The sequence below is a fragment of the Pseudomonas sp. M2(2023) genome, assembly GCF_030263955.1.
Classification (GTDB): Bacteria; Pseudomonadota; Gammaproteobacteria; order Pseudomonadales; family Pseudomonadaceae; genus Aquipseudomonas; species Aquipseudomonas asiatica.
The window spans coordinates 3,013,208-3,070,878 of sequence record NZ_CP127114.1; the positions used below are offsets into that span (position 1 = coordinate 3,013,208).

The window sequence follows — 57,671 nt, forward strand, 5'->3', positions numbered from 1 at the left end:
TTGCGCTGTCCAGCGAAGAGCGGCATTGGCTACAGCAACGCCAGCACCTGGTACTTGGCAGTTCGCGCCCCGACTACCCGCCGCTGGAGATCAATGTCAGCCAGCACGACTACGAAGGCCTCAGCGCCGATTACGCTGGCATCATCGCAGAACAGCTGGGTACCACCATCGAAGTACGACGCTTCGACAGCCGCCACCAAGCCATCGCTGCGCTACGCGACGGCCGTATCGACCTGCTGGGCAGCTCCAACGCCTTCGAGGCAGCGGATGCCCAGCTCAGCCTCAGTTCAAGCTACGCCGACGATCTGCCAGTCATCGTCACCCGCGAGGGGCGCAGCCTGAAGAACACCCCCGACCTCGCCGGCCTGCGCCTGGCCATGGTCGATCATTACCTGCCGGCCAGCAGCGTCCGCAGCCTGTACCCCAAGGCACAATTGAGCCTGTATCGCTCGACCCTGGCCGGGTTGGCCGCCGTCGAACTGGGCGAGGCCGACGCCTACCTGGGCGATGCCATCAGTACCGACTTCGCGATTGGCAAGAGTTATCAGGGCACACTGAAGATCGACCACTTCTGCCAGGTTGCCCCTGGCGCGTTTGCCTTTGCCATGGCCAGTGACAACCCGCGCCTGCAACAGTTGGTCAACAAGGCGCTGGCGCGTATCAGCGAAAGCGAACGCCTGAATATCCTGCGCCGCTGGAGCAGTGGCAACACCAGCCTGCTGCTGCAGCGCCACCTCACCGCCCTGACCGCCGAAGAAGAAGCCTGGATAGCTGCCAACCCCAACGTCAGCGTGCTGGTCAACACTTCGCTGGCGCCACTGACCTTCAACGACACCAAGCACCGCCCCAGCGGCATCACCCTCGAGCTGCTCAAGCAGATCTCGCTGCGCACGGGGCTGCATTTCAAGCCGGTCGAAAGCCCGTCGGCGCAGGCAATGATCGAGCGCCTGGCGCGCGGGGATGCGCAGATGATCGGCGCATTGGGTTACAGCACAGACCGTTCGAAACAACTGCGCTATACCCGCCCCTACCTGGTCAGCCCACGGGTGCTGGTCACCCGTGGCGACAATGCATTACCGCCGCAGGCGATGGCGCTGGATGGCATGCGCATCGCCCTGGTACGCGGTTCGCCGCAACGGGCCGTGCTGCAACAACGCTATCCGCAGGCCAGGATGGTCGAGGTGGACAACCCGCTCGGCCTGATGGAGGCTGTGGCCAACGGTGCCGCCGACGTCGCCCTGAGCAGCCATATCAATGCCGCCTACTACATCAGCCATGTGTTCAAGGACCGCCTGCGCATTGCCAGCGTGCTCGACGATGACCCGGCCATCGCCGCCTTCGCCGTGGCCGCGGACCAGCCACAGCTGCAGGCAATCCTCGACAAGGCGCTGCTGAGCATTCCACCCGAAGAGCTGGACCAGCTGATCAACCGCTGGCGCACCACCACCCTGGTCAGTGACAGCCCCTGGCGCGACTACCGCACGCTGGTCTTGCAAGTGCTGGTGCTGTCGGCCTTGCTGCTGGCCGGGGTGGTGTTCTGGAACAGCTACCTGCGCAAGCTGATCAACCAGCGCACCGAGGCCCAGCATGCCCTGCAAGCGCAACTTGCGCTTAGCCGCGGCCTGCTTGAACAGCTGCGCCAGGCCAAGGAGGACGCCGAACAGGCCAGCCAGACAAAAAGCACCTTCCTGGCCACCATGAGCCATGAAATCCGTACCCCGATGAATGCCGTGATCGGCCTGCTGGAGTTGGCCCTGGAAGACAGCCGCGGCGGCCGCTGCGACACCCAGACCCTGCAGACCGCCCACGATTCGGCCATTGGCCTGCTTGAGCTGATCGGCGATATTCTCGACATTTCTCGTATCGAATCCGGGCATATCACCCTGCAGCCAGTGCCCACCAACCTGGTAGAACTGGTACGCGCCACCGTGCGGGTGTTCGAAGGCAACGCAAGGGCCAAAGGCCTGCACCTGCACAGCGAACTGCCCGCTGCGCCGGTGTGGGTGCTGGCTGATCCACTGCGCCTCAAGCAGGTCTTGTCCAACCTTATCAGCAACGCCATCAAGTTCACCGACAGCGGTGAAGTCCAGGCCAGCCTGCTACTGCCCTCGCCCACCGACACTGACAGCCTGGCAGTAGAGCTGAGTGTGCGAGACACCGGCATCGGCATCAGCCCTGCCGACCAGGCCCGGCTGTTCAATACCTTCGTCCAGGCTGACGGCCCCCGGGCACGCCAGGGCGCCGGCCTGGGACTGGTCATCAGCCGCACGCTGGCCGAGTTGATGGGCGGTACCTTGAACTTGCAGAGCGTCGAAGGCCTTGGCACCAAGGTGCAGGTCAGCCTGCAGCTGCCCGCCTGCGCTGCACCGGTGCAGGCCGATCAGCACGACCCTGTGCTGGAAACAAGCAGCGGCCCTTTGAACGTACTGGTGGTCGACGACTACCCCGCCAACCTGCTGCTGCTGGAGCGGCAACTGCATACCCTGGGGCATCGGGTCACGCTGGCGGAAAACGGGGAAATCGCGCTGGCACGCTGGCAGGCTGCGCGCTTTGACCTGGTAATCACCGACTGCAGCATGCCGGTCATGGACGGCCACGAACTGACCCGCCGTATCCGCAGCCTGGAGGGCGAACGCGGCCTGACGGCATGCCGCATTCTCGGCGTCACCGCCAACGCCCAGGCCGAGGAGCGTGCCCGCTGCCTGGCCAGCGGCATGGACGAATGCCTGTTCAAACCCATCGGCCTGCGTACGCTCAAGACCCACCTGCCCCACGCCCACCCCCGGCAGCAGCCGACAGCACGGCGCGCCAGCGGGTTCAACCTTGGCGAACTGCGCCACCTGACCCAGGACGACGAACAACTGACGCGGAACTTGCTGCAGCAGTTGTCACAAAGCGTCAGCGAAGACCTGGCCACCTTGCGGGCGTTGCCAGCAGACGCCCCCGGCGAAACTTTGCGCGCCTTGGCTCACCGGATCAAAGGTGGGGCGAAGATGCTCAAGGTACGCACGCTGGTCAAGGATTGCGAAGCCATCGAGCAGGCCCACGACCAAGGCCTGCCGACGGTTGACCATCGCCTGCAACTACAGGCCAGCCTGGAGACCCTGCTGGACGAGCTGGGCGATGTGCTCAGTGCAATTGCAGCGTCGAACTGATCTGGCTGATAGCGTTTACCACGTGCCGTGAACCCTGCTGGATTTCCATGATCACCGTACCGGCTTCGTTGGCCAGCGCCACACCATGGTCGGTACGCTTCAGGCTCGACTGCATGCTGGCCACGGCCAACAGCGACAGGTCGTGGTTCTGCCGCACCACGTCGACGATTTCCAGGGTAGCCTTGCTGGTTCGCGCCGCCAGGCTGCGCACCTCGTCGGCCACCACGGCAAAACCGCGCCCGTGCTCGCCGGCGCGGGCCGCCTCGATGGCTGCGTTCAAAGCCAACAGGTTGGTCTGGTCGGCAATGCCACGGATTGTCAGCACTATCTGCCCGATCACATCCGACTGCTTGCTCACCGCATCGATACTGCGTGCCGCGTCGTTGAGTTCATGGGAAATCTGCTCGATCACCTGTACCGCCTGCTGTACTACTTCGGTGCCCTTGCGCGCGCAGGCATCGGTCTGTACCGAACTGGCATGGGCAGCATCGGCCGCGCTTTGCTGGGGGCTGACCTGGCGGGTGATGTCGCTGGCGAACTTCACTACCTTGTACAAGCGGCCCTTGCTGTCGAAGATCGGGTTGTAGGAGGCCTCCAGGTAGACCGTCTGGCCATGTTTGTCGACACGCTCGAAACGGTGCGAGTGGTATTCGCCGCGGTTGAGCGATGCCCAGAACTCGCGGTACTCGGCCGATTCGCGCTCATGCGCCAGGCAGAATAGCCCGTGATGGCGACCGACCACCTCGTCCAGGCGATAGCCCATGGTGTCGAGGAAGTTCTGGTTGGCCTTGATCACCCGGCCTTGCGGGGTGAATTCGATCACCGCCATGGAGCGGCTGATGGCCTTGAGCAGGCTTTCGCTCTCGTGCTCCTCCATCACTCGCTGGCTGATGTCGGATGCCACCTTGATAACGCTGGTGACCTGGCGCTGCTCGTCCAGTACCGGCATGTAGCTGGCTTCCAGCCAGACTTCGCGGCCGGCCTTGTCGATGCGCTCGAAGGTACCGCTGATGGCCTTGCCCTGCCCCAGTTCACGCCACAATTGCTGGTATTCGGCGCTTTTCGCGTAGCCAGGGTCGCAGAACAGCCGATGATGTTTGCCGCGCAACTCCTCGGCGCTGTAGCCCATGGCTTGGCAGAAGCGCTCATTGGCATCGAGGATCGTGCCGTCGGGGGTGAACTCGATCATTGCCATGGAGCGGCTGATCGCCGCCAGCTTGGCCTGCAAGCTGGCCAATGCCTGATGACTGCGCTGGATTTCGACCAGATCGGACTTGCGGTGGAAATCGAACATGACGCCGGGCTCCTGTATGCGCGGTGTCCTGAGCATAGATCGCCGTTAGCGCCATGCAAGCACAGTGCTATCACCTTGTAATTATTGCATTCGCAATGCGGAGCGCCATTCTTAACCGGGATGGGCAAGCGTCCGCCCTCAGGAACTTTCCCGCACCATCAACTCGAAGCCCAGGTCCTGCTGCGCATTCGGCACCCGCTTGCCATCGAGCAACGCCAGCAGCGCCTGCGCAGCACCGCGCCCCACAGCGGCGCGAGGCGTGCGAATCGAGGTCAGCCGCGGCACCATGTGCGCCGAAGCCGGCAGGTCGTTGAAACCGACCATCGCCACCTGCCGCGGCACCTCCACCCCTTGGCGCAATGCCTGCAGCACCGCGCCCTGGGCCAGGTCGTCGTTGCAGAAGAAGATACCGTCTACATCCGGCGCCTGCCGCATCAGTTGGCTGAACAACTCGCTGCCCAAGGCAATGGAAGAAGGCTCCGGCGTCAGCACTTCAAGCTCGGTCGCCTGCAAGCCGGCCTCGGCCAACGCCTGGCGGAACCCTTCGGCACGCTGCATCACTCGTGGGTCCAGTTGTGCGGCAATGAACCCCAGGCGCTTGCGCCCGCGCTCGATCAGGTGGCGGGCGGCGGCGCGCCCGGCCTGCTGCTGCGAGAAGCCGACGGACAATGCACCAGCTTCGCCATTCAGTTCCATCATGTGCACACAAGGTACGCCACTGGCCGCCAGCATCTGCCGCGATGCCTCGCTGCGCTCGAAACCGGTCAGCAGCATGCCGCAGGGCTGATAGGCCAGGTAGTTGCGGATGAGGTTCTCCTCTTCGGCAAGATCGTAGTGATAGTTGCCAATCAGCACCTCGAGCCCGCGCGGGCGCATGACCTCATGAATGGCTTCCAGCGTGTCGATGAACAGCTGGTTGGACAGCGACGGGATCAACACCACCACCGACTGGCTGCGCGCCGAAGCCAGGGCACGGGCCGCCGGGTTGGCGACATAACCGAGGCTCGCCGCGGCAGCAACGACCTTTTCCACCAGCTCCGGCGCAACCGTGCTGACCCCGCGCAGGGCGCGCGAGGCGGTAATCGGGGAAACCCCGGAAAGCCTGGCAACTTCTGCCAGGGTGGGACGACCTGTGGTACGGGAGCCGGTGCGGGACATGGATGTTGTAATTTTACTACTTGCAAGGAAAGGGAACGGCCACTAAGGTAGCGCTGTCTCAGGACGCAGGCAATGTAATCTTTGGCAGCAGCCAACGCGCGCTCGCCGCCAAGCGTCCATACTGCGTAGGGACAAGACCAATAACACCGGGGAGGTGGCTGTTCGTCGACAACGAGACAGCGCTATCTCACCCGCAGGAGGTACTGATGAATTCTCCCCTGTCCGCCATCGTGGTGATGGGCGTGGCCGGTTGCGGCAAAAGCTGCATCGGCGCTGCCATCGCTGCCAGAAGCGGCGGCCGCCTGATCGAAGGTGACGCTTTCCACCCTGCCGAAAACATCCGCAAGATGAGCGCTGGCATCCCCCTGGACGACAGCGACCGTGCCGGTTGGCTGGTGCGTCTTGGTCAGGAGCTGCAAGCCACGACCCAGGCCGGGGAACGTCCGATCCTGACCTGTTCGGCCCTCAAGCGCCGCTATCGCGACTCCCTGCGCGACGCCATGCCCGGGCTGGTGTTCGTGTTCCTCGAGCTGTCACCCGCCGAGGCGGAGAAACGCGTGCTGGCCCGCCCCGGGCATTTCATGCCGGCGAGCCTCATCGATAGCCAATTCGCTGCCCTGGAGCCGCCACACGGCGAACCCCTGACCCTGGCGCTCGACGCCACCCAGCCCATCGAAGCGCTTGCCGAAGCGGTGGACAGCTGGCTAAAGGGCCGCAGTGAGCCGGGCCTGGCACAAACCGCCTGACCCAGGCGGCTTTCCCGGCCCAACCGAGACAGCGCTACCCTGCCCCTCAAGCGCAAGCAAATTTGCAAAAAAGCTACGCCAAAACAACGATAAGACCGAGGCCTTCAAACCATGTTCGGACTGGCTACTGATACCTTCCTGCTGCTCGACGCGCTGGTTACCATCGTCGGGCTGATCCTGCTGATCACTCATTTCAAAGTCCATCCCTTCGTCGCACTGACCATCGCGGCCGGCTTCCTTGGCCTGACCTCCGGCATGCCGGTGGCCAAGGTCATGAAATCGTTCCAGGACGGTTTTGGCGGTGTTCTGGGCTTCGTCGGCATCGTGCTCGCCCTGGGCACCATGCTTGGCAAGCTGATGGCCGACTCCGGGGGGGCCGATCAGATCGCGCAAACCCTCATCCGCGCCTTCGGCAAGAAGAACGTGCACTGGGCGATGATGTTCGCCGCCTTCCTGGTGGGTATCCCGCTGTTCTTCGAGATCGGCTTCGTGCTGCTGATCCCGCTGGTGTTCATCGTCGCCCGACGCTCCGGCGTATCGCTGATCAAGATCGGCATTCCACTGCTGGCCGGCCTGTCGGTGGTGCACGGCCTGGTGCCCCCGCACCCGGGCCCGCTGCTGGCGATCGGCATCTTCCATGCCGACATCGGCAAGACCATCTTCTATGGCCTGATCGTGGCGCTGCCTACCGCCATCATCGCCGGCCCGCTGTTCGGTAATTTCATTTCCCGCTACATCCCGGGCACCCCGTCCCAGGAGCTGATGGACCAGATCGCCAAGGAGTCCGACCAGGGCAATCTGCCGAGCTTCACCATCACCCTGGTCACCGTGCTGCTGCCGGTGGTGCTGATGCTGCTGAAGACCTTCGCCGACGTGGTGCTGCCTGCCGAGCACATCGTGCGCCAGTGGATGGACCTGATCGGCCACCCCATCACCGCCCTGCTCGCTGCCCTGCTGCTGGCCTTCCATACCTTTGGCTCGGCCCGTGGCTTCAACCGTCAGCAGATCATGAAGATGCTCGACCAGAGCCTGGCCCCGACTGCGGCGATCGTGCTGATCGTGGGTGCCGGCGGCGGCTTCAAGCAGATGCTGGTAGACACCGGCGTGGGCAACGTGATCGGGCAGATGGCCGTACAGGCGGAGATTTCGCCCATCATGCTGGCCTGGCTGGTAGCAGCGGTAATCCGTATCGCCACCGGTTCCGCCACGGTCGCCACCATTACCGGTGCGGGCATCGTTGCACCGGTGATCGACCTGGTGCCGGGGGTCAACCGTGAGCTGCTGGTGCTGGCCACCGGCGCTGGCTCGTTGATTCTGTCCCACGTCAACGACGCCGGCTTCTGGCTGGTGAAGCAGTACTTCAACATGACCGTGGCGGAAACCTTCAAGACCTGGAGCATGATGGAGACTATCCTGTCGATCGTCGGCATCATCTTCATCATGTTGCTGTCGCTGGTGGTGTAACCGTTGATCGGGGTAATGGCACCTTGAAGCTTCGGGTAGGGCCGAAGGGAAGTATCAGCCCTACCAGAAGCAAAGGAGCCTGCCATGCCCCGCTCAAGCATCCTGCTGATTGCCCTGCTCGCCGCGCCGTTGGCCATTGCTGCCGGCACCGGCCCCACCTACCCCGACGACCCACACAACCCGGCGCCCAAGCCGGGCGCGGACAGCACCCTCAACCCGATCGAAAAGCCCATGCCGCGGGACACAGACCCACGCATAAAGGGCAACGACCCGGACAGCCCGCCAGCTGAACAGAATGACAACCGGGATTTGCCAGGGATGGATGGCAGTGGCTCGGAAGGTACCGGGCGGCAGGGAGCAGCCGATAATCAGCGTTGATCAATGCCCCTGAATGCAACTGTCTTGCTCAAATTCCAAAAGTTGCCGCAATCCCTGTAGGAGCGGCTTTAGCCGCGAAGAATCCAACACGGTGATGGCACCGGCTGCGCCGGTGGTCGCGGCCAAAGCCGCTCCCACAGGGGCCCCTGTACGGCCCATTATCCGATGCTCACCACTGGCGCTTGTCCGGCCTGGTCAGCCCCAGCTTCTCGATCCGGTACCGCAGCATATCCCGCGACAGCCCGAGCATGCGTGCCGACTTGGTCACGTTCCAGTCCGTGCGGTCCAGGGTCTTGCACACCAGGTCGCGCTCCATGTCCGGCAGGCTGGTGCCGGGCTCCGGTTCGTGCCGAGGCATTTCGAACACCGCAGGCGCCGCCTGCTGCACCAGCGGCTCGTCGATCAAGGTCATGCACAGGTTGAGCTGGTGCGCCTGCACCACCTCGTTCGGCGCCAGCAGCACGGTCTGCTCCAGCATGTTGCGCAGTTCGCGCACGTTGCCTGGCCAGCTGTAACCGAGCATCAGGCTTTCCGCCTCGGCGGAAAAGCGCAGGTTCGGCTTGCCATAACGCCGGCCATGATGGGCCAGGAAATGCCGCGCCAGCAGCAGCACGTCCTGCCCGCGGGCATACAGGCGCGGTACCTTCAGGGCAATGATACGCAGGCGGAAGAACAGGTCGCGGCGGAACCTGCCCTGCTGCACCATCTGCTCCAGGTTGCAGTTGGTAGCGCTGATCACCCGCAGGTCGACCTTGCGCTCCTTCACCGCGCCAATCCGGCGGATACTGCGGTCTTCCAGCAACTTCAGCAGCTTGGCCTGGAGCACCAGGTCCATCTCGCCAATCTCGTCGAGGAACAAGGTGCCCCCATCGGCAGCCTCCACCAGGCCCACCCTGCGCTCCTTGGCATCGGTAAAGGCGCCCTTCTCGTGGCCGAACAGCTCGGCCTCCAGCAGATTGGCCGGGATCGAGGCGCAGTTGAACTCGATGAACGGCCCCTTGCTGCGCGAACCATCGAAATGCAGGGCGCGGGCCACCAGCTCCTTGCCGGTACCGGTCTCGCCTTCGATCAGCACCGGTGGCAGGTCGTCGCTGGCCATGCGCCGTTCTGCATCCAGCACTTGGCGCAGGGTGTGCTTGAGGGTGAGCATCGCCGGTGATTCACCGATCAATGCCTGCAACCCGGACTTCTGCGCCTCGCGCTCCTGGTAGAACGACAACGTGCGCTCCATGCGCTCGGCAGCCAGCGCCTTGTCCAGGGTCAGCTTGAGCTCGGCCAGCACCACGGGCTTGGTCAGGTAATGGAAGGCGCCCTCCTTCATTGCCTGCACGGCATCTTCCACGTTGCCATAGCCGGTCATCATGATCACTTTCAGGTCCGGCACCTGCGCCACCAAGGTACGCAGCAGGTCGTGCCCGCTCATGCCCGGCAGCGAGTTGTCGGTCAGCACCGCATCGGGCTGGCCCCGCTTTATCTGCTCCAGCGCCAGCTCCGCGCTGTGGCACACGGTGACCTCGAAGCCCTTGAGGCCGAGGTAGGTGCGAATATTGTCGGCGAGAATTTCATCATCCTCGACTACCAGGATGCTGTGCTCCATGGTCCCCTCCCGCTGCGATATTGAATGTGAGGCTGACGCGGGTTCCTTCCTCTTCGCGGCTGCTCAGGCTGACCGAGCCGCCAAAACGCTCCATGATGCGTTTGACCAGGGCCAGGCCTACACCCAGGCCGCCCTGCTTGGTGGTGTAGAACGGCTTGAACACCATCCGTTCCTGCTGTTGGCTCATGCCCTTGCCGGTATCGCTAAGGACGAACTCGGCACGCTGCCCATCCTGCACATTGACCTGGGCGCACAGCATGCCACCTTCAGGCATGGCTTCCAGGGCATTGGAGAACAGGGTGTTGAGAATCTGCGTGAGCTGTAGCGGCTGGCTGGCCACCCATTGCGACCGGGGGCCTTCGTAGCAGAAGTACACACCGTTGCGTTCGATCTGCTGGGCGAAGGCCAGGTGGGTGTCCTCGATGGCCGTCACCAGGTCCACGGCCTCGGCATCGTCACTGGTCGGGCGCAGCGACACCAGCAGGTCACGCACCCAGCGCGACATGCGGTCGACCTGGCTGATGATGTCGGTGATGTTCTTCTGCGCCGCGGGGTTGGCGATTTCCTGAGCCAGTTCGGCGCTGGAGCGAATGTTGGCCAGCGGGTTGCGCAAGCTATGCGCCACGGCCGAAGACATCTCGCCCAGGGCCACATAGGTTTCACTGGCCACCAGCCGGTCCTGCTGCAGGTGCAGCAGCTGCGCGGCGCGGCGCACGATCCAGAACAGGCCGAAGTAGACCAGCGCCCCGCCCACCAGGGTAGAAGCCCAGATCAGCACATAACCGCGCTGGATGCGTAACACCAGGTCCTGCGGCTCCTTGTAGATTTCCACCATGGCCAGCACCTGTTCGCCCTGGCTGTCGAACAGCGGGATGTAGTTCTCGATGAACAGGAAGCGCGGTTCACGCTGGAACTTCTGCTCTTCGCGGTCATCCTCGGCCTGGTGGTAGCTGGCCGATACCGTCTTGCGCGAGCGGAAGGCGCGGTCCAGGTCACCATCGGCCTCGATTCGCTTGCCGATCAGCTCCCGGTTGGTCGACCAGACAATGGTGCGGTCGCGGGCATAGACGTTGGCCAGCAAGGTGTCCGGCAGGTGCTCCACATGGTCGAGGAACTCGACCCGGGTCGATTCGGCCAGCTCCGGGGTGAACTGCAAGTGCTGCTGGTCCAGGCGCGGGTCAAGCAACTCGCCCATGGTGGTGCCCGGCGGCAACTGCGAATGACGTACTTCGGCCTGGGCCATGGCCTGGATGAACTGGGCGGTGAGCATGGCATCGCGCTCGACGCTGTCGCGCACCACGAAACGCGTCGACACATAACCCAGCCCGCCCGCCACCGAGGCGATGATCAGCAGGCTTATGACCGAAAACCAGCGCAGCAGGTTGAATTCGCGCAATGGCACGGCCACACCGTTGGCGGTAGTACTGGCCTTGTCAGGAACTTCTTTATCCAGCATCTGCATCGCGTGCTTCCCGCCCAGGGCGTCCATTCAGAAATGCATCAAGGCGACAAATAGTAGCCAATTGATAGCACTCCACCCGTGCAGCCGCAGCCGCCATTTGTCGTGTGTTGCGCTCTGCCTGTCACATTGCAAGAACCCAGCCAGCCAACATGCCAATTCAAATTATCTTTGATTATCAATAGGTTGAAGACACATCTTAAATTAACTTGGAGGGCTATCCCCCACATTTGGGGGTTTTCACCCAAAAAACATTAAATCCTTTATAAACAATTAGATACGAGCATTTATTAATGTAAGTCAGGAGCCATTGACCAGCCGGAAACTCAGCGAAACCCGGGTGCCATGGCCTTCACTGCTGCTGAGGCGGACACTGCCCCCGAAGCGTTCCATGATGCGTTTCACCAACACCAGGCCCACGCCCAACCCACCCTGCTTGGTGGTGAAGAACGGCCGGAAGGCCATGCGCTGCTGCTGTTCGGTCATGCCTTTGCCGTTGTCGGACAGGCGCAGGGTCAGGTTACGCCGGTCATGGCGCACCACCTCGACACGCAACCGCCCACCCTGCTCCATCGACTCCAGGGCATTGGCGATCAGGCTGCTGAAGATCTGCCGCAGTAACACCGGATGCCCCAGCACCTGCACTGCCGGTATCGGTTGCAGGTCAAGGCTCACTCCGCCGCGCGCCAGCGGCACTGCGTAGGTCTGCAGGCTTTCCTGCAATGCCAGCGGCAAATCCACCGCCACGGCCTCATCGTTGAGCGGGCGCAAGGACTGCAACATCTGGCGGATCCACTGCGACATGCGGTCGACCTGGCTGATGATGTCGTTGACGTTGCGCTGCGCCGGGCCATCGTCGAACGCCTGGGCCAACTCGGCACTGGAACGGATGCTGGCCAGCGGGTTGCGCAGGCTATGGGCCACCGCCGAGGACACCTCGCCCAGCGCCACGTAGGTTTCGTTGCTGATCAGCCGCTTCTGCTGCACCGCCAGCAGGCGCGCGGCGCGGTGCATGATGCCGTACAGGCCTACGTAGACCAGCGCGGCACCGATGGTGATCGCCAGCCAGATCAGGATCAGCCCATGCTCGATGCGCACGATCAGGTCATGGGGCTCCTTGTAGATCTCGACCATCGCCGTGACCTGCTCGCCATCGGCATCGAACAGCGGAATATAGTTTTCGATGAACAACTGCTCGGGTGGGATGACGAACTTCTGCTCGACGCGGGCCTGTTCGAAGTTGTGGTAGCTGGCCGAGACTCGCATCTTGTACTCGAAAGCCTGCTCCAGGTCCTCATCGCCTTCTATCAGCTTGCCGACCAGGGCCGGGTTGCTGGACCAGATCACCGTACGGTCCGGGGCATAGATGTTGGCCAGCAGCATGTCGGGCAGGTGCGCAATGTGGTCCAGGAACTCGCCACGCGCCCTGCGCCGGGCGTCCGGGTCGACATCGAGCAGGTTGGCGCGGTCGATGCGCGGGTCAAGCAGTTCACCCATGGTGCGCACATTAGGGATCGACACATGGCGCACTTCGGCATCGGCGATGGAGGTGATGAACTGCGCGGTGAGCAAGGCATCGCGCTCGATGCTCTCGTCGACGATGAAGCGGCTGGAAATCAACCCCAGCCCGACCGCTACCGAGAGGATGATGGCCAGGCTGACCCAGGCGTACCAGCGCAGCAGATTGAACGGCTTGCGTCGGGTGGCCAGTTCGTTACCGGCGGGTACTTCAATAACGTCGGAACAAGGGGCGATGTCCATGGCGGACTCCACAACTGAGCACCTTCAGAAGGTTATAGCCCAGAGTTGGGGAAACCATCGGGTCAGCTTGGTGGCATCCGCCGAAGGGTATTGTCTTGTTTCCCGTATTGAACGCACCTGCCTTGCAAAAATCCAGATGCTCACACGGTCCCTGTGGGAGCGGCTTTAGCCGCGAACACCGGCGCAGCCGGTGCCATGCACCGCGTTGGATTCTTCGCGGCTAAAGCCGCTCCCACAGGGGTCGCACCAGCGTTGAAAGGGGCTACAGAGGCTAATCACCCGTCAACCCCTGCAAGCGGCGGTACTCCCGCAGCACGTTGGGCACATAGCGTCGGGTCTCGGCGAACGGCGGTACCGCACCACGGCGCAACACTGCTTCGGGGCCGGCGTTGTACGCCGCCACAGCCAGGGTGATGTCATTGTCGAACAAATTGAGCATGCGCTTGAGGTAGCGGGCCCCTCCCTGCACGTTGTCTTCCGGGTCCAGGCGGTTTTCCACGCCCATCTCGCGGGCAGTATCCGGCATCAATTGCATCAGCCCCACCGCGCCCGCTGGCGAACGCGCCTTGGGGTTGTAACCGGACTCGGCCTTGATCACCGCATGCAGCAACGCCGGGGGTACGTCGTGGGTGCGCGCCGCGGCGGCGACCAGCTTGGCGTAGGGGCGGCCGGTGATGAGCTGCGCGTTGGCCGGGCCGGCCTGGGCCTTCGGCTCGCTGATCACCGTTTCATAGAGGCGCCCGGGTCGATGGACGTTGGTCAGTATGTAGCTGCCTTTGGCGTCGATGGAAATGTACACATCGGCCTGGGCAGCACCTGCCACCAGCCAGATCAAACCGAGAATGAGTCCACGCATGTCGGTCGCCTCTTCGTGGTCTCCCCCGATGTTGGGGGATATACCCCGGAAAACCCGGTGTCGATGACCACGACGCAAGCACTGTGCCGCTTCGCGTGCCGCATGGTGCAAGGCGCCAGCGCAGGCGTGCACGGCTGTTGCATGGAGCCAGCAAAAGCTTGTCCCCATGCAGCGGAGGGCTTCACCATGCAGCGCAGAACCAACCCTCAACGTGGCTTCACCCTGCTCGAACTTTTGGTGGTGCTGGTGGTGCTCGGCCTGTTGGCCGGTATCGTCGCGCCCAAGTACTTCAGCCAGCTCGGCCGCTCCGAAGCCAAGGTGGCGCGGGCGCAGATAGAGGGGCTGAGCAAGGCCCTGGACCTGTACCGCCTGGAAGTCGGCCACTACCCCAGCAGTGAGCAGGGCCTGCAGGCCCTGGTGGTCGCCCCCAATGGCGAAGCGCGCTGGACCGGCCCGTACCTGCAGAAGGCCGTGCCGCAAGACCCGTGGGGCCGCGCATACATCTACCGGCAACCCGGCGAGAACGGCGGCGAGTACGACCTGCTGTCGATGGGCAAGGACGGCCAGCCCGGTGGCGACGGGGAAAACGCCGAAATCACCAGTTGGCAGTAGGGAGAACGGCCATGCGCTACAGCCTCAAGGCCCTGGGCAGGCAGGGTGTGGTGCAGTTGCAGATCGACGCCGAGGACGCCGACCAGGCCCGCCGCCAGGTCGAGGACCAGGGCTTGCGCGTGCTCAGCCTGCATGGCCACGGCGGCGCCTTGCGCGGCATGGCCTGGCGCCGCGAAGCAAGCTTTGACCTGGTGCTGTTCAGCCAGGAACTCTCGACCCTGCTCAACGCCGGCCTGCCGCTGATCGACGCGCTGGAAAGCCTGGCGGAAAAGGCCCCCGCAGCCGCAGCGCGCAAAGTGCTCGCCGAACTGGTCCGCCAACTGTACGAAGGCCGCTCGCTGTCCCAGGCCCTGGGCCAGCAGCCACGGGTGTTCCCGCCGCTATACGTGGCGCTGGTACAGTCCAGCGAGCGTACCGGCGCGCTCGGCGACGCCCTCGCCCGCTACATAAGCTACCGCCAGCGCCTGGACCTGGTCCGGCAGAAGCTGGTGGGTGCCTCGGTCTACCCGATGCTGCTATTGCTGGTGGGCGGTGGCGTGGTGCTGTTCCTGCTTGGCTACGTGGTGCCGCGTTTCAGCCAGGTGTTCGAGGGCATGGGCACCGAGTTGCCCTGGCTGTCTCGGCTGCTGATGCAGATCGGGCTATTCCTGCATGCCCAGCAACTACCGCTGGCATTGGGCGCCCTCGGTGCGGCCACTGCGCTGTGGCTGCTGCGCCGCCAGCCATGGGTACGGCGCTGGGCAGCCTGCCAGCTGCGGCGCCTGCCGGCACTTCACCAACGCCTGATGATGTACGAACTGGCGCGCTTCTATCGCTCATTGGGCATCCTGCTGCAAGGCGGTATCCCCATCCTCACCGCCATGGGCATGGCCCGCGGCCTGCTCGGCAGCGCGGCGGCCGAGGGCCTGGAGCACGCCAGCCAGCGGGTCGCCGAAGGGTTGCCCCTGTCCGATGCGTTGGAGGCCGGGCAACTGGTGACGCCGGTGTCGTTGCGCCTGCTGCGCGCCGGCGAGCAGTCCGGCAACCTGGGCGAAATGCTGGAGCGCTGCGCCGACTTCCATGACCAGGAAATCGGCCGCTGGGTGGAATGGTTCGTCAAGCTGTTCGAACCGCTGCTGATGACCTTCATCGGCCTGCTGATCGGCCTGATCGTGATCCTGATGTACATGCCGATCTTCGAACTGGCCTCGAGCATTCACTGAAATCACTGACCCAGGATGAAAGCCCACGACCGAGCTGGCCATGTCTGCAATCGATGAATGATCTGCTCATATCATTCATCGTGATAATAACCTTCGTCCCGTTCGATTCGTGCCTCACGCGCAAGACACTCACACTCCGCCCACTACTAATACATTGGCGGAGTTCTCCATGGAACAATCATTCAAACCCTTGCGCTTCCCCCTCGCTGCCCTGGCAGTGGTGGTGATCAGCGCTTGTGGCCGAACCCCAGACGCAGTGCAGGCTCCCACCGCGCCGAAGGTCAGCGTGGCCAAGGTGATCGAGCAACCGATCAATGAATGGGACGAGTTCACCGGCCGCCTCGAAGCGCCGGAAACCGTCGAGGTACGCCCACGGGTCTCCGGCCAGATCGACCTGGTAGCCTTCACCGAAGGCGCCCAGGTCAAGAAAGGCGACCTGCTGTTCCAGATCGATCCACGCCCGTTCCAGGCAGAGGTCCGCCGCCTCGAAGCCCAACTGCAGCAGGCCAAGGCCACCGCCATTCGCAGCGCCAACGAAGCCCGCCGTGGCGAACGCCTGCGTGACAGCAACGCCATTTCCGCAGAACTGGCCGAATCGCGTAGCAGCGCTGCCGCCGAAGCCCGCGCCGGGGTCGACGCGATCCAGGCCCAGCTCGACCTGGCACGCCTGAACCTCAGCTTCACCCGTGTCACCGCGCCCATCAGCGGCCGTGTCAGCCGCGCCCAGTTCACCGCCGGCAACATCGTCACCGCCGATGTCACCCCGCTGACCAGCGTGGTCTCCACCGACAAGGTCTACGCCTACTTCGACGCCGACGAGCGCGTGTACCTCAAGTACACCCAGCTGGCTCGCGAAGGCCAGCGCGGCCAGAGCACCCCGGTGTACCTGGGCCTGACCAACGAAACCGGCAACCCGCACCTGGGCCAGATGAACTTCGTCGACAACCAGGTCAACCCGCGCACCGGCACCATCCGTGGCCGTGCGGTGTTCGACAACAGCGACGGCCAGTTCACCCCAGGCCTGTATGCACGCCTGAAGCTGGTGGGCAGCGCACAGTACCAGGCCGTGCTGATCAACGACGAAGCCGTGGGCACCGACCTTGGCAAGAAGTTCGTGCTGGTCATGGACAAGGACAACAAGGCCGCCTACCGCGCCGTGGAGCTGGGGCCGAAGCTGGAAGGCCTGCGCATCGTGCGCAGCGGCCTGGGCAAGGACGACCGCATCGTGGTCAAGGGCCTGCAGCGTGTGCGCCCTGGCTCACCGGTCACCCCGGAAGAGACACCGATGGCCAGCGAACAGACCCTCGCCGCCCTCGCCCAGCAGCGCCAGGCCCTGGAGGCCAGCAACCCGGCGCCGAAGGTGGCGGGCAACAACGTGAAAGTCGCCAGCGCCCAGGCGCCACGCGGTTAAGGGACCACACCGATGAACTTCTCGAAATTCTTCATTACCCGGCCAATTTTCGCCGCGGTGCTGTCGCTGGTGCTGCTGATCGCGGGTTCGATCTCGCTGTTCCAGCTGCCGATCAGCGAATACCCCGAAGTGGTGCCGCCCACCGTGGTGGTGCGCGCCAACTTCCCCGGCGCCAACCCCAAGGTCATCGGCGAAACCGTCGCCGCGCCACTGGAGCAGGCGATTACCGGCGTGGAGAACATGCTGTACATGTCCTCCCAGTCCACCGCTGACGGCAAGCTGACGCTGACCATCACCTTCGCCCTGGGCACCGACCTGGACAACGCCCAGGTGCAGGTGCAGAACCGCGTCACCCGTACCCAGCCCAAGCTGCCAGAGGAAGTGACCCGCATCGGTATCACGGTCGACAAGGCCTCGCCCGACCTGACCATGGTCGTGCACCTGACCTCGCCGGATAACCGCTACGACATGCTCTACCTGTCCAACTACGCCATCCTCAACATCAAGGATGAGCTGGCGCGCCTGGGCGGCGTGGGCGATGTGCAGCTGTTCGGCATGGGCGACTACTCGCTGCGCGTGTGGCTGGACCCGAACAAGACCGCTTCGCGCAACCTCACCGCCAGTGATGTGGTGGCTGCGATCCGCGAGCAGAACCGCCAGGTGGCCGCCGGCCAGCTGGGCGCCCCACCCGCCCCGGGTTCGACCAGCTTCCAGCTGTCGATCAACACCCAGGGTCGCCTGGTGAATGAGGAAGAGTTCGAGAACATCATCATCCGCGCCGGTGCCGATGGCGAAATCACCCGCCTGAAGGACATCGCCCGGGTCGAACTCGGTTCCAGCCAGTACGCCCTGCGCTCGCTGCTGAACAACCAGCCGGCGGTGGCCATTCCGATCTTCCAGCGCCCAGGCTCCAACGCCATCGAGATCTCCGACGAAGTGCGGGCGAAGATGGCCGAGCTGAAGAAGGACTTCCCCGAGGGCATGGACTACAGCATCGTCTATGACCCGACCGTGTTCGTCCGTGGTTCCATCGAAGCCGTGGTACACACCCTGTTCGAAGCGCTGGTGCTGGTGGTGCTGGTCGTCATCCTGTTCCTGCAGACCTGGCGTGCCTCGATCATCCCGCTGATGGCCGTGCCGGTATCGCTGATCGGTACCTTTGCCGTGATGCACCTGTTCGGCTTCTCGCTCAACGCGCTGTCATTGTTCGGCCTGGTCCTGGCCATCGGTATCGTGGTGGACGATGCCATCGTCGTGGTGGAGAACGTCGAGCGCAACATCGGCCTGGGCCTGAAACCGCTGGAAGCCACGCAAAAGGCCATGGGCGAAGTGACCGGGCCGATCATCGCCACCGCCCTGGTGCTGTGCGCGGTGTTCGTACCTGCTGCGTTCATTTCCGGCCTGACCGGGCAGTTCTACAAGCAGTTCGCTCTGACCATCGCCATTTCCACGGTCATCTCGGCATTCAACTCGCTGACCCTGTCGCCGGCCCTGGCAGCCGTGCTGCTGAAGGACCACCATGCGCCCAAGGACCGTTTCTCGCGGTTCCTGGAAAAACTGCTGGGCAGCTGGCTGTTCGCCCCGTTCAACCGCTTCTTCGACCGCGCTTCCAACCGCTACGTCGGCGGCGTGCGTCGGGTCATCCGCTCCAGCGGCATCGCCCTGTTCGTGTATGCCGGCCTGATGGGCCTGACCTACCTCGGCTTCTCGTCCACCCCGACCGGTTTCGTGCCGGCCCAGGACAAGCAGTACCTGGTGGCGTTCGCCCAGCTGCCTGACGCGGCCAGCCTCGACCGCACCGAAGCGGTGATCAAGCGCATGAGCGAAATCGCCCTGAAGCAGCCTGGCGTGGCCGACTCGGTAGCCTTCCCTGGCCTGTCGATCAACGGTTTCACCAACAGCCCGAACAGCGGCATCGTGTTCACCCCGCTCAAGCCGTTCGACGAGCGCAAGGACCCGAGCCAGTCGGCGGCGGCCATCGCGGCTGCACTGAATGCCCAGTTCGCCGACATCCAGAACGCCTACATCGCGATCTTCCCGCCACCGCCGGTACAAGGCCTGGGCACCATCGGCGGCTTCCGTCTGCAGATCGAAGACCGTGGCAACCTGGGCTACGAGGCGCTGTACAAGGAAACCCAGAACATCATCGCCAAGAGCCACAACGTGCCGGAACTGGCGGGCCTTTTCACCAGCTACCAGGTCAACGTGCCCCAGGTCGATGCCGCCATCGACCGGGAAAAGGCCAAGACCCACGGCGTGGCGATCACCGACATCTTCGACACCCTGCAGGTCTACCTGGGCTCGCTGTACACCAACGACTTCAACCGCTTTGGCCGTACCTATCAGGTCAACGTCCAGGCCGAGCAGCAGTTCCGCCTCGATGCCGAGCAGATCGGCCAGCTGAAGGTGCGCAACAACCTCGGCGAGATGATCCCGCTGGCGACCTTCCTCAAGGTCAGCGACACCTCCGGGCCTGACCGGGTGATGCACTACAACGGTTTCATCACCGCCGAGATCAACGGCGCCGCGGCACCGGGCTACAGCTCCGGCCAGGCCGAAGCTGCCATCGAGAAGCTGCTGAAGGAGGAACTGCCCAACGGCATGACCTTCGAGTGGACCGACCTGACCTACCAGCAGATCCTTTCGGGCAATACCGCGCTGTTCGTGTTCCCGCTGTGCGTGCTGCTGGCCTTCCTGGTGCTTGCCGCCCAGTACGAAAGCTGGAGCCTGCCGCTGGCAGTGATCCTGATCGTGCCTATGACCCTGTTGTCGGCCATCACCGGGGTGATCGTGTCGGGGGGTGACAACAACATCTTCACCCAGATCGGTCTGATCGTACTGGTGGGCCTGGCGTGCAAGAACGCGATCCTGATCGTCGAGTTCGCCAAGGACGAACAGGCCAAGGGGCTCGACCCGCTGGCTGCGGTACTGGAAGCCTGCCGCCTGCGCCTGCGGCCGATCCTGATGACCTCGATCGCTTTCATCATGGGTGTGGTTCCACTGGTGTTCAGCTCCGGTGCCGGTTCTGAAATGCGCCATGCCATGGGCGTGGCGGTGTTCTCGGGAATGATCGGGGTTACCGTGTTCGGCCTGTTCCTGACCCCGGTGTTCTTCTTCCTGATTCGCCGTTTCGTCGAGCGTCGCCAGGCCCGCAAGGCCGAACGCGCCCAATCGCTGGAGAGCCATGCATGAACCTGCTCAAACCCTTGACCCCGAGCTTGCTGGCGCTCGCCTTGTCGGCCTGTGCAGTAGGCCCGGACTACCAGGCGCCAGCCACCGAGCCCGCGCAGCTGGCCAGCGACATACAGACCAAGGCCTACGACCGTAGCCGTTTCGAAAGCCTGTGGTGGAAGCAGTTCGACGACCCGGTGCTGAACCAGCTGGTGCAGGCTTCGCTGGATGGCAACCGTGACCTGCGCGTGGCCTTCGCCCGCCTGAAGTCGGCCCGTTCGATCCGTGAAGACGCCGAGAACGATCAGTTTCCGGTGGTCACCAGCCGCGCCAGCAGCGACATCGGCAAGGGCCAGATCCCCGGCCAGACCACGCAGCGGGTAAACAGTGAGCGCTACGACCTGGGCCTGGACATGGCCTGGGAGCTTGACCTGTTCGGCCGCATCCAGCGCCAGATCGAAGCCAGCGAAGCCCAGGAAGCAGCAGCCGCGGCCGACCTGCAGCAGCTGCAGGTCAGCCTGATCGCCGAACTGGTGGATGCTTACGGCCAGCTGCGTGGCGCGCAGTTGCGCGAGAAGATCGCCCTGGCCAACCTCAAGACCCAGCAGGAATCGCGGGCCATCACCGAAACCCTGCGCGATGCCGGCGTGGGCAACGACCTTGATGTGGTGCGGGCCGACGCGCGCCTGGCCGGGGTTGAAGCCACCGTACCGCAACTGCAGGCGGAACAGGCACGGGCCCGGCATCGCATCGCCACCCTGCTCGGTCAGCGCCCCGAGGCGCTCAGCGTCGACCTGTCGCCCAAGGCACTGCCGGCCATCGCCAAGGCGCTACCGGTGGGTGACCCGGGGGAACTGCTGCGCCGCCGCCCGGACATCCGCAGCGCCGAACGCCAGCTGGCGGCTGCCACCGCCAACGTTGGCGTGGCCACGGCCGACTTGTTCCCGCGCGTCAGCCTCAGTGGCTTCCTCGGCTTTACTGCTGCACGTGGTTCGCAGATAGGTTCCTCGGCAGCCAATGCCTGGGCGCTGGGCCCGAGCATAACGTGGGCCGCCTTCGACCTGGGCAGCGTGCGCGCCCGACTGCGCGGTGCCAAGGCCGATGCCGAAGGGGCACTGGCCAACTATGAACAGCAGGTATTGCTGGCCCTGGAAGAATCGGCCAACGCCTTCAGCGACTACGACAAGACCCAGCAGCGGCTGTTGTCGCTGATGCGCCAGAGCGACGCCAGCCGCAAGGCGGCGGAACTGGCCTCGATTCGTTATCGCGAGGGTACGGTGGACTACCTGGTGCTGCTCGATGCCGAGCGTGAGCGGCTGAGCGCTGAAGATGCGCAGGCCCAGGGTGAAGTCGAGTTGTACCGCGGCATCGTCTCCATCTACAAGGCCCTGGGCGGCGGCTGGCAACCGGAGACCGTAGCCAGCGCGCGCTGATACACCCGCTTCAACGACTCCTTTGGTTGGCCCCTCCCCCAACCGTTTGCCCCGCAGGCCTTGGTCCGCGGGGCTTTTTTATGCTGATTGAGGGTGTGTGCAGGGACCTGGTTGCATTTACCACCCGGCTAGCCCAAGCTCTGCCCTTCCCGCCGCCCCGGATCGTCCGATGCACAGACGCAACCGCTACCTGATCGCCCTGCTGCTGTTGATCCTGGTATCGGCCCTGTTCGGCTACCTGTGGCGCGACGCTCCGCCAGCCCCGCCTACCCTGCCTGCGCACAGCTACGCCAAGGCCCTGCGCCAGGCCCATGAGGGCCAACCCGGCGCTGCACGGGTGCTGTACCAGCAACTGCAGCGCACCGACCTGCCGCCCATTCGCCGTGCCGCCTTGTATGCCGAACTGCCAAACTACCCTTCGCCCCAGGCATTGAAACTCGCCCGTCAGGACCTCGAGCATGCCGACCCGCAGGTGCGCCGTGCAGCCATTGCCGGTATTCGCCGCCTGCTGCCGGCGGCGCAGCGCAGCCTGGTACTCGGCCCACTGCTGGACGACGACGAGCAAAGCGTGCGCTTTGCCGCGGTAGATGCCCTGCTCGGCCTTGCTCCGGATGACATCGGCCTTTATTTCGGCCCGCTACAGGTCGCCCTGGAGCAATACCAGCAGGCCCTCGAGCAACAACCCGAAGACGCCGACGCCCAAGTCCACCTGGCGCGCCTCTATCTGCACGAAAACGACTACACCCTGGCCGACACCGCCCTGCAGCGAGCCCTGGCGGTAGCGCCAGGCAACCTCGACGCACTGGCGACTCAGGTACGCCTGCTGGAGCGCCAGGGCTATCACGACGCCTCGCGTCAGATACTGGGCAAAGCCCTTGCGCTAAGCCCCGATTCGGCCTTTCTGCAGTACGAACTGGGGCTCTGGCTTAACCGTCACGAACAGCGCGAATACGCACTGCTGGCCTTGTCCCGTGCCGTCGAACTGGACCCGGACAACGCCGACTACCGCTATACACTGGCAGTCACCTTGCATGAACTGGAACAACTCGACGCCGCGCAAAAGCAACTGGAAATCGTGCTCAACCGCCAGCCGGCCAATCGCCGGGCACGGGTGTTGCTGATTAAGTACTGGAAGGAAACCGGCCAGTTGCAGAACGTGCAGGTGCTGCTGGCCGAGCTGGAGCGGCAGAATCCGGACGACCCAGTGTTGCAACAGGGCCTGTAGGCAACGTCCGAAAATTTGTTGAACCCCGGGGCTGTGCCCAGGGTCCAGTGGATATCGGACCACCCTTCAGGAGAGTGTGTAGTGGCCAGTTCGTTGGCGCTGGACGAACGTGCATTGATCCTGGCGCCCCCGCCAATAGCCGCAGATACTGCTCGCCTGCTCGCTTCTGCGGGCATCGACAGCCTGTGCGCGGTCGACCTGGCCAACCTGCAAGCCTGCCTGGCCGAAGGCGCAGGCCTGGCGATCATTGCCGAGCAAGCGTTCAAACAGGGCCCAAGTGCATTGCTGCAAGAATTCATCGACCAGCAACCGTGCTGGTCGGACCTGCCCATCGTGCTGCTCGGTCAAGGGAGCCAAGCGGCCAAGGGCTCGACCAACCTCCCGGTGGGCAACCTGGTCCTGCTGGTCGCACCATTCGAAAACGCCCAGCTGCTGCGCATGACCCAGTCCGCCCTGCGCAACCGGCGTCGGCAGTATCTGGCACGCGACCAGTTGCAAGACCTGCAGCAACGCCTTGACGCCAAGGCCGCACCTCCCGGCGAAGACCAGCAACGCAGCGAGTTTGCACGCCACCAAACGCGCAAGATGGAGGCCATCGGCCAACTGGCTGGGGGGGTCGCCCACGACTTCAACAACCTGCTCACCAGCATTGGTGGCAGCTTCGAGCTGATTGACCGGCGCTTGCGACAGGGTCGCAGCGATGGCCTGGACAACGTGCTGCGCATGGGCCGCGAGGCAGTGTCACGCGCCGCGCGCCTGACCCACCGCCTGCTGGCCTTCTCTTCTCGGCAATCGCTGCACACCCAGCAGGTCGGCCTGCACGACCTGCTCCAGGCAAAACGCCTGAAGGCTTGCGTGACCCCGACCGTGACCCTGCAGGTGCAAATCGCCAAGAACCTGTGGTCGGTCGAAGCCGATGACCAACAGTTACAGGAGGCCCTCGATAACCTGTTGCTCAATGCCTGCGAAGCCATGCCCAATGGCGGCCAGCTGCGCATCGAGGCAAGTAACCAGCACATCGGCGCCGGGCAATTCGCTGGCGGTGCCCTGTGCGCCGGCGACTATGTACGCCTGCGAGTCATCGATGACGGCCAGGGCATGGCGCAAAGCACGCTGGAGCATGCCTTCGAGCCGTTCTTCAGCACCAAGGCGATCGGCCAGGGCATCGGCCTTGGCCTGTCGATGGTTTACGGCTTCAGCAAGCAATCCCACGGACATGTCACCCTGCACAGCCAGATCGGCCAAGGGACCCGGGTGGACCTTTATCTGCCGCGCCATGTCGACCAGGGCCAGGCACCTGTCAAACCCGTACAACCCGTGCGAGGTTACCAGGGCCATCACGTGCTGGTAGTCGAGGACGACCCCCATGTACGCCAATTGCTCTGCCAGGCCCTGCGCGAGGATGGCTTCGCCTGCCACAGTGCCGCCGACGCCAATGAGGGCCTTAAGGTACTGCGTTCGACACAACCGGTGGATCTGCTGATCAGCGATGTCGGCTTGCCCGGCATGAATGGCCGCCAGTTGGCCGAGATTGCCCGCAACCTGCGCCCACGCTTGCCAGTACTGTTCATCACCGGCTATGCAGAAACCGCCATGGCCCGCGAGGGCTTCCTGGAGGCGGGGATGCACCTGATCAGCAAGCCCTTCGAGCTGAAGCAGCTGCAGGCCCAGGTGACCCAGATACTGGGCAAGCCCTGAACCGCTTCACTCCTCGAGCATGCGTAGCGCCTCATCCACCAGGTCCGCCAGCGGGAACGGCTTGTTCATCAATGCCGTGCCCGGCTGCTCGAGCAACTGCGCTTCGATCGGCTGCCCCGCATAGCCGGTAATGAAAAGGATCTTCTGCAACGGCAGCTGCATGCGCATGGCCTTGGCCACCTGGCGGCCACTGAAACCACCCGGCAAGCCAATGTCGGTGATCACCAGGTCGAACGGGCCGTCATGGCGGAAGCGCTCCAGTGCGCTATTGGCGTCGCCCACATCAATGACTTCGAAACCACGTTCGGTCAGGTACTCGCACATCACAGCACGCAAACCGAGCTCGTCATCGACCAGCAACAGGCGCTGCCTCCCGGCCATGCGCTGCGTCCGTTGCACAACCGCAGGCGCCTCGGGTACCGGGTCATGCCACCTTGGAAAAAGCATGCAGACCTTGGTGCCCTGGTTCGGCGCCGACTCGATCCAGGCGTAGCCCCCCGACTGGCCGACAAACCCATACACCATCGACAAACCAAGGCCTGAGCCACGCCCGACCGGCTTGGTGGTGAAGAACGGTTCAAAGGCCCTGGCAATGTCCACGGCCGGCATGCCATGGCCATCATCCTCCACATACAACGCAACGTAGTCGCCTGGTGGCAGGCCGCTCTCATCCGGGAAACACCTTGTCAGCCGCTGGTTGATGCTGCGCAGCGTGACATTGCCGCGATCAAGGCATGCTTCGCGGGCGTTGGTGCAAAGATTGATCAAGGCATTTTCCAGCTGGGAAACATCAAGGTTCACCGCCCACGGCGTGACATCCAGCTGCCAGTGCAAGCGCATCTCGGCGCCCAGCGTGCTCCGCAGCAGTGGTTCGCTCAAGCGCAATTGCCGGTTGAAGTCCAGCGGCCTGGGCGCCAAAGGTTGATGACGGGAAAACGCCAGCAGGCGATGGGTCAGCTCCATGGCACGCTGCACCGAATCTCGCGCGACCTCGACATACGCCTCCACCCGCTCCAGCCGTCCTTCCTGCAGGCGCCGCTGAAGCAGTTCGAGGCTGCCACCGATGCCGGACAACAAGTTGTTCAATTCATGGCCCATGCCCCCGGCCAACTGCCCAACCACCTCCAGACGCTCGTTGTTGCGCATCAGCGTTTCGGATTGACGAGCAGCCTCCTCACGTTCCCCGGTGATATCCCGGCCAACGGCAGTCAGCAGGCTGCCATCGAACCGTGCACTCCAGCGAAAACAGTGGTAATGGCCATCGCGGTGGCGCAGGCGCGTCTCTATCTGCTCGGTATCCTGGTACTGCAGGCACCCGGAAACAGCCACCTCTACCTCAGCGCGATCTGCCGGATGTACCAGGTCCAGCACCGGAGTGCCCAGTACCTGCTCTTCAGACCAGCCCAGGATGCGATACCAGGCGGGGTTGGCGGCACACACCTTCAGCTCGGGAGTGACGGTCATCATCGCATCACGCGACAGCTGCCAGAACTGCTCGCGCTCCACCAGGTGTCGCTCGACCTGCCGCTGGAATTCTTGCGCCTGCTCCCGCCAGTGGCGATGCGCCTCGACGCTGGCCGTGGTTTCGATCACCGCGTGCAGAAACCCTGCCACGTTGCCCAGTTCATCGTGCAACGGTGTGTAACCGAACGCACACCACAACGGCTCCCCGCCTTGGCCGCAGCCAATACGCAGTGGTGGGTCCTCGACAAAGCTCGAGCGCCCCTCGAGCGCCTTGAACACCCACGGTCCCATCGCCGGCCACTCATCGCTCCACAGCGCATCGAAGGACATGCCCAATGCATCCGGGGCAACCCGCCGCAATGCCCGATAGCCTTCATTGTGGACCACGCTGAGGTCTGGTCCCCAGACCACGGCACACGGGAACGGTGACAATTGCATCATGTCGACGGCAATGCGCAACGAAGCCGGCCAGCGCGGCAGCGGCCCGAGCGGTGTTCGCCCCCAGTCGAACCGTGCAATCCGTTCGCCCATGAGGTCGACCGGTGCCAGCACAGACGGCTTCAGGATGACCATCGACGCAGGCTCGCGCGGCGTACCATTTGTGACCACTGTCGTGACTCCAGCATGATTCAGAAAAAGTACGGGCGCTGCGTGAATGTGGTTCACGTTAGCACAACACACGCCACGCAATATGGCGTACCGGCACCTGAGAGCTATGCTCATTAGGTTTTCCCTCGGGCCGGGGGAGCAACGGCCCATTCAGGTTGCCGACGGGAGCGTGGTCATGAGCAAGAAAATGCTGGTGGTGCTGACCAATACAGCCAAGTATCCGACCCTCAAGCGGGCGACCGGCTTGTGGCTGGGGGAAGCGGTGCACTTTGTCGAAAAAGTCGAAAAAGCCGGTTACGAGGTCGATTATGTCAGCCCGCTGGGCGGCTACGTCCCTGTCGACCCGCATAGCTTGCAGATGGCGCCCGACCTGGACTGGCTGTGGTATGACGACAAGCGCTTCATGACCCGCCTGGGCAACACCTTGAGCCCTGGCCAGGTGAAGGCAGAAGAGTACAGCGTCATCTACTACACCGGCGGGCACGGAGTGATGTATGACTTTCCTGACAACCAGCCGCTGCAAGAGCTGGCCCGCCGGGTGTACGAGCACAAGGGCATTGTCGCGGCGGTTTGCCATGGCGTTGTCGGCCTGCTGAACATCAAGCTCAGCGACAACAGCCTGTTGCTCAAGGACCGTCAGGTGACCGGCTTCTCCAATACCGAGGAGAAACTCGTCGAACTGGACAAGGTGGTCCCCTTCCTGACGGAAACCGAGCTGGGTGCCCGCGGTGGTACCTACAGCAAGCATGAAGACCCGTGGCAGCCGTTCGTGGTGGCCGATGATCGGCTGATCACCGGGCAGAACCCGGCCTCCACGGCCCAGTTGGCCGAAAAAGTGCTCGCCAGGCTGAAGCGAGGCTGACAACGAGGTTCTGCTTTTCTGTAAAACCGCAACACTTTTGGCCTACAGCCGGAGCATCATCAAGCACATAGGATCAGCGTTGACCTGTTCAACCCGAACAGCAAGGTTCAACGGAGCGGCGGTCCTATGGCAGCAATACCGAGTCTCGGCATCAACTGGCGGAAGTTACTGTTGATATTGTCCATCGGCGCAATACCGGTACTGTCCGGGTTACTGATGATGAACTATCAACTGGATAGAAAACTTGAGGAGAATGCCAAGGTTTCTGTTCAAGAGGCGATTTTCAGCATCGACCAGGCACTGGGCCGCATGGAAGGCGATCTGGACCTGATCCTGCCATTGGCAGGCAAGCCCTGTGACGAAGTGCTTGGTACGCTGGAGCAGAGAGTCGCCAACAGCCCGCACCTTCGCTCACTGATACTCACCCGCGACCAACAAGCGTATTGTGCGACGGACATGGACCCTTTGGCGTACAACTCGGCTTTTGCCCTGTCCGGACGGCAGACAGAGCTGGCATTCGACGCTCCATCGTCGCCTAACGCGGCGATCATCAAAGTCCAGAGACCGAACAGCGACCCTGGGATAATCGCAACAGCGTACGGTCGGCAGCTGCGTGACGAACTGCGTGCTTTCCAGGACGGCCTGACACTGCTTCTGGAATTCAGCGACCTGTATATCTGGAGCGAGGGAGACAGCCGCGACGCACAACGCCCCTCCCAGGCCGAATTCACCGAGCGATCGGTTTCCCAGAAATATGGTTACGTGGTGATCGGCGGTTACCCCAAAGGGTACGCCACCCAGGAGTTTCGCCTATCCCTGCATCAGGTACTGCCCTCGCTGGTATTGGTCGGGGTCGCCAGCATGTTCATCATGTACCTGGGCCTGACCATTTCGGGCAAGAAGAAGGGTTGATACCGCCGCCATCGAATCGTGACGGCGGTACCCTGGGGTTACTCGGTGCTCAGCACACCACGACGTACCTGGTCGCGCTCGATGGATTCGAACAGGGCCTTGAAGTTGCCTTCGCCAAAGCCGTCATCCCCCTTGCGCTGGATGAACTCGAAGAACACCGGGCCGAGCAGGGTCTCGGAAAAGATCTGCAGCAGCAGGCGCTTGTCGTCAGGCTGGGAGGCACCATCGAGGAGGATACCGCGTGCTTTCAACTGGTCGACCGGCTCGCCATGACCTGGCAGGCGCTCTTCGAGCATCTCGTAGTAGGTTTGCGGCGGTGCAGTCATGAAGCGCATGCCGAAGCCCTTGAGGGCGTCCCAGGTCTTGAGCAGGTCATCGGTCAGGAAGGCGACGTGCTGGATGCCTTCGCCGTTGAACTGCATCAGGAACTCTTCGATCTGCCCGGAGCCCTTGGACGATTCTTCGTTCAGCGGGATGCGGATCATGCCATCCGGTGCGGTCATGGCACGCGAAGTCAGGCCGGTGTACTCACCCTTGATGTCGAAATAGCGGATTTCGCGGAAGTTGAACAGCTTCTCGTAGAAGCCGGCCCAGTACGACATGCGCCCGCGATAAACGTTGTGGGTGAGGTGGTCGATGATCTTCAGGCCGGCACCCACCGGGTTGCGGTCCACACCCTCGATGAACTTGAAGTCGATATCGTAGATCGAGCTGCCTTCCTCGAAACGGTCGATCAGGTACAGCGGCGCACCGCCGATGCCCTTGATCGCCGGCAGGCGCAGTTCCATCGGGCCGGTTTCGATTTCCACCGGCTGGGCGCCCAGTTCCAGGGCGCGGGCATAGGCCTCATGGGCATTGCGCACGCGGAACGCCATGCCGCATACCGACGGGCCGTGTTCGGCAGCGAAGTACGAGGCGATGCTCTTGGGTTCGTTGTTCAGGATCAGGTTGATGTCACCCTGGCGATACAGGTGCACATCCTTGGAACGGTGGGTAGCGACCTTGGTGAAGCCCAGCATCTGGAATACCGGCTCGAGTACGCCAGGGGTCGGCGAAGCCAGTTCGATGAATTCAAAGCCCATCAGGCCCATCGGATTGTCGAAGATATCAGCCATGTTCGTGTCCTCATCTGCAGCGAAAGATTATTGATTGCGTGGGATGTGGAACGGAAACGGCGGGGAGCACGGGATACCCCGCACGCTGCGGGCGAGGAAATCACCTATTATCAGCTTGAACCCATGGTATGTCATATGGACCCATTCTCGGCGGGCTTGATCCTTCGGCATCGAAGGACCTTATTGTTGTATTCGTAAATGGATTCTACATTGCGTAAAATGGTTTGTCGCCCTTTAGTTGCTCACCGGTTCCGACAAGCGGCTATCCTCTCGTAATCCTTTATACAGATCAGGTCAGCATGCCCCTTACCGTCAAACGCCGCGCCGGCCTCGGCTGGCGCACCCTGTTGCCCTGGGTCGTCGGCGTGCTGCCCGTGGCATGCGGCCTGGCCGTGATGAACTGGCAGATCGAGCGTGAAATGCACGCCAGCAGCCAGGCTACCACCCGCCAGGTGGTGGAGCACGTCGAGCGCATTCTCGACAATCTGTCCAGCGCTGCCCATGCTCTGCTGCCGCTTGTCGACAGCCCGTGCGACGAGGTCCAGCTCATGCTGCGCGCCCAGGTCACGCGCAACGCCTTCGTACGCTCGACCAACCTGTTCCGGCACAACGCCCTTTATTGCACCTCGCTGTTCGGCGCATTCGACGAGCCGGTCAACCCCGGCGACTACATCGACGGCAAGCTGTGGCTGATGGACGGCAACTCGGTCACACCGGGCCACCCGCTGCTGGTGTATCGGGCCAGCGATGGCGACCGCGGCGCGATCAGTACGGTCGATGGCGAACACCTGCTGACGGCGCTGCGCCTGATCGGCCCCGATGAAGAGCTGCAGATCCGCGTGGGCGATGCCTGGCTGGGCAAGGATGGCATCGTGCACAAGGGCGTGCCCCCTGCCGCGGCCAGCGCGAATGTGCAGCTGGGCTCGACCCGTTACCCGTTCAGCGTGCATGGCGGCTACGGCGCCGACAAGCAGGGCCAGCTGTGGCGCAGCCACTATCCCGCCCTGTTCGGTCTGCTGCTGATACTGGGCGCGGTGGCCGGCCTGGTGTGCCGCTGGCAGGTTCGCCGCGCCACCTCGCCCCGTGCCGAACTGCGCCGGGCCCTGGAGGCCGACGAGTTCCTGCCGTACTTCCAGCCGGTAGTGCGCAAGGGCGACTACCGCTGGGCCGGCGCCGAAGTGCTGATGCGCTGGAACCACCCGCGCGAAGGCCTGGTGCGCCCCGACCTGTTCATCCCCTACGCCGAACACAGCGGGCAGATCGTCGCCATGACCCGTGCGCTGATGATGCACACCGCGCAGAGCCTGGCACCCTTTGCCGGGCTGCTGGAGGACGGTTTCCATATCGGCGTCAATATCACCGCCGACCACTGCCGCGACTTCAGCCTGCTGGACGATTGCCGAACCTTCCTCCAGCACTTCCCGCCAGGCCGGGTGGTGCTGACCCTGGAGCTGACCGAGCGCAAGCTGATCGAGCCCACGCCGGTGGCCCTGGAACTGTTCGAGAAGCTCGACGCCATGGGTGTGAAGATCGCCCTGGACGACTTCGGCACCGGCCAGTCAAGCCTCAACTACCTGCGCCAGTTCAAGGTCGATTACCTGAAGATCGACCAGAGCTTCGTCGCCATGATCGGTGGCGATGCGCTGTCGGTGCACATCCTCGAGACCATCATCGAGCTATCGGCCAAGCTGGGCCTGGGCATCGTTGCCGAGGGCGTGGAAACAGAAGCCCAGCGCGACTACCTGGCCCGTCATGAGGTGGACTTCCAGCAGGGCTACCTGTTCGCCAGGCCCATGCCGGCTGCCCAGTTCCTCGAAGCGCTGGCCGCACGCCCGGCTGCGTCGCGGTTGCCGCAAGCCGCGCCCCCTGAGATCATGCGCGGCTGATCCACCTGCTCAATTCCCTATTCGAGGCATTCGTGTCAAAAGGCATTCTTTCGTCGGTCATGGCGTCCTGTCTGTTCGCCGTGATGTACTTCTATACCTCTCTGCTCACGCCGCTCGATGGCGAGGAGATCTTTGGCTGGCGCACCCTGTTGACGCTGCCCTGCCTGACCCTGTTCATGCTTGTCTCGAAAGACTGGAAACGGGTGGGCGAACTGCTCGCCCGGGTAAAACATACGCCGCTGCTGTTGCTGGGCATGGTCGGCACATCGTGGCTGATGGGCGTGCAGCTGTGGCTGTTCCTCTGGGCGCCCCTGCACGGGCGCAGCCTTGAAGTGTCGATGGGCTATTTCCTGCTGCCGCTGGCCATGGTCCTGACCGGGCGGCTGGTGTATGGCGAGCGCCTGTCACGCCTGCAGAAGGTGGCCGTGGCCTGCGCTGCTCTGGGCGTGGGCCACGAGCTGTATCAGCATGGCAGTTTCGCCTGGGAAACCCTGGTGGTGACGATCGGCTACCCGATCTATTTCGTGTTGCGCAGGCGCTGCCGCACCGACCATTTGGGCGGCCTGTGGTGCGACATGTGCCTGCTGTTGCCATGGGCGCTGTATTTCGTGATCCAGGGCCCGCTTTCCCCTGCGGATCTGCAGGCACACCCTGGGCTGTATGCGTTGATCCCGATCCTCGGGGCGATCAGCGCCTCGGCCCTGATCGCCTACGTGCTGGCCAGCCGCCTGCTGCCTTTCAGCCTGTTCGGCCTGCTCAGCTACGTCGAGCCAGTGCTGCTGGTAGGCGTTGCGCTGTTGCTGGGCGAAACCATCGGCCCGGATCAGTGGCTGACCTACCTTCCGATCTGGGCCGCGGTGCTGGTACTGGTGATCGAGGGTTTCAAGCACCTGCTGCGTCAACGTCGCCGTTCGGTGTAAGCCGAACCTGACGCACCCGCCGCTCCTCGACCGCCTCCACGGTCAGCGTCCAGCCATTCCAGGCCAGGCGGTCACCAACCATAGGCAGGCGGTCGAGCAGGCTCATTACCAGGCCCGCGAGGGTCTGGTAGTCCTCGGTGGCGCGGGCGCAGAAGCCGGTACGTGCCTGCACCTGGCTCAGGTTCAACGCGCCGCTGACCACAAAGCCTTCACCTTCCTGAACGATGCCCGGGCCTTCGACCTCGCTGGCATCCGGCAACTCGCCGGCAATCGACTCCAGGATATCGGTCATGGTCAGCAGGCCGGTAAAGTCACCGAACTCGTTGACGACGAAAGCAATGTGCGTCGACTGGCCTCGCATCTGCTCCAGGGCATTGAGGATGCTGAAGCTCTCCAGCAGGTTCAGCGGTACTCGGGCCATGCCTTCCAGATCGGGCTGGTTGCCCGACAGCAGCTCCTTGAGCAGTTCCTTCTTGTGCACGAAGCCCAGTGGCTCGTCCACGCGGCCATCGCGGATCAGCGGCAGGCGCGAGTACGGCGAATTGGCCAGGGCTTGGGCAATGGCGTCGGCCGGCTGCGCCAGGTCGATCACATCGACCTCGGCGCGGGCGGTCATCACCGTGCGGATAGGCCGCTCGGCCAGGTTCAGCACGCCACTGATCATCACCCGTTCACGGCGGTCGAACAGCACCTGCTCCTCACCGCCTTCGACCAGGTCAGCGATTTCCTCGCCCACCTCGTCAGCCTCGACCCGGCGGCCACCCAGCAGGCGCAGCACGGCATGCGCGGTGCGCTCACGCAGCGGCCGGTGCTGCTGCAGGCTGCGCTTGCGGCGGGCACGGGCCAGCTGGTTGAACAGCTCGATCAGGATCGAGAAGCCGATGGCCGCGTACAGGTAGCCTTTGGGGATATGGAAGCCCAGGCCTTCGGCGGTGAGGCTGAAGCCGATCATCATCAGGAAGCCCAGGCACAGCATGATCACCGTGGGGTGGGCGTTGACGAAGCGGGTCAGCGGCTTGCTGGCAACGATCATGATGCCGATCGAGAAGATCACCGCGATCATCATCACCGACAACTGCTCGACCATGCCCACCGCGGTGATCACCGCGTCCAGCGAGAACACCGCATCAAGCACCACGATCTGCGCGACGATCGGCCAGAACGCAGCGTGGCGTACCGTGCCGCTGGCCTGGGCCACGTGGCCTTCCAGGCGTTCGTGCAGCTCCATGGTGGCCTTGAACAGCAGGAACACGCCACCGAACAGCATGATCAGGTCGCGGCCCGAGAAGCTCTTTTCGAACACCTCGAACAACGGCGCGGTCAGGGTGACCATCCACGAGATACTGGCCAACAGGCCAAGGCGCATGATCAACGCCAGGCTCAGGCCAATGACCCGTGCGCGGTCGCGCTGATGCGGCGGCAGTTTGTCGGCGAGGATGGCGATGAACACCAGGTTGTCGATACCCAGCACCAGCTCGAGGACGATAAGCGTCAACAGGCCCAGCCAGGCCGTGGGGTCGGCTAGCCATTCCATTAGCGGGTACTCACGAGGGCAGCGTCACGAGGACGGATGAAAGAAGGCCGGGAAGACCGGGGACTGGGGGGCTCCGCGAAGGTGCTCATATAGACCTTGTTAGCAAATTGGGAAAATGATCCTACAAGCTCAGCAGCTTTCCGTAATAGCGCAAAACTATTACAAAACCTGTAACAACCTTGTAGGAGCGGCCTTGTGTCGCGAACGGGCCGCACAGCGCCCCCCAGGTTTCAGGAGCGCTGCATCAACAGCTGGGGCCGCTCTGCGGCCCGATCGCGACACAAGGCCGCTCCTACACAAAAATGCGCTGGCCGTGCGTGAGGTACTTTTCTTCAATACCGCAGGCTGTCAATGCCCGAGCATGAAGGCCCACCTCAACCAAACGGATCCCCCTCATGAGCCTGTCCCTGTCCATGGCCGCTTTCGCACTTGCGGCCTCGATCTCCCCCGGCCCGGTCAACATCGTTGCGCTGGGCAGCGGTGCCCGCCATGGCCTGCGTGCCAGCCTGGCACATGTGGCTGGCGCCACGCTGGGCTTCTGCCTGCTGCTGGTGCTGGTCGGGCTGGGCCTGCATCAATTGTTGCTGCGCTGGCCTTTGCTGGGCCTGATTTTGCACTGGGGCGGCGTGGCGTTCCTGCTGTACATGGCATGGAAGCTGGCCAGCGACGATGGGCAACTGGGCAGTGCCCATCCCACCCAGGCTCCCTCGGCCTGGCACGGCGCGGCGATGCAATGGCTCAATCCCAAGGCATGGCTGGCAGCGGTGGCCGGGGTTGGTGCCTATACCGGCGGTGAGCAGCAGCTGCTGTGGCTGTTTGCCTGGATCTACGGGCCGATCTGCTTCATTTCAGTGGCCAGCTGGGCGTGGGCCGGGAGCGTGGTTCGCCAGTATCTGGGCAACCCACGGCACATGCGCCTGCTGAATCGGGGCTTGGCGCTGCTGCTCGTGGGCAGTGCGGTCTATCTGGTCATTTGAGCCTGGCTGCACCGACCCTATCGCTGCCCTCAAGGCCTGCGAAGTACCTGTGGGAGCTGGGTTGCCGGCGATAGGGCCACCACCGCCAAAAATGGCAATTCAGCCGAATGCATTGCGGTAATGGCCCGGTGTCGCCGCCAGGTGCTGCTTGAAGGCCCGCTGCAGGTGCGCCTGGTCGGCAAACCCGGCCTCCTGTGCAACCTCGGCAATAGCCCGGCCCTGACGCAATTGCGCCCTGGCCAGCTGCACGCGCTGGTCGAGCAGGTAACCATGCGGCGTCAGGCCGAAGCGTTGGCGGAACGCGCGAATCAGGTAGGAACGCGACAGGCCGCACGCCGCGCAGATGTCGTCCAGGCTCAGCGGGTCGCCACGATGGGCGCGAATGAACGCTGCCGCCGTGTCCAGTCGTGGGTTGCCCTCGTCGTTGACGCTGGCATCGCCGCCAAGCAAACCTGGAAGTGCGCCAAACAGCGCCGCCAGGCGCCCTTCCCGGTCTGGCACGCCGGCGTCGAACAGGTCGGCAAAGGCCTGCAACAGGCTCCGGTACAACACCGGCGAGCTACTCCAGGGCCGGGCCGGCAAGGTGAACCCCAGCGCCTGCAACCAAGGCATATCGACGAACATCATCAGGTAGGACCAGTGTTCCCCGTCGATGGGGTTGCAGGCATGCACCACACCTGGGTTCATCAGCACCGTGGTACCAGCAGCCACCTCTATGCACTGGTCACCGTACAGATAGGAGCTGCGCCCACCCGTTATCACTCCGATGGAAAAGCTCTCATGGGAATGCGCGGCGTAGCACACCTGGCGCCCGTCCCCTACCCGCCGGGCCTCGACAAAGGGCAACGCCGGGTCGCGCCAGAACCGTGATACCTCGATCATCCCTCACCCCGCTCGCCGCTGCCATGCGCCTGAATACTACACGCCTATCGCGGAAACAGGTCTAGCGTCCGCTCAACTTCGCCGACATCGATCGTGAAACCATCGCCGTCCGGTATCCCGACTACAAAGCCGAAATGCTGGTGGTCTCGGTCCGTCAGGTACTTGTAGTAGCTGACAAACCGATTGGGCGGCTGCAACGTCAGCAGGCAACCACCGGCCTGCAGTACGTTGACCCCATGCACCAGCTGGCTACCCTCCACACCGATTACCACCCTCGCCCCGGCGCAGGCCGCGACGATACTCGGCACATCGGACTTCAGCGGGTTGACGATGCGAAAACCGCGGGTGGCGCGCAAATGCTCCGCCAGCGCCAGCTCATTGCGCAGCAGGCGCAGGTCACCATCTCCACCACGCAGCAGGAACACCCCCGGGTGTGGCGCATGCGGCACATGCGACAACAACTTGTCGCCCATGGCCCGGTAGCGGGCATGCCGGCTGCGGTTGTTGGCCTGGTCATCGAACAGCACCAGCTCACGGAAAAACGCACTGCGCAGGCGCAGCGGGTTCATTTCCAGCCAGTCTTCATAGGCCGGGGCCTGGGCAAACAGCGGGAATCTGGCCGAGGGCGCGGTGGTTACCGGTATGCCTTCGTTACAGGCCAGCGCATAGGTCGGACAATCCTCCATCAGCCAGGTACCGAACCACGTGTTGCCGTTTTGCGTGCAATAGATGGCCGCGCGGTCGATTTCATTTTCCACGACGATGCTCGGAAAGGGGCCCGGCTTCAACGACAGCCAATGGCTGGCCTTGCCCTTGTACAACGCCCCGTCGACCAGCCATACCTCCTTGATCAGGTAGCCCCGGGTTGGCCCTTGCAGCGTGCTGATGCCGCCTTCCATGGTGCGCGCAGGGTGCACGTAGGGATAGAAACGCTTGCCTTCCCACCCCGTTACTCGCTCCAGCTGGCCTGGCAGGAAAACGGCCGGGGGCGAAACCGTGACTTCCCCCGGGGCAATGTCCCAACTTTTGTCCGCCACGCTCTTGAGGTCGATGCCGCTGTTCCTGCCTAGCCGTTTGCGCGCCATGTAGCGGTAGGCGGCCAGGGTCCAGGTGTGCTGCCTGGCCGCAGGCGATGCACTGAACTTCGAGATGTCGCTTCCCATGAAGCGTCCTCCCTTGATCACAAGGTCAAAAGCCTGGCGCAAGGCGCCAGATCAACGCATCCTGGCAACCGCTCAGCTGCACATGACCCTTTCCATGGTGGGTGGTGACGGCAGGTTGGCGTAACGGTGACGCAGGCTTTCCACGAACGTTTCGCCCGTACCGTTGCCCCCATAGAAGTAGATCTTGTGCAGGCCGCCAAACACCATTTCCTGGTAGCGGCTGGCAACTTCCTCGTCACTCGCGCCCTCGGGCAACCCCAGGTGCAGCGTGAGCTTGTCGTCTTCGACCGCGAACATCGGAGTGTCCCAGAGGAACTTCGCCGTGCCGGTTCTGGGCAAGCGGACAAACAGGTAGGCATGGTTACCCAGCGAGTCGATATCGCCACCGCGGCGGCGCTTCCACTTCAACAAACCGTCATCCGGGCGCGCCAGGCAAAGGCCGATATCGTAATAGTCGAAGCCCTGCTCCAGTGCCCACTCCAGGGCCATGAAGGTGGTGATCGAATTTACCTCGCGCAACTTCCGCGCATCGGTGAACACCGCCTCGCAATAGCCGAAACGCAGGGTGCTCCAATAACGCTTGCCACCACGCACCACTTCACAGCCCAGGTGGCAGCCAATCACTTCATCGCCCAAGGTGATCAAGTCGAGCCGACCGACGCCCCTGGCAATGCGGAACACTTCTTCAGTGGGAAACTGCGCGGCATGGATACCTTGCCTGGCGCTGGCATAAGGGCGCAGCAGGTTGCGGTCGGCCATGGCGATCTCGTCATCCGAGCGGGCCTGGCGCATCTGGTACAGCGGCCGGTTCTTGCGGATGCTGCGCCGCAACTCGCTGTCGTAGCGCGCGGTTATATCCTCCAGCGAGCGCCCCAGCGGCACCACGGCGCTCAGGTAATGCGGTACCGACAATGCCCCCGACGTCGGCATTTCACTGACCACCACCACGTGGTTGGCTGCTACCGTCGCGCTTGCGCTGTCAACAATTGCAGCATTGCCCGAACCCTTGCCGGCAATCAGCAACTTGGCCATTTCCCGTTGCTGCTTCCGGCCTATATAGATGATTTCGTAGGGGCTTTCCTGCTGCAACCTGAACCTGGCGACTTCCCAGCGCCAGAAACAGGCACGCGCCATCACTTCTGACACCTTGCTGGCCAGGTGTCTGATTTCGTAGCGTATGGAGGGCGAGACGAGTCTCCTCGCCGCTGCCGTCAAGGTCGCTTTCATTTCTTCTTCGACGTCCTTTGAGACACAGCATGGTCAATCGGAAAAGGACAGCAACTCAGTAAAAAGCACGTATCATGTTGATATTCTGAAATTATCCAGAAGCCCCCATGTCAACTAACAATTTAAGGTGCGCCCAAACACTTTATCAAGTGGCACTTTGATTGCATTTCCTTAAAGCTTCCTCACGCCATGTAAAGTTTCATGACGTCAAATTCCCTGCATGAATGACCGATTCAGACAGCGAATTTCCATCGATAGATCCAAGCCGCGTTATCCCATTACCACTCGCCTGTCTGGAATTGACGTTTGATGCCCCCTTTGCCTGAAAGGAGCGTCGACATGCCAGCCATCAACCCCCATCAACCCCTACTTCAGGCGCAGCTGCCGCACTGGGCTCGCCAGGTAACGCCCAATCAGTGGGCCGCGTTGAAGCAAACCCAGGTCGCCCCGTGGAAGAGGCAGGACTGGTTCGCCAATGCTGCCCCCGACCTACGTGAAGCAGCGTGCGCCAGCCAGGCGCGCCTGATGCAGGCGCAAGCAGCCTTGGCCAACTCACTCAAAGGCCTGCAACAAATCACAGAGTTCGCAGAACCATTGCTGCAACGGCGTCTTGCCGAACACGGCTTTCACGCGCAGTTGCGCAATAGCCAGCTATTGCGGGTCAAGCGTAGCTGGCACTGGGCCGCCCTGCGCTATCTATCAAGCCATCGACGCAACAACCTGCTGCAGGCCGCGCTGCAGAACTTCGCCAGCGACGAGGTGTTCACAGCTGAAAGTGCCATTGCCCTGGGCGATAACATTCACGTCACGCCGATTCAGATACAAGGCGCCGTCCCTGTTGGCATGCAAGTGCCCATCGCACACTTTCCATTGCAGTCGGAGCACTACCAGGTGGAACGGCTGCCACTCGAACCGGCCGCTTTCGCCACCCTGTGCCGTGACCTGGACCTGGGCAAGGCTTACCAGGCCCACCTGGAACAGCACCTCGCCCAACCCGCCACACGGGGCTTGGCCATCAGGGTGCAGAAAGACCGCCTGCGCCTGGCGGCCGACCTTGCCTATATGCGGCACCTGCTTGATGGCAGCACCCTTGACCAGATCGAACGGCTGTTGCGGGGGGGCACCGTACAGTGCTGGCAACTGGCGCTGTTCGGCACGCCCCTGCACGAGGTCATGCTGATCGATGCCGGCGGTGCGGGGCTGGCGCTGTATCTGCCCGGCCATGACCCGGCCCTGCGCCAATGCAGCAACCTGGACGCGGTACACGACACGCTGGCGACCTTGCTGCTGGAGCCCGATGCCCGCCAAGCCTTCACGGCCTACATCAGGCAGGACCAGCGCACGCACTTTCTGGACCTGTTGCAGCAGAACCTCGACGTCACAGGCAATACTGCCTATGACCGCCCTTGGCAGCGCGCAGCGCAAGCGGACCTGCGTCCCACACGCGTGGCTATCACAGCCGAGCCTTTCGGCCATTACCAGGACCTGCACCTGGCCCGCCTCAAGCACGAAGCCAGCCTGCTGGCGGTCCCCACCGCGATGGCCGATGCCAACGCGCGGGCCAGGCGCCTGGATGAGTGGGAAAACCTTGGCCTGGATGCACTGAATATTGCCGCGTTCTTCATTCCAGGTGCAGGCACCCTGATGCTGGCCGTCACGGCCTGCCAACTGCTCGGCGAGGCCTTCGAAGGCTACCAGGCCTGGCATGAAGGCGACCGTCACCTGACGCTGCGCCACCTGGAGGCGGTTGGCCTGAACCTGGCCCTGATCGGCGGCTTCGTGGCGGCGGGCAAGGTGGTACCCAAGCTGTTCAACAGCCCGTTGATGGAAAGCCTGCAGCAGGTACGCGGCAGCGACGGGCGCTACCGGCTCTGGAATGAAGACCTCACCCCCTACCGCAGTGCCGTGACACTACCGCACAGCCTACAGCCCAATGCACTTGGCCAGTACCTGTACCAGGGCCGGTATTTCATCCGCATGGACGGCCAGCTCTTCGAACAACGCTTTGACCACAACTTGCAGCAATGGCGGGCCATTCACCCCGACACGCCCGATGCCTGGCAGCCACCGCTAGCGCACAATGCCCAAGGTGCCTGGCGCGGCCAGCATGAACAGCCCGGCCAGTGGCCATTCGCGAAGCTGGCGCGCCGTCTTGGCGAGGCGTATGCCGCGTTCACACCAGAACAGCTGGCCAAGGCAGGGCGCCTCTGCGGCATCGACTCCGCGCGCTTGCGCCGGGTGCACCTGGAAGGCCAACCAACGCCCCCGCTGTTGCTCGATACCCTGCAACGCATGACGGCACAGGCCGAGGTAGAGGCGTTGGCCGACAAAGCCCCGCCAGGCCTGTTCGAGCGGCTCTACAATGGCAGCGCGCCCGCCACCCCGGCAACGCAGAAGCTGCTCGACGCCTATGCGCGGCTGTCCCCTGCCTTGGCCAGACGCTTGCTGGCGCCGCTGAGCGAGGCCGAAACGTTCGCCTGGCAAGAGCACAGTCAGTTGCCCACACAGGTTCGCCAGTTGCTGGAGCAGGTGCACAGCGAGCTGCCGCTGGTACGTGCACTGGAAGGTGTGCTTCAGCCAGCCCGGGCCAGCAGCGACAGCGAACGCTTGCTGTTCAGCGCCCTGGATGCCATGCCCGACTGGCCCGCGGACCTGCGCCTGGAGCTGCACGGTGCAAGTCCCATAGGCCCTTTGCTGGAGCATGTCGGCCGCGAACAGGCCGGCACCCTGCGCCGCGTGATCAAATCGGTCGAAGGCTATGAGGTCGACCGGGGCGAGCGCCCTGCACCTGCACCGCTTGATCCAGACCTCTGCCGCGCCATCGAGCAGGCACTGCCGCGCCCGCATCGCGATACGCTGGGCATCACGACGGCCGATGGCAGCTCGCTACGCCAGCGCGTACTGGGTTGGGTCGACCAGCACAGGGATGCACTCGCCCAACGGCTCTGGGGGCACCGCGCGCTGTTGCGCAAGCCCATGGGCAGCTTGCGCGGCGGTCGGCCGCTTGACCCCGAACCGCCTCAGCCGCGCCTGGCAAGCTCCCTGGCCGGGGCTTATCGCCGCTTGTTCCCTGACGCCACCGACTGGGAATTCGAAAACTGGCTAGGCAACGACGAGGACAACCTGTACGTCGATGACATTCGCTCACCCACACAGCGCCTGCATGACCTGCAGCAGCGTCTGGAAACTTTGCGCCGCGACCTGCATGAATGGGCGCGGCCCGATCCCCAGCGCCCTCACCAGCGACACCTGGCCATCCGCCCCATCCTCAACGCCTGGCGACGGCTATCGACAATAGCGCTTGAAGGGGGTGGCCGCCTGCACAGCCTGGACCTTTCCGGCCTGGACCTGGACAACCAGGCCCTGGCCAGCCTGGCCTTGCCGGACGACTTCACCCATGTGCAGCACCTGTCGCTCAGCTACAACCGTTCGCTCAGCCAGTTGCCGGCCGAATTCCACGAACGCTTCCCCAACCTCAATCGCCTGCTGCTGACCGACTGTCGGTTCGACACCGTGCCCCACCTGGGCCGCCCTGAGCAGCTCGCCTGGCTGGACCTGGAAGGCAACCGCATCACCTGGAGTACCCAGGCCCAGCAGGCACTGAACCGCTGCTCCGGGCTCAACGTACTGGACCTTTCGGGCAACCCGCTGCTAGAGGCCCCGGACCTGCGCGGGCTGGGGTACCTGAGGACACTGTTCCTGAACGACTGTGCGCTCAGCGAATTGCCGCAAGGCCTGGACCAGATGATCGAGCCCATCATCCTGGACATTGGCGACAACCAGCTGCTGCGGCTGCCTGACGGTTTCAACGTACCACGGCCAGTCGCAAACGCCCTGCGCCTGGAAAGCGAATGGCTGGGTTCACCAGTGCTTGCGCAGATCGAGGCCTACAACGCGATGCACCAGGTGGACCTGCTGGTGTGCGAAGGCGACTACCTGGAATTCTTCGAACAGACCGGCCCGGCCGAAATGGCCCTGTGGCAGCGATTGCCGCTGCAGTATCGGCGCGACCTCAGGCCCTTGCTTGAACTTGAACCGTTCGTGTCCCGCCCACGGCAAGCCCGTGCAGAGTTCTGGCGGCGCCTGGCCCTGATCGACGCAGACCCGGCCCTGCGCCAGCAATGGTTGACGCACCCACCCTATGACCTGTTCAACCTCCCGCTTTGACAGGAATACGGATGCCTGCCTGTCCAACAGGCAGGCGCGGGTGGTCATGTTAAGCCAGACTGGTGTTTTTCCGGCGAGCGGTGCATGCTCGCTGCTGAAGCGTTTCACCCAGCTCGAAACCCACCCAGCAATGTGAGGTGCAGTACCCATGGACCGTCTGCTCGATTCACTCTTCCCCAGCGCCGAGGACATCCCGGAAACCTGGCGCCTGGAAGCCCCCCTGGAACAACGCGACTACCTGGTGAACGGTGAGCTCAGGCGGTGGGACGGCCCACTGGCCACAGTGCGCAGCCCGGTCTGGCTCAAGGAAGGCGACGATGAGCACCAGGTGGTGTTGGGCAGCGCTCCACTGCTCGATGCCGACACCGCGCTCACCGCCCTCGATGCCGCCGTGCAGGCGTACGACAAAGGCCGTGGCGCCTGGCCGAACATGCGCGTGGCCGAGCGAATCCAGCATGTCGAAACCTTCCTGGCGCGCATGCGCGAGCAGCGCCAGGCCGTGGTCAAGTTGCTGATGTGGGAAATCGGCAAGAACCTCAAGGACTCGGAAAAGGAATTCGACCGCACCTGCGACTACATCGTCGATACCATCAACGCCCTCAAGGACCTCGACCGCCGTTCCAGCCGCTTCGAGCTGGAACAGGGCACGCTCGGCCAGATCCGCCGAGCACCGCTGGGCGTGGCCCTGTGCATGGGCCCATACAACTACCCGCTGAACGAGACCTTCACCACGCTGATCCCGGCGCTGATCATGGGCAACACCGTGGTGTTCAAGCCGGCCAAGTTCGGCGTGCTGCTGATTCGGCCGTTGCTCGAAGCCTTCCGCGACAGCTTCCCGCCGGGGGTGATCAACGTCATCTACGGCCGTGGCCGGGAAACGGTGAGCGCGCTGATGGCCAGCGGCAAGGTCGATGTGTTCGCCTTCATCGGCACGCACAAGGCCGCCAGCGACCTGAAGAAGCTGCATCCGCGCCCGCACCGGCTGCGCGCCGCGCTGGGGCTGGATGCCAAGAACCCGGGCATCGTGCTGCCCCAGGTAGACCTCGACAACGCCGTCGAAGAGGCCGTCACCGGTGCGCTGTCGTTCAATGGCCAACGCTGCACGGCGCTGAAGATCCTGTTCGTGCACGAGGATGTGGTCGATGCGTTCCTCGACAAGTTCCAGCGCAAGCTGGCCGCGCTCAAGCCTGGCATGCCGTGGGAGTCTGGCGTAGCACTGACGCCGCTGCCCGAGCCCGGCAAGGTCGATTACCTCGATGGCCTGGTCGCTGATGCCACCGCCAAGGGCGCCCGGGTGCTCAACGAACGCGGCGGGCATAGCCGTGGCTCGTTCTTCTACCCCGCCGTGCTGTACCCGGTGAAGAGCGACATGCGCGTGTACCACGAGGAGCAGTTCGGCCCGCTGGTGCCGGTAGTGCCCTACCGCGACCTGCAGACGGTGATCGACTATGTGCTGGACTCCGACTACGGCCAGCAACTGAGCCTGTTCGGCAATGACCCGGCGACCATCGGCAGCCTGGTCGACATCTTTGCCAACCAGGTCGGGCGCATCAACATCAATGCGCAATGTCAGCGCGGCCCCGACACCTACCCGTTCAACGGCCGTAAGAACAGCGCCGAAGGCACCCTGTCGGTACACGACGCCCTGCGAGTGTTCTCTATCCGCACGCTGGTCGCGACGCGCTTCCAGGAGGCCAACAAGGAACTGATCAGCGAGATCATTCGCAACCGGCAGTCGACCTTCCTGACCACCGACTACATCTTCTGACCGCCACGCTTATAGAGAATCGATCTATCACCCCTGTCGATTTTCCATCTGCGCAAACGACTCTAAGCAAAAGGGCGCCAACCGGCGCCCACTTCCAAGGAGAGTCGAACATGGCAGCCAAACCCATTCCCGAAGGCCAGCACAGCATTACGCCTTACCTGGCCATCAACGACGCCGCCAAGGCCATCGAGTTCTACAAGAAGGCCTTTGGCGCGGTGGAAATGTTCCGCCTCGATGCCCCTGGCGGCCGCGTTGGCCATGCCGAGCTGAAAATCGGCGATTCGTCGCTGATGCTGGGCGACCCCTGCGACATGGAAGGCGGCCTCACCGCCAGCCAGAAGCTCAGCGGCGCCAGCGTAGGCCTGCACCTGTATGTCGAGGACTGCGACAAGGTCTATGCCCAGGCCCTGACGGCCGGCGCCACCCAGCTGCGTGCAGTGACGGACCAGTTCTACGGCGACCGCAGCGGCACCCTGAAAGACCCCTTCGGCAACATCTGGTTCGTTTCCACCCACAAGGAGGACCTGACCCCCGATGAAATTCGCGCCCGTGCTGCGAAGATGTTCGCTGGCACTGCGCAGTAAGTTGAAAGCGGCGCCACTTTGCTTGAAGCTTGGGGCTCGTAGCTGGGAGCTGCTTCATGCGAATCATCGACAAAACCGCCGCACAGGTCCGTAGCCTGACCCCTGCAGAAGAGGAGCTGCTGGTCGGCTTTGCCACCGGCAGCCTCACCGGCCCGCGCCTGCTGCAGGCCAACCAGTTGCTGATGAAGGTGCGCAACGCCAACCAGTGGCTGGCCTGCGATTGCCGCAACGATGCCTTGCCGGTGCTGAATGTCACCCTCAACGGCAGCACCGGTACGCTGTTTCTCAAGAACAACCCGGGAACTGCCGAACACGCGCCTGGCTGCCCGTTCACCAAGGACGAGCGCGAAGCGACCGAGCGCGAGAACGACCCCGCGCCACCTGCTGCCTGGCTACCGCCCGACACACCGTTGCGCCTGATTGGTGATTTCCGCAGCAGCACCACCGGCAGTGGTGGCGACGGCAGCGAACGGCGTGAACAACAGCGCCTGCTGTCACTGTTGCTGACCTGGATCGAGACCAGCGGCCTGAACCTGTATGCCACGCACCTGAAAAAGGACCTGACCGGGCAGTTTGCCGAGTTGCGCAGCGTTGCCAGCCGCTATCCGCTGCTGGAACGGGTGCCCGCAAGCAACTACCTGGAAACCCGCCTGGACATGAAGCACATGATGATGCTCAAGTCCCGCCTGCGTGAAGCCACGGTGTTCGGCAACCACCGCCGCCACGGCCTGCTGCTGGATTGCGTGGACCAGATCAAGGGACGCAAGCTGTTCAATAACCGAAGTGAAGACGGCTTCGACTTCCAGGGGCACCACCTCTATTGGGGCGGCAACCGCACCAGCGGGCCATTGCTGGCGCTGATGCTCTATTCACCGACCAGTGCCGGCAGCCATTACTACGAACTGATCCATGTGGCCAGCGTGCCGGTGCTATCGCGTGCTCATCTGTTCCCGGTTTACCGCGATGAAGAACGCGAGCCGCTCAAGGCCCTGGTGTCGCTGGTCGACTGGATGGCCGGCAAAGGCGTGAAAGTGCAGATGCGCCGGCCGGTGATCGGTGGCCAGGTGATGGACGAACTGGTAATGACCTCGGACCAGGACCGGGTGTTGTCGGTATCGTTGCTGGAGCAGCCCATCGGCCCCGAACCGGATACCGAGAACTTCAAGCGCTACGCCGACTTCAAGAGCCTGGAAACCTTCCGCAAATTCGTCGCCGGCTTCTTCATGCGTGAGCGCTGAGCACCCTCTACCGGCACACACAAAACCTTGTAGGAGCGGCCTTGTGTCGCGATGGGCTGCGAAGCAGCCCCGGCAATTCATGCACAAGTGCTGAAACCCAGGGGCCGCTTCGCGGCCCTTTCGCGACACAAGGCCGCTCCTACAGGTACAGCGACAACCTCAAGCCATGCGCCGTCCCTGTGGGAGCGGGCGTGCCCGCGAAGAGGCCCGTACAGGCTGAGTGAGGTTTGCGTATCAACCCAGGAACAGCTTGTACGCCGGGTTGTCGGTCTCATCCCAGTACCGGTACCCCATCTCATCCAGCGCCAGCGGCAACCCCGCCAACTCATCCCCCGGTACTTCCAGCGCCGCAAATACCCGTGCTTCTGCCGCGCCATGATTGCGGTAATGGAACAAGCTGATATTCCAGCGCTTGCCAAGCCGCTCCAGAAAGCCCAGCAAAGCCCCCGGGCGCTCGGGGAATTCGAAGCGCAGCACCCGCTCGTCAGCCCCGGGCGCGGCATGGCCGCCAACGGTATGGCGCACATGCAGCTTGGCCAGTTCGTTGTCGGTCAGGTCCAGCACGCTGTAGCCCTGCTCACGCAGGCTGGCCAGCAACTGCTCACGCGGGTCGTGTAGTGGGTGTGTCTGCACCCCAACGAACAGCCGCGCCTCCTTGCCAGGGTAATAGCGGTAGTTGAACTCGGTGATCTGCCGCTTGCCCAGGGCCTGGCAGAAGGCGCGGAAGCTGCCCGGCTGCTCCGGAATGGTGACAGCGATGATCGCCTCGCGCTGCTCGCCCAGTTCGGCACGCTCGGCCACATGGCGCAGGCGGTCGAAATTGACGTTGGCCCCGGAGTCGATGGCCACCAGGGTCTGCCCCTGCACGCCGTCGCGCGCCACATATTTCTTGATCCCCGCCACGGCCAGGGCGCCTGACGGCTCGGTGATCGAGCGGGTATCGTCGTAGATGTCCTTGATCGCCGCGCACAGCTCGTCGCTGCTCACGGTCACCACTTCATCAACGAAGTGCCGGCACAACTCGAAGCAATGGGCGCCGATCTGCGCTACCGCCACGCCATCTGCGAAGGTGCCGACCTGCGGCAGGATCACCCGCTCACCGGCCGCCATGGCAGCCTGCAGGCAGTTGGAGTCCTCCGGCTCGACGCCGATCACCTTCACCTCCGGGCGCAGGTACTTCACATAAGCGGCAATACCCGCAATCAGACCACCACCGCCCACTGGCACGAAGATGGCGTCCAGCGCACCCGGGCGCTGGCGCAGGATTTCCATGGCCACGGTGCCCTGCCCGGCGATCACATCCGGGTCGTCGAACGGTGGCACGAAGGTGGCGCCTTCGCTGTCGGCCAGTTTCAGCGCATGGGCCAAGGCATGGGGGAAGCTCTCGCCGTGCAGTACTACATGACCACCGCGCGAGCGTACACCCTCCACCTTCAGCGACGGCGTGGTGGTAGGCATGACGATGGTGGCCTTCATGCCCAGGTGCGATGCCGCCAGGGCCACGCCCTGGGCATGGTTGCCCGCAGAGGCGGTGATCACCCCGCGCTCGCGCTGCACGGTACTCAGCCGTGACAGGCGGGTATACGCACCGCGGATCTTGAACGAAAAGGTAGGCTGCAGGTCTTCCCGCTTCAGCAATACCTGGTTGCCCAGGCTGGCAGACAACGCAGGCGCAGCTTGCAAAGGCGTTTCGATGGCCAGGTCGTACACCGGGGCGGCAAGAATGCGCCGCACCTGCTCCGACAGCAGTTGCTGGGGGGTGACGGTAGAACGAGGGCTGACGAAGCTGGTCATCGATGACTCCTTGGCTGTGTTCACGTTGCCCAGGAGTCAGAGAGAAGAAACCCGCCTCCAGGGCGGGTTCGGTGCACGTACGCGCTAGCCCGCCAAACTGATAATGGCGGTAATAATAATGGCGTTGACGTGCTGGAAAGTTTTCATGGGGTAGGAACTTAGCCGGTAGCGCAGCACAAAGTCAACACTTGGCCTGCTGCGCCGAAAGCGGCACATCGAATACCTTGTCGAAGCCCCACTGGAAGACAAACGCATAAACGAAGAAAAACACGAACAACGCCAGGTTGGTCAGCAACGCCGCCCACAGGCTGACATCCAGCCAGTACGCCACCAGCGGCAGCAGGATCAGCACCAGCCCGCCCTCGAAGCCCAGCGCATGCAGCAGGCGCCGCAGGAACGTGCGCTCACGCCGGTGCTGGCGCGCTTCCCAGCGTTCGAACACCCAGTTGTAGGCCATGTTCCAGCTCATCGCGATGCCCGACATCAGCACCGACAGCACGGTCGACTGCGCCATGCCGGCACCAAACGCCAGCTCCAGCGCGGGCGCCACGCAGGCGACGGCGATGGCCTCGTAAAGGATGGCCTGGACGATCTTGCGTGCCTTGCCTTGCATGTTCAGCTCCCTGGGTAAACGACCTGTAAAACTACAAGAAGTGGCCCACAAGAAAAAGCCTGAAATTTGGACAACCCCGCGTTCGGCTGCTTGTATCTATCCAGTACAAACGGCAGCAAGTCGTACAACTTCGTCCAGGGAATCGAACGAGGATAAAGACGATGGCCCACCCCTTCCTGTCGGTGACCGGCAAATGAGCCTGGTATTCATCGACTTCCTCACCTACGTGCTGTTCGGCCTGAAGATCCTCGCGATCATCCTGGCCTCGCTGATGTTCCTGCTGGGTCTGGATGATCTGTTCATCGACCTGTGCTACTGGGGCCGCAAGCTGATCCGGCGCTTTCGCATCTACGACAAGTACGAGAAAGCCGACGAAAAACGCCTGTTCGAGGTACCGGAGAAACCGCTGGCCATCATGGTCCCGGCCTGGAACGAAGTGGGCGTGGTGGGCGAGATGGCGCGCCTGGCTGCCTCGACCATCGACTACGAGAACTACCAGATCTTCGTCGGCACCTACCCCAACGACCCGCAAACCCAGGCCGATGTCGACGCCGTGTGCCTGCACTACCCCAACGTGCACAAGGTGGTCTGCGCTCGCCCCGGCCCCACCAGCAAGGCCGACTGCCTGAACAACATCATCGACGCGCTGCTGCGCTTCCAGCAGGACGCCGGCATCGAGTTTGCCGGTTTCATCCTGCACGACGCCGAAGACGTGATCTCGCCCATGGAGCTGCGCCTGTTCAACTACCTGCTGCCGAACAAGGACATGATCCAGATCCCGGTGTACCCCTACGCACCGGAATGGAAAGGCTTCACCGCCGGCCACTATGTCGATGAGTTTGCCGAAAACCACGGCAAGGACGTGATCGTGCGCGAGGCCCTGACCGGCCAGGTGCCCAGCGCCGGGGTCGGCACCTGCTTCAGCCGCCGCGCCATCAGCGCGCTGCTCGAGGACGGTGACGGCATCGCTTTCGACGTGCAGAGCCTCACCGAAGACTACGACATCGGCTTCCGCCTGAAGCAGAAGGGCATGAAGTGCATTTTCGCCCGCTACTCCATCGCCGACCCGGCGCTGACCCTGAAGCAGGAATGGCGCCCGGGCATGAGCCGCGAATTTTCCCAGGTGATCTGCGTGCGCGAGCACTTCCCGCGCGACTGGCAGCATGCCATCCGGCAAAAGTCGCGGTGGATCGTCGGCATCGTGTTCCAGGGCACCAGCAACCTCGGCTGGAGTCGCAAGGGCGCGCTCAATTACTTCCTCTGGCGTGACCGCCGCGGCCTGTTCGCCTACCTGCTGAGTTTCCTGGTCAACCTGTTGCTGCTGGTGTTGCTGGCCATGTGGCTGGTCACGGTGATTGCGCCAGAGTCGTGGCGCTTCATGTCGATCCTCAGCGACAGCTGGCTGCTGACCACCCTGCTGTGGCTGAACGGGCTGATGCTGTTCAACCGCTTGTTCCAGCGCGCCTGGTTCGTCACCCGCTTCTATGGCATCGGCGAAGGGCTGCTGTCGGCACCGCGGATGATGTGGAGCAACTTCGTCAACTTTTTCGCCAACCTGCGTGCCCTGCGCCAGGTGATGGAAATGGGTGACTCGCGGCGCGTGGCCTGGGACAAGACCACCCACGAATTCCCCGCCATCGCTGCCCCCGCCCGCACGCCGCTGGGTCAGCGCCTGGTGGCCAAGGGCCTGATCAGCGACGAACAGCTGCAACAGGCGATCACCAGCCCGGTACGCCGGCGCCTGGGCCGCGAGCTGCTGCTGCGCGGCTGGCTGAACAGCGAACAGCTGGTCGCCACCCTGGCCGAGCAGATGGACCTGCCCTGGGCGCCGCTGAACCCATTCAAGCTCGACCCGCAGCTGATCGCCAAACTGCCGCGCAAGCTGGCGACGCACTATGGCGTGTTGCCGGTGGCCGAAGACGGCGACACGCTGGTACTGGCCAGCGAAAGCCCGGTCAGCCAGGTGTCGCTGGGGGTAATCAGCCGCCACCTGAAGCGCCCGGTCAGCGCCCGCCTGGCGCCGCAGGGCCGCGTCACCCTGGGCCTGCGCTATCACTACCCCAGCCCCTGGCAGAAGCCGGAAACCCGAGACATGCTCGCCATTCTGGAACGCCATCAGGACGACGAACAGCTGCTCGAACAGGTCAGCCATCACCAGGTAATGCTCGGCGCCCTGCTGCAGGTGCGCGGCATGGTCCCGGTCACTTTGTTCAACCAGGCGCTGATCGACTTCGACCCGGAACACCAGAGCCTCGGCGAGCACCTGATCGCCCGCGGCATCATCACCGAGCAGGTGCTGCAGCAGGCCCTGATCGAACAGGCCAGCGAACAGCAGGCCGCCTTTGACCTGACCCGGGAGGTGGCATGAAGCCGCGCTTTTCCCTCACCTTCACTGGCTTGTTGCTGTGTTCCGCCGCCCTGCCCTGCGCCGCTTCGGCGCCGATGACCGACTTTCAGCGGTTCACCAGCTACCCGTTCATGGAGCGCAGCTACCGCGAAGCGAAGAAGGACAACTGGGCCGAGGTCGAACGCCTGACCCGCCACGTGCTGGGCCGGGTGCCGAACAACGACGAAGCGCGTGCACTGCTGGTGGAGGCACTGGCTCACCAGCGCCGCTACAAGGAGGCCGAAGCCCTTGCCGAACAACTGGGTGACAGCCCCGAACACGCCAACGCCCTGCTGGAACTGCGCTTGACCTGGATCGAACAGGACCCACCGCCGGCCAGCCAGGTGGAACAATGGCTGGCCAGCAGCGACGGCGCTCAACGGGTGCGCCTGTGGCAGGCCTACAGCCTGAGCCTGGCCAGATTCGGGGGTGCTGCCAGGGCGCTGGACTGGCTCAATCATCTGCCGGCACAGGGGGACGGCCAGGTTCTGCGCCTGGCCCGGGCCAACTTCGCCGAACAACTGCGCAACTGGAAGGAGACCATCGAACAGCTGCAGCCGCTGGCCGAGCAGGGCCAGTTGCCGGCGCAAGACTGGCAACGCCTGGCCAATGCCTACATCCAGCAAGTGGATGAGAAAGGGCTGAAAGCACTGCTGCCCAGCGCCCCCTCCCCCGACGCAGCCAACCAGGCTCGCCTGGCCATGGCCAACCGCGCCATTGCCGTCGGCCATAACCAGCAGGCACAGCGTTGGCTTCAGGCGTTGCCCACCGCAGAGCTGAACCAGCCCGAGCAGCGCCAGCAACTGTGGGAGCTCGCCCGCGAAGGCGACGACGCACCGCTGGTACAGCGCCTGAGCAACGAACTGCAACGGCCCTGCCTGGAAACCGTGGACTGGTTGTCGCTCCACGATCCGCAGCTGGCACGCGAGCAGTTCAAGGGCTGCACAGCCAGCACCGCCCCCAGGGCCTACGCCGTGCTCAAGCAACGCCTTTACGGCGACCCGCCCCAGCCCCCGCAACCACGTACCGCCGCCGAGTGGGAGCAACGCTATCGACAGAGCGGCGACATGGCCGTACTGGAGCAAACCACCTTCCTGCTGATGCAGCAAGGCCATGACGAACACGCCCGGCAATTGCTGGAGCAGGCCTACGATCGCCACCAGGGCCGCCTTGCACCGTCGCTGCTGCAGCGCCTTGGCAACCTGTATGCGCGTAACGACGGCCCGCTGGACGCCCGCCGCATGCTCGGCCTGGTCCCTCGGGTCAACGCCACTACCCGGGCCCAGTTGCTCGGCCGCCTTGCCGAGGCTGGCCAGTGCGATGCCGTGCACCAGGCAGTACCGGCCACCCCGAGCGAACCTGGCCAGTACCGCGCCCTGGGCCGCTGCGCCATGCCCGACCAGCCAGGCGAAGCGGTGGTCTACTACCAGGCCGCCGAGCGCCTGGGCGACAGCGGGAGCCGCCTGCCCCTGGCCTATGCCCTGGAAGCCGCAGGCGACTCCGAAGCGGCCCTGCCCATCTGGCGCACCCAGCCCGACAGCGCCTGGACCGACAACGCCCGCCTCACTGCCGCTCGCGGCGCGTTGAACGCCGGCGACGCACAAGCGGCCCGGCGCTATTGGGACGCCGCCGCGCACGACAGCGCCGACGACTGGGCCCTGGGTGCCGCCATCGCCCAGCGCCAAGGCGATTACCAGGCGGCGCTGGGCTTCCAGCGCCAGGCCCTGGCACACAACCCGCGGGCCGACCACTACTACGCGGCCTCCAGCACCGCGCAACTGGCTGGCGACAGTGCCCAGAGCAGCGCCTGGCTGGCAGAAGCCGTGCGCCTGGCTCCCGACCAGCCACGCTACCGCGCCGACTACGGCATGCGCCTGGCCGGCTCGACGTACAAGGCCCAGCGCCGCCAGTCGATCCCCTACCTGGAACGCGCCACCCAAGACTTCCCCGAGGACTACCGCCTTGGCGAGACGCTGGCCTTGCGCTATGACGAAGCCGAAGACAGCGCTTCGGCGCGCCGCGAACTGCGCCGCATCCTCGATGTGGAGCAGGAGCTGGTCGACGGCGACGACGAATACGGCAGCCTGGAAGCCCGCAAGTACCGCCAGCGCCGCGCCCACGAAAGCCTGTCGCGGCGCGACACCATCACCCTGGCCAGCACCTGGTCGCCGGCCGGCACCTCGACCAACGACAAGTTCCTCGACAATGGCCAGCGCAGCGGCACTTCACGCCGCGCGCAATCGCAGAACGTGCAACTGGCCATGTGGGACCACGCCCTGGGCGAAGAGCCCAGCCGCAACGGCAGCACCCTGTCGGTGTATGGCCGCGTGCTGTTCGGTGGGCAAAGCCGCACCGACTACGCGCAAAGCATGGGTACCGGTGTCGGCCTGCGCTACAAACCATTCGGCCAGGCCAACCTCAACCTGTATGCCGAGCTGTACCACCAGCGTCAGATCGACGAGGAACACTACCGCGGGCTGAGCCTGGGCCAACTGCTGAGCCCGGCCAAGGTCGGCGGCAACTGGGGCGACCTGCGTCACCACGCCGAATCGAGCAACGACCTGCTGTTGCGGGCCACCGCTTCTTTCCTCGACCAGGGCGACTGGCGCAACGACTGGCGGGTCGATGAAGACGACTGGAACGAACGCTTCCTCTACCTTGACGCCGCCTGGTGGACCCGCGCCGGCGACCACGCCTGGCTGTCGCGCTACCAGCAGGGCCACGCCTGGAAGCTGCCGGGCAGCTCGCCGCAAACCATCATGCCCTATGGTTTTGTCGAGTTTTCCAGCCAGGACCCGAGCAACGACTGGCGCCAGGACGCTCGGGCCGGGGTGGGCGTGCGCTGGCAGTGGTGGTTCGATGATGACCGCTACAACGCCTACCGCGGTTCGCTGAAAGTGCGTGCCGAGTACCAGCAATCGCTGGGCGGCAATCTATACGAGCGCGCCAATGGCGTGCTGGTCGGTGCGGAGATGACCTTCTGATGCGTACGTTCCTGGCCCTCTGCCTGGTTGCCCTGTGCCTGCCAGCCAGCGCAGACCAGCGCCTGTTCTACCAACCCCTCAACCGCGACGCCAATGTCACCCCCGCCCAGTGGCAGCAACTGTGGCACGCCACCGTGGCCCAGGGCGGCAAAACCCTGATCGTGCAGTGGAGCGCCTATGGCGACAGCGATTTCGGCGGTGCCCGCGGCTGGCTGGCCGACAGCCTGCGCAGCGCGCGTGCCCAGGGCCTGCAACTGGTGCTGGGGCTGTACATGGACCCGGCCTATTACCAGCGCATCGACGAGCTGGACGGTGAAGGCCTGAACAGTTACTGGAAGGCGCAGCTGGGGCGCTCGCTCAGCCAGTACCGGCAACTGCGCCAGGCGTGGCAGTTGCCGGTGGACGGCTGGTACCTGCCCATGGAACTGGACGACCATCACTTTCGCGAGGCCGAGCGCCGGGATGCCCTGCACAGCCAGTTGCAGGCCTTCAACCGGCAACTGGACAAGCCTTTGCACATCAGTGCTTTCAGCGCCGGCAAACTCTCACCGCGGGTCAATGCCGCATGGCTGGATCAACTGGCCGGGTTGGGCTTGACTGTGTGGTGGCAGGATGGCGCCGGGACCGGGCGCTTGCCCGCGTTGGTGCGCCAAGGCTACGAGCAGGCCTTGCCGTGCCGGGTTGGCGTGGTGCGCGAGGCGTTCCGCCAGGTGAGCGCGCCAGGCCAGGCGTTTCGGGCTGAGCCTGCCCAGCCGAAGCTGGGCGCCGGGTGCCATGCCGAGGCGGTGTTCGACCTGCGTTACCGGCCATGGGCCCGGGGTGTTCTGCCCACCAATTGAGTCTCCAGGCCTGGCCTCTTCGCGGGTAAACCCGCTCCCACAGGGACCGCACAGATTTCCAGCGCTGTGGAAGACCTGTGGGAGCGGGTTTACCCGCGAAAGGGCCGGGCCTGGCATAGCAGTACTCACAGGAGCCCGCATGTTCAAGACCATCGAAGCCCACGTTCGCAAACAGGTCGCCCCCGCCGCCCTGCGCGCCGAATTCCGCCAGCACGAATTCGAGGTCATGCGCCCGTTCTGCCTGTTGGTATTCTGCGTCAGCATCCTGATCTGGCTGGTCTTCGACCTGATCGTCAGCTTCCTCGGCGGCCAGGGTTTCACCTGGCTGTCCTATCTGTTCATCACCCTGCTCGGCAGCCTCACCGTGGTACTGCGGTTCACCCGTCGCAGCCATCACTTCGATGTACTCAACCTGCTATTCATCGCCGCCATCACCCTGGGCATGCGCCTGGTGATCGAAGGCATCCCGGTGGCCCAGCGCCCGGTATGGCTGGTGCTCGGGGTGTCCACCGTGCTGTATGCCGTGTCGGTGCTACCGGTGCGGCGCTGGTCGTTCTTCTGCGCCATGGCCATCACCTGGGTGGTGCTCAACCCGTTCTACCACACCCGTATCGGGCCGGACGAACTCGAAGGCGCCATGCTGATCAGCTACGCGGTGTTCCTCAGCGGCCTGGTCATCTACAGCTACCTGCAGATGCGCAAGGCCAAGCTGCACAACTTCTACCTGTCCAAGGTGCTGCTGGACCAGGCCTATGTCGATGCCCTGACCGAAATCCCCAACCGCCGTTCGTTCATGGCCCAGGCCGGCCACCAGCTGCGCCTGGCCACGACCGAGCAGTACCTGGCGATGATCGACATCGACAACTTCAAGCGGGTGAATGACCGTTTTGGCCATGACGTGGGCGATGAAGTACTCAAGCGCGTGGCCCTGCATATCAAGGCGAGCATGGCCGGTTACGAGTTTGCCCGACTGGGTGGTGAAGAATTCGCGATCTTTTTCCAGGGGCTGGACCAGCAAGGCGCCGAGCAACGAGTGGCGGCGCTGTGCCAACGAGTACGTGAAGATGTTGGCGAACACCCGGTAACCATCAGCATTGGCCTGGCCCGGGTGGACCAGGGCGACAGCCTGACCACGGCGCTGGTGCGCGCCGACCAGGCGCTGTACGAGGCCAAGCACAGTGGCAAGGACCGGTTTGTGCTGTGGTCTGCCCGGCTGGCAGAAAGTGATTAGCAGGCCCGGCCCTTTCGCGGGTAAACCCGCTCCCACAGGTGCTCCACAGTGTGTGAAATCTGTACGGCCCTTGTAGGAGCGGGTTCACCCGCGAAAGGGCCGGCACAGGCACCCCATCACCCGGCAGGCAAGCGAATCCGGAACTGCGCGCCCCCCAGCGCCGACTGCGCCACGGTCAAGGTGCCACCCTGCCCCTCGATCGCCCGCCGGCTGATCGCCAAGCCCAGGCCAAACCCGCCGGTATTGCGGTCACGGCTACGGTCCAGGCGGTAGAACGGCTGGAAAATCCGCTCGCGCTCCTCCACCGGAATACCAATCCCGTCATCCTCCACCGTCACCAGGCAGGCGCCATCGTCTTCCAGGCGCAAGCGCAGCAACAGGCTCTCGTCGCAGTAACGCATGGCATTGCGCACCAGGTTCTGCACCGCCCGTGCCGTCAGCCGTGGGTCCAGCACAAAACGCGGCAAATCTCCCTCGGCCCGCACCTCCCACTGGATACCCCGGCCATCGAGTTCCTCGGCAAAGCCGCCGAGCACGCTGTCGACCAGCTCCAGCAACGACACCTCGACCCGCTCGCGGGCCTGGTCGGCGTTGTACAGCCGGCTGTAGGACAACAGCTCCAGTACCAGCTCATCCAGCTCACGCACATGCCCCACCAGCTCCAGCAGGCGCTTGCGGCTGGCCGGCGGCACTTCGTCGAACAGCAGCACCAGGCCGAAGTCCAGCCGGGTCAACGGCGTGCGCAACTCGTGCGACACCGCATTGAGCAGCTCGCGCTGCTGGTTCACGTGGCGTTCCAGGTCACTGGCCATGGTGTCGAACACCCCGGCCAGTTCACCGATGTTGGAGTGCGGCGAGATGTGCGTACGCTCGGCCATCTGCCCCTGGCCCAGGCGCCGGGCGGTTTCCTTGAGGCGCTCCAGGTCGCGCCAGTGCGGCCATACCCACAGCAGCAGGCAACCGAGCATGGCTGCACCGATCAGTACGGTCACGCCCCACGACAGCACGTTGATATCCAGCGGGTCTGGCGGTGAGTGCAGGCGCACCAGCCATTCCTTGTCCAGCGGCGCCAGCACCGTCTCGTAGTAGCCCCATTCGGCAATGCGCACGGCGTACAGGCCGTGCTCCAGGCGCGCCTGCTCGTCCTCGCTCAGGTCAGCCTGGTCCATGCGCAGCAGTTGCAGTTCCAGCGGTGCGAAATCACTGGCCAGCTCTTGCTCCACCGCCGGCCACTGCTCGCGCGGGGCCTGGCGGAACTGGCGCACGATAAGCGACTGCACGCCCTTGGCCTGGTCCAGGTTGTAGGCCATGAAGCGGTCCTGGAACAGGCCGACGATGGTGTCGGGGATGAACAACAGCGCACCGGCATAGGCAACGATGATCACCAGGTACAGCCGCACCAGAATCTTCAGCATGGGCGGTCAACACTCCCACTCGACACGGCTGAACAGGTAGCCCTTGCCCCACACGGTCTTGATCTTGCGCGCTTCGCCGGCGTTATCGTCGAACTTGCGCCGCAGCTTGGAGATGGCCACATCCACCGAGCGGTCGGTGCCGTTGAACTCGATACCCCGCAGTTGCTGCAGGATGCGGTCGCGGTTCAGCACTTCGCCGGCATTGCGCGCCAGTACCACCAGCAGGTTGTACTCGCCGCTGGACAGCTCCACCTCTTCGCCACGCCAGCTCACGGTGCGCTCGGCCAGGTCGATGCGCAGGCCACCGATCAGGATCAGGTCGTTGTCCAGGCGCGGCTCGTTGACGCTGCTGCGACGCAGCAGGGTACGCACGCGGGCCAGCAGTACACGCGGTTCGCAGGGTTTGGTCACGTAGTCGTCGGCGCCCATTTCCAGGCCCAGGACCTGGTCGTGGCTGTCGTCGCGGGCGGTCAGCATCAGG

40 protein-coding genes and 1 pseudogene (2 of these 41 running past the window's edge) are annotated in these 57,671 nt (G+C 63.8%); 24 read left to right on the top strand and 17 right to left on the bottom strand.

What is annotated here, in order from left to right:
• Window positions 1-3,155 carry the 3' portion of a transporter substrate-binding domain-containing protein gene (locus tag QN085_RS13975; protein ID WP_041505909.1) on the top strand. Its footprint begins 118 nt before the window's first position, so 3,155 of the gene's 3,273 nt are visible here — the last part of the coding sequence; the start codon falls outside the window, past its left edge; the stop codon is at window positions 3,153-3,155.
• On the opposite strand, the gene QN085_RS25995 is transcribed toward QN085_RS13975, so the two are convergent.
• From QN085_RS25995 to gnuR, 3 genes and pseudogenes are all read right to left on the bottom strand, one after another.
• Window positions 3,130-3,699, bottom strand: a complete 570-nt coding sequence (locus QN085_RS25995) for a methyl-accepting chemotaxis protein (protein ID WP_502945422.1) — start codon at window positions 3,697-3,699, stop codon at window positions 3,130-3,132. The two genes, QN085_RS13975 and QN085_RS25995, sit on opposite strands and share 26 nt — an antisense overlap.
• A 27-nt stretch (window positions 3,700-3,726) precedes the next feature.
• Window positions 3,727-4,485, bottom strand: a pseudogene (locus QN085_RS26000) (PAS domain-containing protein); the annotation flags it as partial.
• Between the two features lie 102 nt (window positions 4,486-4,587).
• Window positions 4,588-5,607, bottom strand: a complete 1,020-nt coding sequence (gene gnuR / locus QN085_RS13985) for a transcriptional regulator GnuR (RefSeq protein ID WP_024087200.1) — start codon at window positions 5,605-5,607, stop codon at window positions 4,588-4,590.
• A gap of 206 nt (window positions 5,608-5,813) precedes the next feature.
• On the opposite strand from gnuR, the gene QN085_RS13990 reads away from it, so the two are divergent.
• From QN085_RS13990 to QN085_RS14000, 3 genes are all read left to right on the top strand, one after another.
• Window positions 5,814-6,353: a gluconokinase gene (locus QN085_RS13990; protein WP_015270531.1), complete on the top strand. Its 540-nt coding sequence runs from the start codon at window positions 5,814-5,816 to the stop codon at window positions 6,351-6,353.
• Between the two features lie 111 nt (window positions 6,354-6,464).
• Window positions 6,465-7,817: a GntP family permease gene (locus QN085_RS13995; protein ID WP_013972805.1), complete on the top strand. Its 1,353-nt coding sequence runs from the start codon at window positions 6,465-6,467 to the stop codon at window positions 7,815-7,817.
• 84 nt (window positions 7,818-7,901) lie between these two features.
• Window positions 7,902-8,195, top strand: a complete 294-nt coding sequence (locus tag QN085_RS14000; RefSeq protein ID WP_013972806.1) for a hypothetical protein — start codon at window positions 7,902-7,904, stop codon at window positions 8,193-8,195.
• A 169-nt stretch (window positions 8,196-8,364) separates the two neighbouring features.
• Here QN085_RS14000 and QN085_RS14005 read toward each other — a convergent pair whose 3' ends face one another.
• The 4 genes from QN085_RS14005 to QN085_RS14020 all read right to left on the bottom strand — a co-directional run bounded on the left by QN085_RS14005 (window position 8,365) and on the right by QN085_RS14020 (window position 13,868).
• The gene (locus QN085_RS14005) at window positions 8,365-9,792 is read right to left on the bottom strand and encodes a sigma-54-dependent transcriptional regulator (RefSeq protein ID WP_038409701.1); all 1,428 of its coding nucleotides are present in this window, start codon (window positions 9,790-9,792) and stop codon (window positions 8,365-8,367) included.
• On the bottom strand, window positions 9,761-11,254 hold the full coding sequence (locus tag QN085_RS14010; RefSeq protein ID WP_031325631.1) for a sensor histidine kinase: 1,494 nt from the start codon (window positions 11,252-11,254) through the stop codon (window positions 9,761-9,763). Before QN085_RS14010 ends, QN085_RS14005 begins: the two co-directional genes overlap by 32 nt.
• A 297-nt stretch (window positions 11,255-11,551) precedes the next feature.
• Entirely contained in the window at window positions 11,552-13,012 is a 1,461-nt protein-coding gene (locus QN085_RS14015; protein ID WP_013972809.1) for a sensor histidine kinase, read from the bottom strand.
• 271 nt (window positions 13,013-13,283) lie between these two features.
• A complete protein-coding gene (locus QN085_RS14020; RefSeq protein WP_023662492.1) occupies window positions 13,284-13,868 on the bottom strand; it encodes a lytic transglycosylase domain-containing protein in 585 nt (194 codons plus the stop codon).
• Window positions 13,869-14,054: 186 nt separating this feature from the next.
• Between QN085_RS14020 and gspG the strand changes: the two genes are divergently transcribed.
• From gspG to QN085_RS14055, 7 genes are all read left to right on the top strand, one after another.
• Window positions 14,055-14,480 (top strand): type II secretion system major pseudopilin GspG, encoded by a 426-nt coding sequence (gene gspG, locus QN085_RS14025; RefSeq protein ID WP_003258264.1) that lies wholly within the window; start codon window positions 14,055-14,057, stop codon window positions 14,478-14,480.
• 11 nt (window positions 14,481-14,491) lie between these two features.
• Window positions 14,492-15,682, top strand: a complete 1,191-nt coding sequence (locus tag QN085_RS14030; RefSeq protein ID WP_013972811.1) for a type II secretion system F family protein — start codon at window positions 14,492-14,494, stop codon at window positions 15,680-15,682.
• A 169-nt stretch (window positions 15,683-15,851) separates the two neighbouring features.
• Window positions 15,852-17,093: a multidrug efflux RND transporter periplasmic adaptor subunit MexE gene (mexE, locus tag QN085_RS14035; RefSeq protein ID WP_015270540.1), complete on the top strand. Its 1,242-nt coding sequence runs from the start codon at window positions 15,852-15,854 to the stop codon at window positions 17,091-17,093.
• A gap of 12 nt (window positions 17,094-17,105) precedes the next feature.
• The gene (locus QN085_RS14040) at window positions 17,106-20,285 is read left to right on the top strand and encodes an efflux RND transporter permease subunit (RefSeq protein WP_023663051.1); all 3,180 of its coding nucleotides are present in this window, start codon (window positions 17,106-17,108) and stop codon (window positions 20,283-20,285) included.
• Window positions 20,282-21,697 (top strand): efflux transporter outer membrane subunit, encoded by a 1,416-nt coding sequence (locus QN085_RS14045; protein WP_013972814.1) that lies wholly within the window; start codon window positions 20,282-20,284, stop codon window positions 21,695-21,697. The genes QN085_RS14040 and QN085_RS14045 overlap by 4 nt, the downstream gene beginning before the upstream one ends.
• Window positions 21,698-21,866: 169 nt before the next feature.
• Window positions 21,867-22,922: a tetratricopeptide repeat protein gene (locus tag QN085_RS14050; RefSeq protein ID WP_013972815.1), complete on the top strand. Its 1,056-nt coding sequence runs from the start codon at window positions 21,867-21,869 to the stop codon at window positions 22,920-22,922.
• 81 nt (window positions 22,923-23,003) lie between these two features.
• Window positions 23,004-24,620 (top strand): response regulator, encoded by a 1,617-nt coding sequence (locus tag QN085_RS14055; protein ID WP_013972816.1) that lies wholly within the window; start codon window positions 23,004-23,006, stop codon window positions 24,618-24,620.
• A gap of 6 nt (window positions 24,621-24,626) precedes the next feature.
• Here QN085_RS14055 and QN085_RS14060 read toward each other — a convergent pair whose 3' ends face one another.
• Window positions 24,627-26,657, bottom strand: coding sequence for a hybrid sensor histidine kinase/response regulator (locus QN085_RS14060; protein WP_013972817.1), 2,031 nt, complete (start codon window positions 26,655-26,657; stop codon window positions 24,627-24,629).
• A gap of 211 nt (window positions 26,658-26,868) precedes the next feature.
• On the opposite strand from QN085_RS14060, the gene QN085_RS14065 reads away from it, so the two are divergent.
• The gene (locus QN085_RS14065) at window positions 26,869-27,555 is read left to right on the top strand and encodes a type 1 glutamine amidotransferase domain-containing protein (protein WP_015270546.1); all 687 of its coding nucleotides are present in this window, start codon (window positions 26,869-26,871) and stop codon (window positions 27,553-27,555) included.
• 126 nt (window positions 27,556-27,681) lie between these two features.
• Window positions 27,682-28,467 (top strand): CSS-motif domain-containing protein, encoded by a 786-nt coding sequence (locus tag QN085_RS14070; RefSeq protein WP_023663070.1) that lies wholly within the window; start codon window positions 27,682-27,684, stop codon window positions 28,465-28,467.
• Window positions 28,468-28,505: 38 nt separating this feature from the next.
• Here the strand turns inward: QN085_RS14070 and hppD are convergent, their stop codons facing one another.
• A complete protein-coding gene (gene hppD, locus QN085_RS14075; protein ID WP_013972820.1) occupies window positions 28,506-29,582 on the bottom strand; it encodes a 4-hydroxyphenylpyruvate dioxygenase in 1,077 nt (358 codons plus the stop codon).
• A 299-nt stretch (window positions 29,583-29,881) separates the two neighbouring features.
• Between hppD and QN085_RS14080 the strand changes: the two genes are divergently transcribed.
• Entirely contained in the window at window positions 29,882-31,468 is a 1,587-nt protein-coding gene (locus tag QN085_RS14080) for an EAL domain-containing protein (protein WP_013972821.1), read from the top strand.
• A gap of 32 nt (window positions 31,469-31,500) precedes the next feature.
• Entirely contained in the window at window positions 31,501-32,388 is an 888-nt protein-coding gene (gene rarD / locus QN085_RS14085; protein WP_013972822.1) for an EamA family transporter RarD, read from the top strand.
• Here the strand turns inward: rarD and QN085_RS14090 are convergent.
• Entirely contained in the window at window positions 32,351-33,922 is a 1,572-nt protein-coding gene (locus tag QN085_RS14090; RefSeq protein ID WP_013972823.1) for a TerC family protein, read from the bottom strand. The genes rarD and QN085_RS14090 overlap by 38 nt on opposite strands.
• A 395-nt stretch (window positions 33,923-34,317) precedes the next feature.
• Between QN085_RS14090 and QN085_RS14095 the strand changes: the two genes are divergently transcribed.
• Entirely contained in the window at window positions 34,318-34,899 is a 582-nt protein-coding gene (locus tag QN085_RS14095; protein ID WP_013972824.1) for a LysE family translocator, read from the top strand.
• A gap of 99 nt (window positions 34,900-34,998) precedes the next feature.
• Here QN085_RS14095 and QN085_RS14100 read toward each other — a convergent pair whose 3' ends face one another.
• The 3 genes from QN085_RS14100 to QN085_RS14110 all read right to left on the bottom strand — a co-directional run bounded on the left by QN085_RS14100 (window position 34,999) and on the right by QN085_RS14110 (window position 38,171).
• Window positions 34,999-35,781: an AraC family transcriptional regulator gene (locus QN085_RS14100; RefSeq protein ID WP_013972825.1), complete on the bottom strand. Its 783-nt coding sequence runs from the start codon at window positions 35,779-35,781 to the stop codon at window positions 34,999-35,001.
• Window positions 35,782-35,825: 44 nt separating this feature from the next.
• On the bottom strand, window positions 35,826-36,944 hold the full coding sequence (locus tag QN085_RS14105) for a glycosyltransferase family 61 protein (protein WP_024087204.1): 1,119 nt from the start codon (window positions 36,942-36,944) through the stop codon (window positions 35,826-35,828).
• A 72-nt stretch (window positions 36,945-37,016) separates the two neighbouring features.
• On the bottom strand, window positions 37,017-38,171 hold the full coding sequence (locus tag QN085_RS14110) for a GNAT family N-acetyltransferase (RefSeq protein ID WP_024087205.1): 1,155 nt from the start codon (window positions 38,169-38,171) through the stop codon (window positions 37,017-37,019).
• A gap of 339 nt (window positions 38,172-38,510) precedes the next feature.
• Between QN085_RS14110 and QN085_RS14115 the strand changes: the two genes are divergently transcribed.
• The 4 genes from QN085_RS14115 to QN085_RS14130 all read left to right on the top strand — a co-directional run bounded on the left by QN085_RS14115 (window position 38,511) and on the right by QN085_RS14130 (window position 45,928).
• Window positions 38,511-42,338: a leucine-rich repeat domain-containing protein gene (locus QN085_RS14115; RefSeq protein WP_285686853.1), complete on the top strand. Its 3,828-nt coding sequence runs from the start codon at window positions 38,511-38,513 to the stop codon at window positions 42,336-42,338.
• Between the two features lie 148 nt (window positions 42,339-42,486).
• Window positions 42,487-44,106: an NADP-dependent glyceraldehyde-3-phosphate dehydrogenase gene (locus QN085_RS14120; protein WP_023661758.1), complete on the top strand. Its 1,620-nt coding sequence runs from the start codon at window positions 42,487-42,489 to the stop codon at window positions 44,104-44,106.
• 110 nt (window positions 44,107-44,216) lie between these two features.
• Window positions 44,217-44,690, top strand: a complete 474-nt coding sequence (locus tag QN085_RS14125) for a VOC family protein (protein ID WP_013972830.1) — start codon at window positions 44,217-44,219, stop codon at window positions 44,688-44,690.
• A 56-nt stretch (window positions 44,691-44,746) separates the two neighbouring features.
• Window positions 44,747-45,928 carry a DUF8534 domain-containing protein gene (locus QN085_RS14130; protein ID WP_013972831.1) on the top strand — a complete coding sequence of 394 codons (1,182 nt, stop codon included), beginning with the start codon at window positions 44,747-44,749 and terminating at the stop codon, window positions 45,926-45,928.
• Between the two features lie 234 nt (window positions 45,929-46,162).
• On the opposite strand, the gene ilvA is transcribed toward QN085_RS14130, so the two are convergent.
• Both ilvA and QN085_RS14140 read right to left on the bottom strand, forming a co-directional pair.
• Window positions 46,163-47,722, bottom strand: a complete 1,560-nt coding sequence (gene ilvA, locus QN085_RS14135; protein ID WP_015270558.1) for a threonine ammonia-lyase, biosynthetic — start codon at window positions 47,720-47,722, stop codon at window positions 46,163-46,165.
• 181 nt (window positions 47,723-47,903) lie between these two features.
• The gene (locus tag QN085_RS14140) at window positions 47,904-48,335 is read right to left on the bottom strand and encodes a PACE efflux transporter (protein WP_003259966.1); all 432 of its coding nucleotides are present in this window, start codon (window positions 48,333-48,335) and stop codon (window positions 47,904-47,906) included.
• A 193-nt stretch (window positions 48,336-48,528) separates the two neighbouring features.
• Here QN085_RS14140 and nfrB point away from each other — a divergent pair, with 193 nt between their 5' ends.
• The 4 genes from nfrB (at window position 48,529) to QN085_RS14160 (ending at window position 55,775) form a co-directional block, all read left to right on the top strand.
• Window positions 48,529-50,703, top strand: coding sequence for a cyclic di-3',5'-guanylate-activated glycosyltransferase NfrB (nfrB, locus tag QN085_RS14145; RefSeq protein WP_038409713.1), 2,175 nt, complete (start codon window positions 48,529-48,531; stop codon window positions 50,701-50,703).
• Window positions 50,700-53,705 carry a phage receptor gene (locus tag QN085_RS14150; protein WP_041505908.1) on the top strand — a complete coding sequence of 1,002 codons (3,006 nt, stop codon included), beginning with the start codon at window positions 50,700-50,702 and terminating at the stop codon, window positions 53,703-53,705. The genes nfrB and QN085_RS14150 overlap by 4 nt, the downstream gene beginning before the upstream one ends.
• Entirely contained in the window at window positions 53,705-54,544 is an 840-nt protein-coding gene (locus QN085_RS14155; protein ID WP_041505907.1) for a DUF4434 family protein, read from the top strand. Before QN085_RS14150 ends, QN085_RS14155 begins: the two co-directional genes overlap by 1 nt.
• Before the next feature lie 139 nt (window positions 54,545-54,683).
• Window positions 54,684-55,775, top strand: a complete 1,092-nt coding sequence (locus tag QN085_RS14160) for a GGDEF domain-containing protein (RefSeq protein WP_023661513.1) — start codon at window positions 54,684-54,686, stop codon at window positions 55,773-55,775.
• 116 nt (window positions 55,776-55,891) lie between these two features.
• Here the strand turns inward: QN085_RS14160 and QN085_RS14165 are convergent, their stop codons facing one another.
• Complete coding sequence (locus tag QN085_RS14165) at window positions 55,892-57,190, bottom strand: ATP-binding protein (RefSeq protein WP_013972839.1); 1,299 nt, start codon at window positions 57,188-57,190, stop codon at window positions 55,892-55,894.
• A 6-nt stretch (window positions 57,191-57,196) separates the two neighbouring features.
• Window positions 57,197-57,671, bottom strand: partial view of a response regulator gene (locus tag QN085_RS14170; protein ID WP_003259958.1) — the 3' portion only. The gene runs 227 nt beyond the window's last position; only the last 475 of its 702 coding nucleotides appear in the window; its start codon lies beyond the right edge, outside the window; its stop codon occupies window positions 57,197-57,199.

Bases quoted from the DNA above. Each gene is read 5' to 3' on its own strand.
- gnuR (WP_024087200.1), bottom strand. From the start codon at position 5,607: ATGTCCCGCACCGGCTCCCGTACCACAGGTCGTCCCACCCTGGCAGAA.
- QN085_RS13990 (WP_015270531.1), top strand. From the start codon at position 5,814: ATGAATTCTCCCCTGTCCGCCATCGTGGTGATGGGCGTGGCCGGTTGC.
- QN085_RS13995 (WP_013972805.1), top strand. From the start codon at position 6,465: ATGTTCGGACTGGCTACTGATACCTTCCTGCTGCTCGACGCGCTGGTT.
- QN085_RS14000 (WP_013972806.1), top strand. From the start codon at position 7,902: ATGCCCCGCTCAAGCATCCTGCTGATTGCCCTGCTCGCCGCGCCGTTG.
- QN085_RS14005 (WP_038409701.1), bottom strand. From the start codon at position 9,792: ATGGAGCACAGCATCCTGGTAGTCGAGGATGATGAAATTCTCGCCGAC.
- QN085_RS14010 (WP_031325631.1), bottom strand. From the start codon at position 11,254: ATGCAGATGCTGGATAAAGAAGTTCCTGACAAGGCCAGTACTACCGCC.
- QN085_RS14015 (WP_013972809.1), bottom strand. From the start codon at position 13,012: ATGGACATCGCCCCTTGTTCCGACGTTATTGAAGTACCCGCCGGTAAC.
- QN085_RS14020 (WP_023662492.1), bottom strand. From the start codon at position 13,868: ATGCGTGGACTCATTCTCGGTTTGATCTGGCTGGTGGCAGGTGCTGCC.
- gspG (WP_003258264.1), top strand. From the start codon at position 14,055: ATGCAGCGCAGAACCAACCCTCAACGTGGCTTCACCCTGCTCGAACTT.
- QN085_RS14030 (WP_013972811.1), top strand. From the start codon at position 14,492: ATGCGCTACAGCCTCAAGGCCCTGGGCAGGCAGGGTGTGGTGCAGTTG.
- mexE (WP_015270540.1), top strand. From the start codon at position 15,852: ATGGAACAATCATTCAAACCCTTGCGCTTCCCCCTCGCTGCCCTGGCA.
- QN085_RS14040 (WP_023663051.1), top strand. From the start codon at position 17,106: ATGAACTTCTCGAAATTCTTCATTACCCGGCCAATTTTCGCCGCGGTG.
- QN085_RS14045 (WP_013972814.1), top strand. From the start codon at position 20,282: ATGAACCTGCTCAAACCCTTGACCCCGAGCTTGCTGGCGCTCGCCTTG.
- QN085_RS14050 (WP_013972815.1), top strand. From the start codon at position 21,867: ATGCACAGACGCAACCGCTACCTGATCGCCCTGCTGCTGTTGATCCTG.
- QN085_RS14060 (WP_013972817.1), bottom strand. From the start codon at position 26,657: ATGGTCATCCTGAAGCCGTCTGTGCTGGCACCGGTCGACCTCATGGGC.
- QN085_RS14065 (WP_015270546.1), top strand. From the start codon at position 26,869: ATGAGCAAGAAAATGCTGGTGGTGCTGACCAATACAGCCAAGTATCCG.
- QN085_RS14070 (WP_023663070.1), top strand. From the start codon at position 27,682: ATGGCAGCAATACCGAGTCTCGGCATCAACTGGCGGAAGTTACTGTTG.
- hppD (WP_013972820.1), bottom strand. From the start codon at position 29,582: ATGGCTGATATCTTCGACAATCCGATGGGCCTGATGGGCTTTGAATTC.
- QN085_RS14080 (WP_013972821.1), top strand. From the start codon at position 29,882: ATGCCCCTTACCGTCAAACGCCGCGCCGGCCTCGGCTGGCGCACCCTG.
- QN085_RS14090 (WP_013972823.1), bottom strand. From the start codon at position 33,922: ATGGAATGGCTAGCCGACCCCACGGCCTGGCTGGGCCTGTTGACGCTT.
- QN085_RS14095 (WP_013972824.1), top strand. From the start codon at position 34,318: ATGAGCCTGTCCCTGTCCATGGCCGCTTTCGCACTTGCGGCCTCGATC.
- QN085_RS14100 (WP_013972825.1), bottom strand. From the start codon at position 35,781: ATGATCGAGGTATCACGGTTCTGGCGCGACCCGGCGTTGCCCTTTGTC.
- QN085_RS14105 (WP_024087204.1), bottom strand. From the start codon at position 36,944: ATGGGAAGCGACATCTCGAAGTTCAGTGCATCGCCTGCGGCCAGGCAG.
- QN085_RS14110 (WP_024087205.1), bottom strand. From the start codon at position 38,171: ATGAAAGCGACCTTGACGGCAGCGGCGAGGAGACTCGTCTCGCCCTCC.
- QN085_RS14115 (WP_285686853.1), top strand. From the start codon at position 38,511: ATGCCAGCCATCAACCCCCATCAACCCCTACTTCAGGCGCAGCTGCCG.
- QN085_RS14120 (WP_023661758.1), top strand. From the start codon at position 42,487: ATGGACCGTCTGCTCGATTCACTCTTCCCCAGCGCCGAGGACATCCCG.
- QN085_RS14125 (WP_013972830.1), top strand. From the start codon at position 44,217: ATGGCAGCCAAACCCATTCCCGAAGGCCAGCACAGCATTACGCCTTAC.
- QN085_RS14130 (WP_013972831.1), top strand. From the start codon at position 44,747: ATGCGAATCATCGACAAAACCGCCGCACAGGTCCGTAGCCTGACCCCT.
- ilvA (WP_015270558.1), bottom strand. From the start codon at position 47,722: ATGACCAGCTTCGTCAGCCCTCGTTCTACCGTCACCCCCCAGCAACTG.
- QN085_RS14140 (WP_003259966.1), bottom strand. From the start codon at position 48,335: ATGCAAGGCAAGGCACGCAAGATCGTCCAGGCCATCCTTTACGAGGCC.
- nfrB (WP_038409713.1), top strand. From the start codon at position 48,529: ATGAGCCTGGTATTCATCGACTTCCTCACCTACGTGCTGTTCGGCCTG.
- QN085_RS14150 (WP_041505908.1), top strand. From the start codon at position 50,700: ATGAAGCCGCGCTTTTCCCTCACCTTCACTGGCTTGTTGCTGTGTTCC.
- QN085_RS14155 (WP_041505907.1), top strand. From the start codon at position 53,705: ATGCGTACGTTCCTGGCCCTCTGCCTGGTTGCCCTGTGCCTGCCAGCC.
- QN085_RS14160 (WP_023661513.1), top strand. From the start codon at position 54,684: ATGTTCAAGACCATCGAAGCCCACGTTCGCAAACAGGTCGCCCCCGCC.
- QN085_RS14165 (WP_013972839.1), bottom strand. From the start codon at position 57,190: ATGCTGAAGATTCTGGTGCGGCTGTACCTGGTGATCATCGTTGCCTAT.